Origin of the sequence: Methylobacterium sp. 285MFTsu5.1, assembly GCF_000383455.1 — a bacterium.
Taxonomy (GTDB): domain Bacteria; phylum Pseudomonadota; class Alphaproteobacteria; order Rhizobiales; family Beijerinckiaceae; genus Methylobacterium.
Genome location: NZ_KB911295.1, coordinates 1 through 56,070, shown reverse-complemented (window position 1 = coordinate 56,070; position 56,070 = coordinate 1). Strand labels below are relative to the sequence as shown.

The window sequence follows — 56,070 nt, the reverse complement described above, 5'->3', positions numbered from 1 at the left end:
ATTCTCCGAAGATGGTCCGGTCTGTGCTTGCCCGTGCTGGCCACCCGATCGTGCCGGTTTCTGTCGTCGCGGGACGCGGACAGACGACGGGATCGCCCGAATGGAAGGGCGGCGCCCCTTCTTGTTCCACCCCGGTCCCCCCATGCCCGAATGCCTCGTCTTCCGCGTGCCCGCGCAGCATCCCGCCGACGTCTCCGAGGTGATGGGCCTCGTCGCCTCCGGGGCGGTGGACGCGACCGAGATCGTCGCGATCTTCGGCAAGACCGAGGGCAACGGCTGCGTGAATGACTTCACCCGGCAGCTCGCGGTGATGGCCCTGGAGACGGCGCTCGCCACCGCCCTCGGCTGTACGGCGGCGGAGGTCGGAGCGCGGATCGCCCTCGTCATGTCCGGCGGCACCGAAGGCGGGCTGTCGCCGCACTTCCTCGTCCTCGCCCGGCGTGAAGGCCCCGCGGTGCCGGAGGGCAAGGCGCTCGCCATCGGCACGGCCTTCACCCAGGAGTTCCGCGCGGAGGAGATCGGCCGGATGGCGCAGGTCGAGGCGACTGCGGCGGCGGTCGGCCGGGCCATGGCAGAGGCGGGGCTCACCGATCCCGCGGACGTGCATTTCGTGCAGGTGAAGTGCCCGCTCCTGACGAGCGCTCGGATCGCCGAGGCGGCCGCCCGGGGCCACGGCGTCGCCACACACGACACCTACGCCTCGATGGGCTTATCCCGCGGCGCCTCGGCGCTCGGCATCGCGCTCGCCCTAGGAGAGGTCGACCGCGAACATCTCGCGGATTCCGCCATCGGCACCCGACGCGATCTCTTCTCCGGCCGCGCCAGTTGCTCGGCGGGGATCGAGCTGATGCGCAACGAGATCATCGTGCTCGGCAACGCCCAGGGCTGGACCGGCCCGCTCGCCATCGCCCACCGGGTCATGGACGACGGCATCGACCTGTCCGCGATTCGGCGGGTGCTCACCGACCTCGGCTTCCTGGAGGCGGGGCAGTTGCCGCCTCCTGAGGCGGAGCGCGTGATCGCCCTGCTCGCCAAAGCGGAGCCCTCCCATGACGGCCTGATCCGGGGACGGCGCCACATCATGAACGACGACAGCGACATCAACGCCACCCGGCACGCCCGCGCCCTGGTCGGCGGCGTGGCCGCCGCGGCGATCGGCCGGACGGACCTCTTCGTCTCCGGCGGCGCTGAGCATCAGGGGCCGGATGGCGGCGGCCCGGTAGCGGTCATCGCCCGCGTGAGGGACTGAAGCCGGGAGCGGGGAAGCAGAAGTGCGCCCGCATTGCCGAGAGTCAGGGACAAAGCCGTTCGACCGGTGCCCTGCACCGGCCCTCTGCAACCGCCCGTTGGTGAAAATCAGGCTGCGAGAGTGGGCGCAAGGCCGCAACAGCGAAATCGGCCTGCGCATTCAAGGGCGATGAGGAACAGGCCAAGCCACGGGGACACGGCAGGAGCCATTTCGCCGCGAATTTTTCCCAAGAGAAGCTAGGCAGGCCGCCAGATGCAGCCAAGCGCTTGATTTTGTTGGCGCGCCCTACGGGAATCGAACCCGTGTTTTCGCCGTGAAAGGGCGACGTCCTGGACCGCTAGACGAAGGGCGCTCTGGCTGGGCCGGGGTTCTATAGTCGGACCGGAGACGCCCGGCAACCGTCCAGGCGCGGCACAGGTGCCACAGGTCCCGAGTTTGCAGGTCCTGAGGTCACAGACCCTGACACTGTCGGTCCTGGGTTTGACCGCGCACCGGGTTGGGGCGATGGAGAGCCATGCCCCAGCCCACCCCTCGCATGACCCTCGTCCTCGGCGGGGCGCGGTCTGGCAAGAGCGCCTACGCGGAGGGGCTGATCGAAGCCTGCCCCGGCCCGTGGCTCTATCTCGCCACCGCCCAGGCCTTCGACGACGAGATGGTCGACCGCATCGCCCAGCACCGCGCGCGGCGCGGCGGCGCCTGGCGCACCCGCGACGTGCCGCTCGCCCTGCCGGAGGCGGTCGCCGAGGCCGAGGGACCGGTCCTGGTCGACTGCCTCACGCTCTGGCTCACCAACCTGATCCTGGCGGAGGCCGACGTGGCGGAGGCGACGGCGCGGCTCATCGCTGCCTGCGCCGACGTCCCGGGCCCGCTCGTGCTGGTCGGCAACGAGGTCGGGCTCGGGATCGTCCCCGACAACGCCCTCGCCCGGCGATTCCGCGACGCCGCCGGCCGCCTCCACCAGCAGCTCGCCGCGCGGGCCGACCGGGTCGTCCTGACCGTGGCCGGCCTGCCGCTGGTGGTGAAGCCGCGAACCTCTGAGACAGGAGCCTCCGCATGAGCGACGACGCCGCGCGCCACCGCGAGAAGATGGAGAAGCGCAAGGCGGTCCAGGACGCCGAGGTCGCGGGCAAAACCCTCGAGAAGGGCCTGCTCCTCGTCCATACCGGCCCCGGCAAGGGCAAGAGCACGGCGGCCCTGGGGCTGATGCTGCGGGCGCTCGGCCGCGGCTGGCGGGTCGGCATGGTGCAGTTCATCAAGGGCGGCTGGGACACCGGCGAGCGCCACGCCGTGGCGGCCTTCGGCGAGAGGGTCGTGTGGCACACCCTCGGGGAGGGCTTCACCTGGGAGACCCAGGACAAGGCCCGGGACATCGCCGCCTGCCGCCACGCCTGGGCAGTCGCCGAGGGCCTGATGGCCGATCCCGCGATCCGCCTGCTCGTCCTCGACGAGCTCAACATCGCGCTGCGCTACGACTATCTCGACCTCGGCGCGGTGCTGGCCGCCCTGCGCGCGCGCCGGCCGGACCTGCACGTCGTCGTCACCGGCCGCAACGCCAAGCCCGCCCTGATCGAGGCCGCCGACCTCGTCACCGAGATGGGCAGCGTCAAGCACCACTTCGCCGCCGGCGTGAAGGCGCAGGAAGGGATCGAGTTCTGAGCCCGCCGCGCGCGACGGCGCCCAGGAAGGCCCTGATGATCCAGGGCACCGGCTCCGATGTCGGCAAGTCCCTGATCGTGGCGGGGCTCGCGCGCGCCTTCACGGAGCGGGGCCTGAGGGTCCGGCCGTTCAAGCCGCAGAACATGTCGAACAACGCCGCCGTCACCGCCGACGGCGGCGAGATCGGCCGGGCGCAGGCGCTCCAGGCCCGGGCCGCCCGGGTGACACCCTCCGTGCACATGAACCCGGTCCTGCTGAAGCCGCAGAGCGAGGTCGGCTCCCAGGTGGTCGTGCAGGGCCGGATGGTCGCCACCGTGAAGGCGCGCGACTACCAAGCCTGGAAGCCCCGGCTGATGTCCGCCGTCCTCGACAGCTTCTCCCAGCTCGCGGACGAGGCCGACTTGGTTCTGGTCGAAGGCGCGGGCTCGGCGTCGGAAATAAACCTGCGCGCGGGCGACATCGCCAATATGGGCTTCGCCCGGGCCACCGACACGCCGGTGGTGCTGGTCGGCGACATCGACCGGGGCGGGGTGATCGCGAGCCTCGTCGGCACGAAGGCGGTGATCGACCCGGCGGACGCCGCGATGGTCGCCGGCTTCCTCGTCAACCGGTTCCGCGGCGATCCGAGCCTGTTCGCCGACGGGATGCGGCTGATCGCCGAGCGGACCGGCTGGCCGGCGCTCGGCCTCGTGCCGCACTTCCCCGACGCCGCGCGCCTGCCGGCCGAGGACGTGCTGGGCCTCGCCGGCTCGGACCCGCGCGGGGCCGGCTCCGTCACGGTGGCGGTGCCGGTGCTGCCGCGCATCGCCAATTTCGACGATCTCGACCCGCTGCGGGCGGAGCCGAACGTGTCGGTGGTGCTGGTCCGGCCCGGAACGCCGATCCCCGCCGGGGCCGCCCTCGTGCTGCTGCCGGGCTCCAAGACCACGATCGACGACCTGGAGGCTTTCCGCCGGGAGGGCTGGGACGTCGACCTGCGCGCCCATGTCCGCCGGGGCGGCCGGGTGCTCGGCCTGTGCGGCGGCTACCAGATGCTGGGCAACAGCCTCGCCGACCCGCACGGGATCGAGGGGGCGCCCCGGACGGTGCCGGGCCTCGGGCTCCTCGCCGTCGACACCGTGATGACGCCGGAGAAGCGCCTCGCCGCCGTCACCGGCACGAGCCTGCCCGACGGCGTGCCGTTCGCCGGCTACGAGATGCATATCGGCGCGACGGAGGGCCCCGACGCGGACCGGCCGCTGCTGCGCCTCGCCGACGGGCGCCCGGACGGGGCGGTCTCGGCGGACGGGCGCGTGGCCGGGACCTACGTGCACGGCCTCTTCGCCGACGACGCCCAGCGGGCGGCGTGGCTCGCGCGCCTGGGCACCGCCTCGGCGGGCGCCGGCTACGAGGCCGGGGTCGAGGCGGCGCTGGACGGCCTCGCGCGACACATCGCGGCCCATGTCGACTGCGACCGCCTCCTGGCGCTTGCCCGGTAGGCGGGGCGCGGGCCAGGGATTACTCTGTGTTATGCCGGCCCCGCCACGAAGGGCCGCACGCCCCCGGAGGAACGCCCCATGCCGCCCACGCCGTCCCCCGCCGGGGAGGATCTCGCCGCGAGCACCGTCCGGACCGTGACCCTGCGGCTGATGCCGCTCCTCGGCCTGCTCTACCTGATCGCCTATATCGACCGGCAGAACGTCTCCTACGCCAAGCTGGAGATGGTCGGCAGCCTCGGCCTCTCCGAGACCGCCTACGGGCTCGGGGCCTCGCTGTTCTTTCTCGGCTACTTCCTGTTCGAGGTGCCGGCCAACGTCTTCCTGGAGCGGGTCGGCGCGCGGATCTGGTTCGCCCGGATCATGATCACCTGGGGGATCGTCACCGTCCTGCTGGGCTTCACCCAGGGCACGGCGATGTTCTACGTGCTGCGCTTCCTGCTCGGCGCCGCGGAGGCCGGCTTCTTCCCCGGCGTGCTGTTCGCCCTGACCCTGTGGTTCCCGCAAGCGCACCGGGCGCGGATGATCGGCTGGTTCATGATCGCCAGCGCCATCGCCAACGCGGTCGGTGCGGCGATCGGCGGCGCGCTGCTGGGTCTCGACGGGCTCCTCGGCCTCCAGGGCTGGCAGTGGGTGTTCCTGGCCACCGGCGCGCCGGCGATCCTCATGGCCGCGGTGGTGCTGTTCGTCCTGCCGGACGGCCCCGAGACCGCCCCCTGGCTGTCGCAGGCCCAGCGCGACTGGCTCGCCCGCACGCTCCGGGCCGAGCGCGAGGACGGCGGCCACGTCGACCACGGCAACCCGTTCGCGGCGCTCCTCGACCGGCGGGTGCTGATGCTCGCCGGGGTCTACGTTTCCCTGCCGCTCGCCGCCTACGGCCTGGGCTACTGGCTCCCCACCGTGGTCAAGGGCTTCGGCGTCTCGAACCTCACCAACGGCTTCCTCAACATCATCCCGTGGCTCGCCACGGCCTTCGCCCTGTGGTGGGTGCCGCGCCACGCCGCCCGCACGGGGGCGCAGGGCAACGCCCTGACCTGGCACGTGGTCGGGCCGGCGCTGGTCGGGGCGGCGGGCCTCGCGCTCTCCGTCGTCCTGCCGGGCAACGCCGTGAAGTTCGCCTGCCTGTGCGTGGCCGCGGCCGGGACCTTCGCCGCCCAGCCGGTCTTCTGGTCGATGCCCGGGACATTCCTGCGCGGTGCCTCGGCGGCCGCCGGGATCGCGGCGATCAATTCGGTCGGCAATCTCGGCGGCTTCGTCGCCCAGAACGCCGTACCGTTCATCCGCGACCAGACCCAGAGCGACCTCGTGCCGATGCTGTTCCTGGCCGCCTGCCTCGCCGTGGGGGCCGGCCTCATGTTCGTGGTGCTCTCCGCCCTGCGCCGCGACGCGGCGCGGCGGGCGGTGCCGACGGCCGCGAGACCGGCCTGAACACGGTCCGGATTCGTGCGTTATCCTTCCTCAGGCCGGCATGACCGGCAGGATGATGCAGACCCGCAAGCCCGCGGGCCATCGTCGAGGAGGGCACCGCGATGAGTCAGGGATTTCCGCTCATGATCCTCGCCTTCGGGACGCTCGGCGGCATCTGGTTCCTGGCCGCCGCGGCCCGGAAGCAGGTCGCCGACGCGAAGGGGAGCCCGGAGCGCTCCAGCGTGATCCACCACCACGGCGGCGAGCCGCGCCCGAACATGCAGGGCACCGAGCACTAGGAGAGCCGAGCACCGGGGCGGCCGCTCCCGCGGCGCAGCTGTCAGCCGGCGGCGATCCGCCGGCAATGGTCGAGGGCGGCGCCGATCAGGTTGTCGCTCGCCTCGGGCGTGCGGAACGCCGAGTGCGCCGACAGGGTGACGCTGGGCAGGTGCGCCAGCGGGTGATCCGGCGGCAGGGGCTCGACGGTGAACACGTCGAGCCCGGCCCGCGCCACGTGGCCGGTGCGCAGGGCCGCGACCAGGGCGTCCTCGTCGAGCACCGCCCCGCGGGCGGTGTTGATCAGCATCGCGCCGGGCTTCATCGCGGCGATCCGCGCGGCCGACAGGAAGCCGCGCGTCGCGTCGGTCAGGAGCAGGTGGAGCGAGACCACGTCGCTCTTGGCGAGCAGGCGGTCGAGCGGGACGAAGTCGACGCCGGGATGGGTCTTCGGGGTCCGGTTCCAGGCGAGCACCCGCATGCCCACGCCCCGGCAGAGGCGCGCCATCTCGGCCGCGATCCCGCCGAACCCGACGAGGCCGACGGTCTTGCCGGTGAGCTGGATCCCCTCGGTGCGCAGCCAGGATCCGGCGCGCATCGCCCGGTCCATCTCGGGCAGGCCGCGGGCGGCGGCCCACATCAGCGCGAAGGCGCACTCGGCGACCGCGGTGTCGCCGTAGCCCTTGATGGTGTGGACGGTGACGCCGAGGGCGTCCCGGAGCGCCTCCGGGTCCATGTAGCTGCGGGCGCCGGTGCCGAGGAACACGACGTGCTTCAGGCCCGCGCAGGCCCGGGCCACGTCGAGGGGGAGGGCGGTGTGGTCGATCACCGCGGTCTCGGCGCCGTCGAGGATCGCGGGCAGGTCCTGCGGCGCGATTCCGGGATCCGCGTGGACCGCGAAGGGCGGATCGTCCGGCCGCAGCAGCCGCCGGGCCACCGCCGCCAGGGTCTCGCTGGCATCCACGAACACGGCACGCATCGGCGTCTCCCTCATCCTGCCCCGTCCGGCCACGATGCGTCCGGTGCGCGGGCCGTGCCAAGGCCCGATCGGGAATTGCCGCCGTCTCTGCGAGCGGAGCGAAGCGATCCCGTCGGCGCCACGATCTCAGAGGTCGCGCGGCCCTGGCGCGCTTCGCTCCGCTCGCGAGGACGGCTCAGCCGGTGAGCGACAGGCAGAGCGCGAGGAGCGCCAGCACGAGCCCGCCCTGCAGCCAGCAGGCGGTGCGGTAGAGGGCCAGCGCCCGGGCGATGTCGTCGGCCGTGGCGGCGTCCCGGCCGTCGCCCATATGGGCGTCCGGGACGAGGGTGCCGTCATAGACCCGCGGCCCCGCGAGCCGCAGGCCGAGCGCCCCCGCCATGGCGGATTCGGGCCAGCCGGCATTGGGCGAGCGGTGCCGGCGCGCGTCCCGGGCCATGGCCCGGAGCGCCCCGCGCGCGTCGGCGCCGCGCAGGGCCGCCGCCCCGGCGATCAGCAGGCCCGCGAGCCGGGAGGCCGGCAGGTTCACGCCGTCGTCGAGCCGGGCCGCCGCCCAGCCGAAGGCGGCGTAGCGCGGGCTGCGGTGGCCGATCATGCTGTCGGCGGTGTTGACCGCCTTGTAGAGGGCGCCCCCCGGCAGGCCGAGGCAGCCGATCCAGAAGGCCGGCGCCACGATCCCGTCGGAGAAGTTCTCCGCCAGGCTCTCGATCGCGGCCCGGCAGACAGCCGCCTCGTCGAGGCGGTCGGGGTCGCGCCCCACGATCATCGCCACGGCCCGGCGCCCGGACTCGAGGCCGCCCGCGCGCAGGGCCGTCTCCACGGCGGCGACGTGCTGGTGCAGGCTGCGCTGCGCCGGCAGGCTCGCGCCGAGCAGGCCGAGGAGGAGCAGAGCGGGGAGGGGGCCGGCGAGCCCCGCCAGCGCCGCGACGGCGAGGGCGGCCAGGCCCACCGCGGTGAGGAGCAGCGCCAGCGCGAGGCAGCCGGCGACCCGCCGCCGGCGCGCCGAGCCGCGGTTGAGGCCGCGCTCCAGGGCGGTGATCAGCCGGCCGATCCAGGTGACAGGGTGACCGGCCGCCCTGTAGAGCGCGTCGGGATAGCCGGCCGCCGCCTCGATCCCGAGGGCGACGGCGAGGACGGCGAGCGTGTCGGCGAACGTACCGGGCAGATGGACCATTCGGTGTGGAGCGTTCCCGCGCGTGAGGCCGCCCCGATCGCGCATGGCGGCGATCTCGGCGGGCTCCGACAAGCCTTTCCCGACGCGCCGGAGCCCTGGCTCGACCTCTCGACGGGGATCAACCCGGTCCCCTATCCCGTGCCCGCGCTGGAGGCCAGCGCCTGGGCGCGCCTGCCCGAGGCCGCCGAGGTCCGCGCGCTCCGGGAGGCCGCCGCCGCGGCCTACGGCGCGCCGGACGCCGACCACGTCGTGCCCGCGCCCGGCACGCAGGTCCTGATCGAGACCCTGCCCCGGCTCCTGGCCCCGACCCGGGTCGCGGTTCTCGGGCCGACCTACGCCGAGCACGCCGCCGCCTGGGCGCGGGCCGGGCACGCGGTGGCGGAGGTCTCGAGCGTCGACGCCCTCGGCGCGGCCCGGGTGGCGGTGATCGTCGATCCCAACAACCCGGACGGGCGGACCCATCCCCTGGCCGAGCGCCGGGCGCTCGCCGCGGCGCTCGGCCGGCGCGGCGGCCTGCTCGTCGCCGACGAGGCCTTCGCCGACCTCGAGCCGGTGGAGAGCCTGTGCCCGCACGTCTCCGCACCGGACTCGGGGCCCGGCACCGTGGTGCTGCGCTCCTTCGGCAAGACCTACGGGCTCGCCGGCCTGCGCCTCGGCTTCGCGGTCGCCGAGCCCGGCACGGCGGCCCGGATCGCCGCGGCGCTCGGACCCTGGGCGGTGTCGGGCCCGGCCCTGGCGATCGGGCGCGCGGCCCTGTCGGACGCGGGCTGGCGCGTCGAGGCCGCCCGGGCCCGGGCCGCGGATGCGGGCCGCCTCGACCGGATGATCGCCCGGGCCGGCGGCCGGGTCGTCGGCGGCACCTGCCTGTTCCGGACCGCCGATTTCCCCGACGGGCCGGACCTCTACCGGCGGCTGGCGGCGGCCGGCATCGCGGTGCGGCGCTTCGCCGGGCGCCCGGAGCGCCTGCGCTTCGGGCTTCCGCCCGACAGGGCGGGCTGGTGTCGGCTGTCGCGGGTGCTCAAGTAGGCCGAGCCCCCGGCGGGTGCGGGTCGCGGGCCGCCACGAGCACGGCCAGCGCCGAGAAGGCGAGGCCGACCGCGCAGACGCCCGGCCAGCCCACGAGCAGGAAGGCCTGCGAACCGGCATAGGCGCCGAGCGCCCCGAACACGAACAGGGTGGTGAACAGCACGGTGTTGATGCGGCCCCGCGCGCCCGGGACCAGCGCGTAGGCCCGGGTCTGATTGGCGATGAGCGCGCCGTTCATGCCGATGTCGATGAGCAGCACGCCGAGCGCCACCGCGGCGAGCGACCACGTGCCCCCGCCCCACAGGACCACGAAGGACAGGGCGACCAGCAGGCTGCCGCCGAGGACCACGGGCTTCGCGCCCCGGCGGTCGGTGAAGCGGCCCGAGATCGGCGCCACGAAGGCCCCGCAGACGCCGATCACGCCGAACAGCCCGGCCCCGGCGGCGGTGAGGCCGAAGGGCGGCGCCTCGACCAACAGGGCCAGGGTCGCCCAGAAGGCGTTGAAGCCCGCGAACAGCAGCGCCTGCGACAGGCTCGCCGTGCGCAGCACCGGCTGCGTGCGGGCGAGGTGGAGGATCGACAGCATCAGGGCGCGGTAGCGCAGCGGGTGCGTCTGCACCGTGTGGGGGAGGGTGGCCCGCGCGATGCCTGCCATGGCGAGCGCCAGCACGGAGGCGACCAGGAAGACCGGCCGCCAGCCGAGATGCGCCCCCAGGAAGCCGCTCGCCGTGCGGGCGAGCAGGATGCCGGTGAGGAGCCCGGTCATGACCTGGCCGACGATCCGCCCGCGGCTCGCGTCCGGGGCGAGCTCGGCCGCGAACGGGACCGCCTGCTGGGCCGCGCAGGACAGCACGCCGACCACCAGATGGGCGAGCGCGAGGCAGGCGAGGTTCGGCGCGAGGCCCACGGCGAGCAGGGCCAGGGCGAGGCCGAGGCACTGCCCCACGATCAGGGCGCGGCGCGGCAGGGCGTCGCCGAGCGGCACGAGCCCGACGATGCCGAGCCCGTAGCCGACCAGGGCCGTGGTCGGCACCCACAGGGCGGCGCGGTCGCCGAACTCGGCCACGATCAGGCCGAGCAGCGGCTGGTTGTAGTAGATGTTGGCCACGGCCCCGCCGGCGATCAGCGTCAGGCCGAGCCGGGCCTTCGCGTCGAGGGGTGCGGTCACGGCCGGGTCGGGGGCAGGCGGGTGGGCCGCCGCGGGAGAGCCATGGTCGGGTCCGTGTGGGGAGGGCGATCGGAGCGGCGAGCGATACGGGCGGAGCGCGCCGCCGGGCAAGCTGCGGCGATGCATCCCTGCCGGGACGCCCCGGGCCCCTTCACCGGAGCCGGCGGCGCACCATATGCAACAGACGCAGCCGGCGGCGCCCGCATGCCAGCGGGCGCCGCGACCGATGCGCCGGGCGCCGGGCCTCGCGAGGTTTATGGACCGGACTACGAACGAGTGGGCGGTTTCGTTCCGTGCGAACGGCGCCGGGGCCGCCGCAGCAGGGAGTACGGGATGCCGAACTACCGCGTCGACTTCGCCAAGGAGATCCTCGGGGTGCCGTTCACGATCGGCTCGGTCGCGATCGCGCGGGCCCGCGATCCCGAGCGCGCCCGCCGCGCCGCGGAGCTGCGCTTCGCCCGCCAGCACGGCGTCGGCGACTGGCGCGAGCGGGCGGACCTCGCCACCGTGGCCGAGCGGCTCTGACGACCGCCCGGCCGGACCCGTCGCGCGGCCCCACCCGTCACACGATCTTCGTGCCGCTCCCGCACTCTGGGATCCCCGCGTCGGCGACCGGTCAAGCTCTGGTCGCGGCGGCCGCGGCGCCGTAGAATGGCGGGCGGATCGGGACGCCCGCCGGCGTCCGGATCCCGTTCCGTCCGCGCCCGACCGACGAGCCGGCGTCGCGGGACCGGACACGTCTCGAATCCGGGTCATCGGGGGTCAGTGCGAAGGTCATGGCGGCGATCTCCTTCTTCGGCGACCTGCTTCAGACCATCAGCGAGCGCGGCCGCGACCTGATCGGGATCGGGCGCGGCGACATCGCGTCCCGGGCGAGTGCCGGCGACCTCGTCAAGCTCTGCGAGGACCTGATCTCCCGGCGCGGCGAGGCCTCCGGGGTGGCGCTGGCCCGCCTGATCCTCGACCGCTACGCGAGCTTCGGTCAGGCGGAGCGCCACGCCTTCCTGCGGGCCATCGCCCTCGACTTCGACGCGGACCACGCCGCCGTCGACGAGGCCATCGCCGCCTACCGCGCCGCCCCCTCCCGCGCCCGCCTGGGCAGCCTGCACGAAGCCGCCGAGCCGCGCAGCCAGGAGCTGATTCGCCGCCTCAACCTCGCCCGCGGCGGCACGCTCAGCCTCGTGCGGATGCGCGAGGACCTGTTCGACCTGCGCCGGGCCCTGCGCGCCGGCGACGAGGCCGACCCCGCCCTGATGGACGCCGTCGACAGCCTCGACTGCGACTTCGAGCACCTGTTCGCGTCGTGGTTCAACCGCGGCTTCCTCGTGCTGCGCCACATCGACTGGACGACGCCGGCGCACATCCTGGAGAAGATCATCCGCTACGAGGCGGTCCACGCCATCTCCGGCTGGGACGACCTGCGCGCCCGCATCGAGCCGCCGGACCGGCGCTGCTTCGCGTTCTTCCACCCGGCGCTCGCCGACGAGCCGCTGATCTTCGTCGAGGTGGCGCTCACCGACCAGATCGCCCCGGCGATCGCCCCGATCCTGTCGCAGGAGCGCAAGCCGCTGCAGCCGCAGGCGGCCACCACGGCGGTGTTCTACTCGATCTCGAACTGCCAGAAGGGCCTCGCCGGCGTGACCTTCGGCAACTTCCTGATCAAGCAGGTGGTCGAGGACCTGACCCGCGAGGTCCCCACGCTCAAGACCTTCGTGACGCTCTCGCCGGTGCCGGGCTTCGCGGCGTGGCTGGCGCGGGAGCGCCGGGCCGACAGCCCGCAGGGCCTGCTGCCCGAGGATGTAGAGACCCTGCGGGCGCTGGACGACCCGGCCTGGCCGGCCGACAAGGCCCGGGCCGAGACGGTGCGCCGGGCGCTGATCCCGGCCGCGGCCGCCTATTTCCTGCGCGCCAAGAACGAGCGCGGGCGCCCCCTCGACCCGGTGGCCCGGTTCCATCTCGGCAACGGCGCGCGCCTCGACCGGATCAACTTCCTGGGCGACACCTCCAAGAAGGGGCTGGCGCAGTCCCACGGGCTGATGGTCAACTACCTCTACGACCTCGCGGCCATCGAGCGGAACCACGAGACCTACGCCAATCTCGGCACCGTGGTGGCGGCGCCGGCGGTGACCCGGGAACTGCGCGCCAAGCTGCCGCCGCCCCGGGCCGTGGTGCTCGCCGAGGCGTAGGCGTCGCGACTCACCGGGCCGCGCGGACGACGCGCCGCCGGAAAGGGCTCGCCGAGGGGGCCTCCGGGCGGCTATGGGTGCGCGCGACCCATAGCCCGTGATAGCCCAGCCTCACGATGACGAACCACCTCTTCTCCCTGGTGCGGGACGGCGCCGCCGATCCCGCCAAGACCGTGATCGAGACGCCGGACGGGCGCCGCTACGCGTACGCGGACCTGATCGCCCGCTCCGGCGCCTACGCGGCGGCCCTGCGGGCGGCGGGCGTCGCGCCCGGCGACCGGGTGGCCGTGCAGGTCGAGAAGAGCCCCGAGGTGATCTTCCTGTATCTCGGCGCGGTCCGGGCCGGCGCCGTGTTCCTGCCGCTCAACACCGCCTACACCCCGGCGGAGATCGGCTACTTCCTGGGCGACGCCGAGCCGACCGTGTTCGTCTGCGACCCGGGCCGGCGCGACGCGCTCGCCGAGGCCGCCGCCGGCGTCCGGCAGGTCTGGACCCTCGACGCGGCGGGCGGCGGCAGCGCCGCGGAGGCTGCTGACCGGGCCGCCGATGCGGGCGCCGCCTTCGCGGACGTGCCCCGGGGTCCGGAGGATCTCGCGGCGATCCTCTACACCTCGGGCACGACCGGGCGCTCCAAGGGCGCCATGCTGACCCACGACAACCTCGCGTCGAATGCCCGGACGCTGGTCGCGTACTGGCGCTTCACCGCCGACGACGTGCTGATCCACGCCCTGCCGGTGTTCCACACCCACGGCCTGTTCGTGGCGACCAACACGGTGCTGGCGAGCGGCGGCTCCATGCTGTTCCTGCCCCGGCTCGACCCGAAGCTGATCCTGAGCCTGATGCCGCGGGCGACCGCCCTGATGGGCGTCCCGACCTTCTACACCCGGCTCCTCAAGGAGCCGGGCCTGACGCCGGAGGCGGCCCGGGGCATGCGCCTGTTCGTGTCGGGCTCGGCGCCGCTGCTCGCCGAGACGCACCGGGAATGGCAGGCCCGCACGGGTCACGCCATCCTCGAGCGCTACGGCATGACCGAGACCAACATGAGCACCTCGAACCCCTACGCGGGGGACCGGGTCGCCGGCACGGTGGGCTTCCCCCTGCCGGGCGTGTCCCTGCGGGTGGTCGATCCCGAGACCGGCGCGGCCCTCGGGCCCGACGCGGTCGGCATGATCGAGGTGAAGGGCCCGAACGTGTTCCAGGGCTACTGGCGCATGCCCGAGAAGACCGCCGCCGAGTTCCGGGCCGACGGGTTCTTCATCACCGGCGACCTCGGCAAGGTCGACGGCCGGGGCTATGTCCACATCGTCGGGCGCGGCAAGGACCTGATCATCTCGGGGGGCTTCAACGTCTACCCGAAGGAGGTCGAGACCGAGATCGACGCCCTGCCGGGCGTGGTCGAATCCGCCGTGATCGGCCTGGCGCACCCGGATTTCGGCGAGGCCGTCACCGCCGTGGTGGTGGGCGGCGCCGGCTGCCCGGACGAGGCCGGCGTGCAGGCCGCCCTGGAGGGGCGCCTCGCCCGGTTCAAGTGCCCCAAGCGGGTCCTGTTCGTGGACGAGTTGCCGCGCAACACGATGGGCAAGGTCCAGAAGAACCTGCTCCGCGAGGCGCATGCGGGGCTGTACCGGGACTGACGCGCCGTCCTGTCAGGAGGGTCGACGGAGCGAGGATCCGGCCACCGCGTCGCTGCGAGCGGAGCAATCCAGGCGGCGCCACGCTGCTCGACGTCGCGCAACTCCGGGGCACGTCGCCTCGCCCGGGATGACGGCGCCGAGGCCCCCACGGAGGGGCCTCGGCCACCGAATCAGAGATTGTGCTGCGTCCGCTCGCCCGCGGGCGGCGTGTGGCTCTCCGGATCGACCACCTTGCGGGCGGCGGCGTTGAGATTGTCCGGGTCGAGGGCGGTCTGGACGAACTCGCGGCCGATATTGGTCACCTCGCGGGCGTAGCGCAGGCCCTGGTCGCGGACCTCGTCGGCCCAGGGACCGATGCTCCGGTCCTCCTGGCGGGTGCGCGGCAGCAGCGCGCCGAGGAGCAGGCCCGCGGCCACGCCGACGACGCCGACGAGGAGCGGGTTGTCGTCCACGAAGCGCTCGACGGCGGTGCGCCCGCGGTTGATCCCCTCGATCCCCTGGTTGGTCAGGTCGTCCAGCGCCCGCATGTTGCGGCGATGGAGGGCGCCGGCCCGCTCCCGGGCCTCGTCGTAGGCCGCGGTGGCGCGGTCGCGCGCCTGATCGGCCGCCCCGCCGAGGCGGTCGTTGATGTCGTCGGCGAGGCCCGAGACGGTGCGGCGCGCCTGCCCGGCGAACTCGGTGGCCCGGTCGCCCGCCACCCGGATGCCGTCCTTCGCGGCCGAAGCGGCGTCCTGGGCAGCGTCCTGGGCAGCGTCCTGGGCAGTGTCATGGGCGGCGTCGTGCGAGCCCGTCGCCGCGCCGGGCCGAAGCGGGTCGTGCAGGCCGCGCGGATCCGGCCGGAGGGTGAAGTCGCCCGCGGCGGTGCCGGGCGCGCCCGGGTCGCCGAGGCCGGTCGGATCCGGCCGCAGGCTCTTGTCGTCGGCGCCGTGCGGCATCCCCGCCGCGGCGGCGAGCTGCTCGGGGGTGCTGGAGGGGATACCCGGCTTGTCGGTCATGGCGCTGTCCTCAGATGTCGGTCTCGCCGGCCCGCCTTCGGTGCCGGTCTGCCCGGTCGTCCGGCCGGGCGGCACGGTGTCTCGTCCCGGATCCGGCCGGACCCGGACGGGTCCGGTCCTCAGATCTCGGTCGTGTCCAGCGGATCGCGGGCCGGGCGGACCGTCGGGCGGTCGGGGTCGTAGCCGCGCGCCGCGCCGGTGTTCAGGGTGGGCACGCGCTCGGCCGAGACCTCGGTGCGGCGGCGCTGGGCGTCGCGGGCCATCCGGTTGAACAGCAGGCCGACGCCTGCCGCGATCAGCAGCACCGGCACGGGATTGCGGCGCACCGCCTCCAGGGCCGAATCGTAGGTCGTGTTCAGCGCCGGCACCCGCCGGGCATTGCCCAGCATCTCGTCCACGAGATTCGGCACCGAGAGCCGGCCCTGGATGCGGTCGATCGTATCGTCGAGCCGGGCGCGGCTCTCCTCGATCTCCTTCTCGAGGTCGTTCATCGTACTCATCCGGACACGCGCTCCGAGAGGGCCTGGGCATCCTGGCGGACCTGGCGCGTCGTGCGCTTCGGGGCCAGGGTCGAGAGGGAGAGGACGCTGCGCGCCCACAGGGCCATCCCGAGGGCGAGGAGCAGCAGAACGCCGCCGACGATCAGGGCCGAGAGCCACTCGGAGCCTACGATGGTGGCGAGCCACTTCACGAAGGCGCCGATCAGCACCAGCAGGGCGACCACGGCGAACACCGCCGAGCCGACCATGCAGGCGAGGCCGACGATGAGCTGGCGGACGTTGCCGGCCATCTCGGCCCGGAACAGCGCGATCTCCTTGCGGGCGAGCTCGTTGGTCTCCCGCAGGGCGTCGCCGATCAGGCTCTGGATGCTGGAGGGGCCCGTGGCTGGGCCCGTGGAGGGGCCCGTCTGGCGCGGGTCGGAGCCGTAGGTCATGGCGTCAGGCCCGGAAGCTGTCGCGGGCGTCGCCGTCCGGCGCCTCCGGCGGCAGGCTGGACGACTTGATGAAGCGGGCGGCGATCAGGCCGGCCACGAAGGTCCCCACGGCCACCGCCACCGGCGCGCGCCGGGCGAAGGACTCGGCCTCGCTGTAGAACTCGCCGAGGCTGCGGCGCTCGATCGAGGAGCCGAGTTGCTCCAGCCCGTCGGCGGCGCTGTCGAAGAAGGCGCGGACGTTCGGCTTGTCGCCGAGATCGCGGCCGGAATTGCGGATCGTCTGCGCCAGGTCGTGGACCGACTGCGCGGCGTCGCTCTTGCGCTGCTCGACGTAGCTCTGCGCCTGCAGCCGGGCCGCGTCGAGCAGGCCGCGCCCGCGCTCGGCCGCCACGTCGGCGAGCCCCTCGACGTCGCCCTGGAGGGCCCGCCACTGCGCGCGCTCCTCCCCGGCGGTGTGGGGCGCGTCGTGCGGCGCGGCGTGCGGCCCCTCGCGGTGCGGATCCGCGATCGGATCCGCGGGGGTGCCTTGCGGTAACTCGTTGCCGGCCATCTCGAAAACACTCCTCGCGGCGCGGGAACGGGGCCGCTCGCGGCGGCCGCGGGCCCCGCGATGGCTGAGTAACCGACTCGGCTGTCGCGGGTTCCGGTCCCTGTGCGCCCTTCCGATGCATGCGCGGGGTCCGGCGCGACGGGCGGCACCGCTCACGCGCCGTTCAGGCAAGATCTGCCAGAACCGCCACGCTTGTACAACGCTCGCATGGGGCGCCCGACCGGGGCGCCCGACCGGGACGGAGCGGCCGCCCTGTCCCGGAACGGCAGGGCCTCGACTTGACCCGCGCCCGGCTTCACGCTTGGGTTGCGGGACGACCGACAAAGGATCGCGCAGGGCCTCCGCGCGTTCTGACATAGTAGTGACGTCCCGATGCAGGCGCGGCGATATCCTCGACCCGACCCGCGCCCCTGATCCGGAGCCGACCCGCGTGGCACGCCTTGTGATCGTATCGAACCGCGTCGCCGTCCCGGAGGAGGGCGGCAAGGCGGTGGCGGCGGGCGGCCTCGCCGTCGCGGTCAAGGAGGCCTTCACGGCCTACGAAGGTCTGTGGTTCGGCTGGAGCGGCACCATCACGGACGAGCCGTCCGAGGAGCCGACGCTGATTGATCGGGGCCGGGTCCAGTACGCCGTCGTCGACCTCTCGCCGCAGGATCACCTGGAATACTACGCCGGCTTCGCGAATCGCGCCCTGTGGCCGATCATGCATTACCGGCTCGGGCTCGGCGCCTTCTCGCGCTCGGACTATGCCGGCTACAGCCGCGTGAACCGGACCTTCGCGCGGGCGCTGGCCAAGCTGGTCGAGCCCGACGACATCATCTGGGTCCACGATTACCACCTGCTGCCGCTCGCCGCCGAGCTGCGCGGACTCGGGCTCGACAACCCGATCGGCTACTTCCACCACATCCCCTGGCCCGCCGCCGACGTGTTCAACTCGCTGCCGGCGAGCACCGAACTACTGCGCGCCATCGTCGACTACGACCTGATCGGCCTGCAGACCGAGGCGGACGTCCAGAACCTGCAGCGCAACCTCGTCGATACCCAGCGGGCGATCCCGCTCGGCGGCGGCTCGCTGATGGTCGACGGCCGCCGGACCCGGATCCGCGCCTTCCCGATCGGCATCGACGTCGCGGGCTTCAAGGAGGCCGCCGAGAAGGCCAATTCCAACAAGGTCGTGCGCGAGACCATCGCGGGCCTGCGCACCCGCAAGCTGCTGATCGGCGTCGACCGGCTCGACTATTCCAAGGGCGTGCCCGAGCGGATGGAGGCGGTGGAGAGCTTCTTCGCCTCGAATCCCGACCAGCGCGGCAACGTCACCTACATCCAGATCACGCCGAAATCCCGCAGCGAGGTGCCGGAATACGAGCAGCTCGCCCGCGAGGTGAACGAGAAGGTCGGCGAGATCAACGGCTCGCTCGGCGACCCGGCCTGGACGCCGATCCAGTACATCACCAAGGCCTATCCGCGGCCCGTGCTGGCCGGCCTCTACCGGGCCGCCCGGGTCGGGCTCGTCACGCCGATGCGCGACGGCATGAACCTCGTCGCCAAGGAGTACGTCGTCGCCCAGAGCGAGGACGATCCGGGGGTGCTGGTCCTGTCGAAATTCGCCGGCGCCGCCCGGCAGCTGCCCGAGGCGCTGCTGATCAACCCCTACGACCGGTTCGAGGTCGCCGAGGCGATCCGCGCGGCCCTCTACATGCCGAAGGCCGAGCGGCTGGCGCGCTGGAAGCCGATGGTCGAGCGCATGACCCGCGAGGACGTCGACTGGTGGGCGCGCAACTTCCTGGCGGAACTCGAGAACTTCCGCACGGTCGAGCGCGAGCCGCCCACCGCCGCCGCGGCCGCCGAATAGCCGGCGCCTCCCGCTGCTCCCGCCCGCCGCCATCCGTGTGACCGGACGCCCCGCATGATCGCCGTCGACGACGGGGTACCGGCACCGCTCGGCGCCCATTTCGACGGGCGCGGCGTCAACTTCGCCCTGTTCTCCGAGCACGCCACCGCGGTCGACATCTGCCTGTTCGAGCCGGGGGAGCGGCACGAGACCCGCACGGTGCGGCTGCCCTGCCGGACCGACGACGTCTGGCACGGCTACCTGCGCGGCGTGCTGCCGGGCCAGCTCTACGGCTACCGAGTGCACGGCCCCTGGGACCCGGCGGCGGGCCACCGGTTCAACGCCTCGAAGCTCGTCCTCGACCCCTACGCGCGGGAGATCCGCGGCCGGATCCGCTGGCACGACGCGCTCTACGGCCACCGCCGGGGCGGCGGGCGCGAGGACCGGATCGACCGGCGCGACAGCGCGGTCTACATGCCGCGCTGCGTGGTCACCGCGCCGGAGGTGCCCGACCTCGCCCTCAACCCGGTCCGCCGGCCGCTCGCCGAGACGGTGGTGTACGAGGCGCACGTCAAGGCGCTGACCCGCACCCATCCCGACATTCCCGAGGCGGAGCGCGGCACCTACGGGGCGCTCGCCCACCCGGCGATCATCGAGCACCTCGTCAAGCTCGGCGTCACCGCCCTGGAGCTGCTGCCGATCCAGGCCTTCGCGGACGACCGCTTTCTGGTGGAGAAGGGGCTCGTCAATTTCTGGGGCTATCAGCCACTGGGCTACTTCGCCCCGGAGCCGCGCTACCTGGGGGAGGGCGGCCTCGGCGGCCTGAAGGCGGCGATCCGGGAGCTGAACGCCGCCGGGATCGAGACCTGGCTCGATGTGGTCTACAACCACACCGCCGAGGGCGACCATACCGGCCCGACCCTGTCGTTCCGCGGCATCGACAACGCCAGCTACTACAAGCTCGATCCCGCCGACCCGCGCCGCAACCGCGACTGCACCGGCTGCGGCAACACCTTCGACGCGAGCCACCCGCGGGTGATGCAGCTCGTGCTCGATTCGCTGCGCCACTGGGTCACCGCCTACGGCATCGCGGGCTTCCGCTTCGACCTCGCCTCGAGCCTCGGGCGGGCGCCCTTCGCCTTCACCCCGCAGGCGGCGTTCTTCCAGGCCGTGGCGCAGGACCCGGTGCTGGCGCGGGTCAAGATGGTGGCCGAGCCGTGGGATGTCGGGGAGGGCGGCTACCAGCTCGGCGGCTACCCGCGCGGCTGGAGCGAGTGGAACGACAAGTTCCGCGACGCCGCCCGGGGCTTCTGGAAGGGCGATTCCGCCACGCTCGCCAAGGTCACGCAGGGGCTGACCGGCTCGCGCGAGGTGTTCGCCCCGTCCGGGCGCTCGCCGCTGGCCAGCGTCAACTTCATCGCCAGCCACGACGGCTACACGCTCGCCGACACGGTGTCGTACGAGGAGAAGCACAACGAGGCCAACGGCGAGGACAACCGCGACGGCCATAACCACAACGTCAGCCGCAACTACGGCGTCGAGGGCGACACCGACGACGCGGCGATCCTGGCGCTCCGCGCCCGCCAGAAGCGCAACATGCTGGCGACGGTGATGCTGGCCCAGGGCGTCCCGATGCTGCTCATGGGCGACGAGCGCTCCCGCAGCCAGGGCGGCAACAACAACGCCTACGCCCAGGACAACCCGACGAGCTGGATGGACTGGAGCGTCGATCCGGATCCGGCCCTCACGGACTTCGTGGCCAACCTGCTGGCCCTGCGCCGGGCCCAACCGGCCCTGCGGCGGCGGCGCTTCTTCACGGGCGCGCTGATCGACCCCGACGAGCCCCTGCGCGACGTGCACTGGCTCTCCCCCGAGGGCATCGAGATGGAGGTCCGGCACTGGTCCGACGACGGGCTCCAGGTGTTCGGCATGCAGATCGGCAACGACGGCGACCCGGGCGAGCGCCTGCTGATGCTGTTCAATGCCGGGGCGGAGGCCGTCAGCTTCCGCCTCGCCCCGGTGATCGGCGGCCCGTGGACGCCGGCCTTCGACACGGGCGAGCCCGCGGGCGCCCGCACCCCCGGCGCGCCGGCGATCGCGGCCGGGACCGCCGTGCCGCTGCCGGGCCGCACGGTCCTGGTGCTCACCGCGCCGGGCACCGAGACCGGCAACCGGGGCGGCTGGGTGCCGGGCCGGTAGGGGCGGGGCGCCTCAGGGCCGGCCGGAATCGGCCGGACGGCGCCGTCAGTCGAACAGGCTGGAGACGCTGGATTCGGTCGCGGTCCGGCCGATCGCCTCGCCGAGCAGCGGCGCGATCGTCGCCACCCGGATGTTGCGGGCGAGCTTGACGGCCTGCGTCGGCTGGATCGAGTCGGTGATCACCAGCTCCTTCATCCGCGAGGCGGCGATGCGCGAGACCGCGCCGCCCGACAGCACGCCATGCGTGATGTAGGCCGAGACGTCCTTGGCGCCGGCGTTGAGCAGGGCCTCGGCGGCGTTGACCAGGGTGCCGCCCGAATCGACGATGTCGTCCACGAGAATGCAGGAGCGGCCCTCGACCTCGCCGATGATGTTCATCACCTCGGACTCGCCGGGGCGCTCGCGGCGCTTGTCGACGATGGCCAGCGGGCAGTCGATCCGCTTGGCGATGGCCCGGGCCCGGACCACGCCGCCGACGTCCGGCGAGACCACCATCCGGTCGGCGCTCGGCAGCCGCTCCTTGATGTCGCGCACCATCACGGGGGCGGCGAACAGGTTGTCGGTGGGGATGTCGAAGAAGCCCTGGATCTGGCCGGCGTGGAGGTCGAGGGTCAGGACGCGGTCGGCGCCCGCCTCGGTGATCAGGTTCGCCACCAGCTTGGCCGAGATCGGGGTGCGGCCGGAGGTGCGCCGGTCCTGCCGCGCGTAGCCGAAATACGGGATCACCGCCGTGATGCGCCGGGCCGAGGACCGGCGCGCGGCGTCGATCATGATCAGCAGCTCCATCAGGTGGTCGTTCGCCGGGAACGAGGTCGACTGGACAATGAACACGTCCTCGCCGCGCACGTTCTCCTGGAGCTCGACGAAGATCTCCATGTCGGCGAAGCGCCGGACCATGCACTTGGCGAGCGGCAATTCGAGATAGGCCGCGATCGCCTCGGCCAGGGGCCGGCTGGCATTCCCGGCGATGATCTTGATCGAGGATTTCATGGGCGGCCGCTCGCTCGCGGCCGGACCTCCCGCCGCTCTTGTTCAGACCGGTCTCCCGAGGAGCCGGAACGATCCGATGACGGGCGAGGCTCTTAGCAGCGGGCCGGAAGTGTCACAATGCCTTCACGGCCGCGCCCTCACCGCGCTCTTACCCCGCTCTCACCGCGGACGCGCGCGGCGGACCCGGCCCCGGACCCGGGTTCGGATCCCCGCGCGCCCGGTCCCCTCAGGGGGCCGGCGGCTCCAGCAGCCGGTGCAGGTGCACCACGAAGTAGCGCGTCTGCGCGCTGTCGACGGTGGCCTGGGCCTTGGCCCGCCACGCGGCCTGGGCGGTGGCGTAGTCCGGGAAGATGCCGACGATGTCGAGGTTCTTGATGTCCCGGAACCGGACCCCGTCGAGATCCTGCAATTCACCGCCGAAGACCAAGTGCAGTCTCTGGTCGCTGTCGATTTCCGTCGTCATGGCCCGTCCTCCGTTCCTGCGCGGCGCTCGCAAATGGCGGGCCCGCGGTCAAGCCTGAACATCCGCAGGCGAGCCCCCAATCCGCCGCAGGTCTGCGGCGGCCGGGCGAGGGGCCCGGCCGGGGGGCTGAGCGTAGCGGCGCGGTGGATGCGCAACACCGGACGCGCCGTGCTACGAGCGGCCCATGACACGCCGCCTCCTCCCCGACGCCGTCCTCGTCGCGCTGGCCCTCGGCCTCGGCGCGGCGCAGGTCCAGGCCCAGCAGGCGCCCCGCGCGCCCCGCCCCGACAGGAGCGTCCCGGACCGGCGGGCCGGGCCGCCGGTGATCGGCTGCCCGTCGCTGGCCAATTACCGCATGCTGATGCGCGACGGTGCGGCGGCGGCCGCGGCGCACTTGGCCGACCCCAAGGCGGACCATCTCGGCTGCGCGGCGCTGGCGCGCACGGACCTCGCCGGCATCGTCGACAAGGTGACGCTGGGCGGCGCGAGCTACGACTGCGCCGCCGTGCGCGGCACCACGGCCTGCCACTGGATCGCGCCCGGGACGATTCCCGAAGGCCCCGCACCGGCCAAGCGCTGACGGTCGGCCGCGCGGCCCGCGCTCAGCGCAGGTGGCCGCTGGCGCGCAGGTCCCGCTCGACGGCGTCGTGGAGGGCCTGGAGGGGATTGTCGTTGATGGCGGCGGGCGGGTGCAGCGGCGCCATCGGGGCGGGCCGCGCGTCGAGCCCCGGCAGGATCGTGGCCTCGGCGCCCGGCCGACGCGGGGGAAGTCCCGCGGGAAGTCGCACGGGCCGGCGCACCGCGAGGGTTCGCAGCGCCTCGCGGGCGCCGGGCGGGAGGAGCGTGACGAGTCTGTCCAGCATGGCCGGCCTCAGCGCGCGCGGCCGGCCGCGGCCGGCGGGAACGGGACGGTGGCGGCGGATCGGTTCTTCACGCGGGCACCCGTGCGGGATCGATCGCGGGAAACGAGCCGGCACCCCCACAGTTCCGATGAAGCAGTATCGCGAATTTAATCGCACGTGTCGCCTGAATATCGGCGAACACTGGTTCATCGGTTTCGATTGTCTGAAGCGTGGCGGAAGCGGATGGGAATCGAACCCACCGTACGCTGTTGGCGTACCGCTGGTTTTGAAGACCAGGAGGGCCACCAGACCCCGTTCGCCTCCGCGACCGGGGGTACGGGCGGGGCGGGGCGGGGTCAAGGCCGGCCGCGTGCGGCGGATCGCGCCGCCGATCCGCCGCCCGGACGCCTGGATTCGTATTAATTCCGCCACACTGTTGTGGCCCTGCACCAGTCATGCCGTTCCTGAGACGCTCACGGACAGAGGAAGGCCCCGCGTCGGTCCCCGAGAGGGGTGCCGACGGGGCGGGCCAGGACGCGGTCCAGCAGGACGCTGTCCAGCCGGCCGCGGATCAGCGGGACGCGGATCAGCGGGACGCGGGCACGCCCGCGGGCCCCGAGGCGTCCCAGCCGTCCGGCACGCCCCTGGCGGAATCGCTGCGGCCGGGCCCGCGCGGTCCCGGCTGGATCGGCGCCGCCATGGTGATCACCGCCCTGGTCTCGGCGCTCGCGACCTTCCTGATCCTGGCCGGGGTGATCCGGGTGACGCCGACGCCGGCCTACGGCGTGACGCTGCTGGCCATCAACGCCGCCCTGGTGCTCGGCCTCGCGGTCATCATCGCCTGGGAGGCGCGGGTCTTCCTGCACGCCCGCAAGGCCAACGCCGCGGTGGCGCGCCTGCACACCCGCATCGTCGGCCTGTTCTCGCTGATCGCGATCCTGCCGACGATCCTGCTCGCCGTGGTCGCCTCGGTGACGATCGACCGGGGCCTGTCGCTCGGCTTCACCGACCGGGTCCGGGACGTGGTGCTGAAATCCGTGGAGGTGGCCGACGCCTACCAGGAGAACCAGTGCCAGAGCCTCGCCCGCGAGATCCGCATCCTCGCCGACGACCTCACCCGGGCCCGGCCGAACTTCGACGTGAACCGGGACTGGTTCCAGACCTTCCTGACCACCCGGGCGACCAATCTCGGCCTGCCGGTGGCGCAGATCATGCGCGGCCCCACCGAGGTGGTGGCCCGGGCCAAGATCGACGTCCTGAAGACGAACCGCCTGCCCTCGGCGGCGGCCTTCGAGGACGCGGCGAACTCCGCCGATCCGATCTGCCTCCTGCCCACCGAGGGCCGGGTCTTCGCCGCGCTGCTGCGCATGCCGGCCTACGACGACGCCGTGCTGATGGTGCAGCGGGAGGTGAGCCAGCTCGCCATCGAGTTCCCCGGCGTGTCCCGGGCGGCGGCGGCCGAGTACCTCACCTACGATTCGCTGCGCCGCTCGATCCAGATCACCTTCGCGTCGGTGTTCCTGCTGATCGCGCTGATCGCGCTGCTCTCGGCCGTCTGGTTCGGCATGAACTTCGCCAACCGGTTCGTGGCGCCGATCCGGCGGCTGATCAACGCCGCCGACCAGGTGGCGTCGGGCAATTTCTACGCCCAGGTGCCGACCAAGAAGACCAGCGGCGACCTCGCCCACCTGGGCGAGAGCTTCAACAAGATGACCCAGGAGCTGCGCCGCCAGCACGCCGGCCTGATCGCCGCGAGCGACCTGATCGACACCCGCCGCCGCTTCACCGAGGCCGTGCTGTCGGGGGTCTCGCCCGGGGTGATCGGTCTCGACGCGGCGGGCTTCGTCACCATCGCCAACCCCGCCGCCGAGCGGATGCTCGACCTCGCGAGCGACGCCCTGGTCGGCGAGCCGCTGGCCCGCGCGGTGCCGGAGCTCGCGCCGGTGCTGGCCGAGAGCGAGGCGCGCCCGCGCAGCCTGCAGCAGCAGCAGGTCCAGCTCACCCGGTCCCGGGGCGAGCGCACCATCACGGTGCGGGTCACGAGCGAGCAGGCGCAGGGGGCGTCCCGCGGCTCGGTGGTGACGCTCGACGACATCACCGACCTCGTCCAGGCGCAGCGCAGCTCCGCCTGGGGCGACGTGGCGCGCCGCATCGCCCACGAGATCAAGAACCCGCTGACCCCGATCCAGCTCTCCGCCGAGCGGATCCGCCGCAAGTACGGGAAGGTCATCACCGCCGACAAGGAGGTGTTCGACCAGTGCACCGCCACGATCGTGCGCCAGGTGGACGAGATCAAGCGCATGGTCGACGAGTTCTCGGCCTTCGCGCGGATGCCGAAGCCCGCCATCGCGCCGAACGACCTCACCGAGATCGCCAAGCAGAACCTGTTCATGATGCGGGTCGCGCACCCGGACATCGACTTCGCGTTCTCGGCCCAGGGCGGCGCGGGCAGTGCGGAGAAGATCGTGGCGGCCTTCGACATCCGGCTGCTCAGCCAGGTGATCACCAACATCCTCAAGAACGCCGTCGAGGCGGTGGCCGAGGTGCCGGAGGCCGAGCTCGGCAAGGGCAAGATCAGCCTGAACCTCGCCGTCGAGGACGGGTTCGCGGTGATCGCCGTCACCGACAACGGCAAGGGATTCCCGGCCGAGGGGCGCCAGCGCCTGCTCGAGCCCTACATGACCACCCGCGAGGGTGGAACCGGGCTGGGGCTTGCTATCGTCAGCAAGGTGCTCGAGGAGCACGGCGGCGGGATCGAGCTGAACGACAATCCCGCCGGCCGCGGCGGCCAGGTCCGGATGCGGGTCCCGCGCGAGCACGGGCCCGAGCCGGCGGCGGCGGCCCCCGAGACCAGTCCCGTCACGACAGAGGAGAAGGGCGCCGCGCCGACGGCCCCCCGGATCGCGGAGATGCACGCATGAGCGCCGATATCCTGATCGTCGACGACGAGGCCGACATCCGCGACCTCGTCGCCGGGATCCTGGACGACGAGGGCCACCGCTGCCGCACGGCCGGCGGCTCGGACGAGGCGCTCGCCGCCATCGAGGCGCGCCGGCCGCACCTCGTCTTCCTCGACATCTGGCTGCAGGGCTCCCGGCTCGACGGCCTGCAGGTGCTCGACCTGATCAAGGCCGCGAACCCCGACCTGCCGGTGGTGATGATCTCGGGCCACGGCAACATCGAGACCGCGGTCTCGGCCATCAAGGCGGGCGCCTACGACTTCATCGAGAAGCCGTTCAAGGCCGACCGGCTGATCCTGGTGGCCGAGCGGGCGCTGGAGGCCTCCCGGCTCCGGCGCGAGGTCCGCGACCTGACGGCGCGCTCCGGCGCCACCAACCGCATCGTCGGCACGTCGCTCGCCATCAACCAGCTGCGCCAGACCCTCGACCGGGTGGCGCCGACGAACGCCCGGGTGATGATCACCGGGGCGCTGGGCGCCGGCAAGGAGCTCGCGGCGCGCAGCCTGCACAAGGCCTCGGCCCGCTCGAACGGCCCGTTCGTGCTCCTCAACGCGGCGGCGATCCTGCCCGAGACCATGGAGGCCGAGCTGTTCGGGGTCGAGGGCGAGAGCGGCCGGCGGGTCGGCGCCCTGGAGGAGGCCCACGGCGGCACCCTCTACCTCGACGAGGTCGCCGACATGCCGCGGGAGACCCAGAACCGGATCCTGCGCGTCCTCGTCGACCAGAACTTCCAGCGGGTCGGCGGCACGACGCGGGTCCACGTCGATGTCCGCATCATCTCCTCGTCCTCCCGGGACCTTCAGGAGGAGATCGCCGCCGGCCGCTTCCGCGAGGACCTGTTCCACCGCCTGTCGGTGGTGCCGATCCGGGTCCCGGCCCTGTCGGAGCGCCGGGAGGACGTGCCCGAGCTGATCCAGTTCTTCATGGACAACATCTCGTCCCAGACCGGCCTGCCCAAGCGCCGGATCGCCGAGGACGCCATGGCGGTGCTGCAGTCGCACAACTGGCCGGGGAACGTGCGCCAGCTCAAGAACAACGTCGAGCGGCTGATGATCCTGACCCAGGCCGACCCGGAGCAGGAGGTCACCTCGGAGATGCTGCCCTCCGAGATCGGCGCCCTGGTGCCGACGACGCCGGGCGGCGCGGGCGGCGAGAAGCTGATGAGCCTCGCGCTCCGGGAGGCCCGCGAGATCTTCGAGCGCGAGTACCTCGTGGCGCAGATCGCGCGGTTCTCGGGCAACATCTCGCGCACCGCCGAGTTCATCGGCATGGAGCGCTCGGCCCTGCACCGCAAGTTGAAGTCCCTCGGCATCGGCCCGTGAGGCCGCGGCGCCGGGGCGCGCGTTGAGGGCGGGGCCGATCCGTCACGGATCGGCTGGAACGGGGGTTGCTTGCACCCACGCTTTCACGTCGTCATGGTGTTGGTATACACGGCCCTGGACCGGATGATCGGACGATCCGGCCCGCGGCATACTCCTCCCGGACCGAGCGAGCCGGGACAACAAGAAGGCCAAGAAGATGGCGGGCGAACGCGCACAGAACCTTCAGGACACCTTTCTCAACCATGTCCGCAAGAACAAGATTCCGCTGACCATCTTCCTCGTCAACGGCGTCAAGCTGCAGGGCGTGGTGACGTGGTTCGACAATTTCTGCGTGCTGCTGCGCCGGGACGGGCACTCGCAGCTGGTCTACAAGCACGCGATCTCCACGATCATGCCGGGCCACCCGGTGCAGCTGTTCGAGCCGGACGAGACCGCCGAGAAGGCGTGAGGGCCGGCGGCCCCGGCGCCTAGCGGGCCGGAAGCCGGGGATCGGGCGGGTCGGAGGCCCGATGCGCCGCGCGGGCGACGCCGCGCGACCGGCGCGGCCGCGGCGGGGGAGGGCGGATACCCCGCCCGCCGACGGATATCTGTGCCCGTTCGCGGCCGGCATCTTGGCCCGGCCCGCCCGCATCCCCATTCTGACACTCCGACCTCTCCAACGAAGCCGTCGCCCGGGGCGGCGGCGCCGAAGGCCGTATGACCGAAACGCTGACGTCCGGCGAAGCCCGCCTCCAGGCGCAGGCCGCCCCCGAGGGCGAGATCGCCGCGGCGACCCACACCCTGGTGATCGGCCCCTACCTCGCCCGCGGCGCGGCGGGGGCCGGCCCCGGACCGGCCGCGCCGTCGCGCTCCGTGGAGGCCCGCCTCGACGAGGCGACCGGGCTCGCCGCCGCGATCGAGCTCGACGTGGTCGAGAGCCTCGCCGTCAGCCTGCCGCGGATCCGGCCCTCCACCTATCTCGGCAAGGGCCGGGTCGAGGAGATCGCCGGCCTGATCCGCGCCCGCGAGATCGGCCTCGTCGTGATGGACTGCGCCCTGTCGCCGGTGCAGCAGCGCAACCTCGAGAAGGCCTGGGGCGCCAAGGTCATCGACCGCACCGGCCTGATCCTGGAGATCTTCGGGCGCCGCGCCTCCACGCGCGAGGGCACGCTGCAGGTCGAGCACGCCCACCTCGCCTACCAGAAGTCCCGCCTCGTCCGCTCCTGGACCCACCTGGAGCGCCAGCGCGGCGGCTTCGGCTTCCTAGGTGGCCCCGGCGAGACCCAGATCGAGGCCGACCGGCGCATGATCCAGGAGCGCATGACCCGGATCGAGCGCGACCTCGACGCGGTGGTGCGCACCCGCGGCCTGCACCGGCAGAGCCGGGCCCGGGTGCCGTACCCGATCGTCGCGCTCGTCGGCTACACGAACGCCGGGAAGTCGAGCCTGTTCAACGCCCTGACCCGGGCCGAGGTCACCGCCAAGGACATGCTGTTCGCGACCCTCGACCCCACCGCCCGGGCGACCAAGCTGCCCCACGGCGAGACCGTGATCCTGTCGGACACGGTGGGCTTCATCTCCGACCTGCCGACGCCCCTGATCGCGGCCTTCCGGGCGACGCTCGAGGACGCCATCGAGGCCGACGTGCTGCTCCACGTGCGCGACGTCGCCCACGTCGATTCCGAGGCCCAGGCCGAGGATGTCGGCGAGGTCCTGCGCGAGCTCGGCATCGAGACCAGCACCGACCGGATCATCGAGGTCTGGAACAAGGCCGACCTGCTCGACGACGACGAGCGCGCGCGGCTCCTGAACCTCAGCGGCCAGGCCAGGGCCCGCAACGACCGCGACAGCGCCGCGCCGGTCCTGGTCTCGGCGGTGACCGGGGAGGGGCTCGCCGCGCTGTCGGCCCGGATCGAGGCGCGGATCGGGCGCAACCGCGCGAGCTTCGCGGTGGCGCTGCCGCCGGAGGACGGGGCGGCGCTGAACTGGCTCTACGAGAACGCCGAGATCCTCGACCGCCGGTCGGAGGCCGACGGCACTCTGCATCTCGCGATCCGGATCGCCCCCGAGAAGGAGCCGCGCTTCCTCAACCGCTTCGCGGCGGCCCGGCGCCTCGGCCGGGGCGGTTGATGGCCTCGGGCAGCGCCGGCAACCCGACGCTCTCCGCGCTGCGGCCCGCGCGGGCTCCTGCCGAGGGCCGGGCGGATCCCGGATCGGACGACGAGGCGGTTTTGCGGACCATGCAGGCCGGCGGCGGCCTGCGCCTGCTCGGCCTCCGGGTGGTGATCGTGCTGGTGCTGCTGATGGCGGCCCAGGCCTATGACGGCTCTCTGCACGCCCTGAGCCACTGGTTCATCCTCGGCCTGTACGGCCTCGGCACGATCTGGTTCGGGCTGCGGGAGCGGGGCGGCGGCCCCGCGGCCACCGTCTACAGCTGGGCCGGCACCGGCCTCAATGCCGGGCTCGCCGTCTACGTGATCATCGAGCACATGCTGGCCGGGGGCGGGGCGGGGCTCGGCGCCGACGCGGTGAGCCGCCTGCCCGCCTTCCTGCTCCTGCTCCAGACCGGCCTGAGCATGCGGGTGGCGCAGACCCTGCTATTCTGCGGGCTCGTCACCGTCTGCTGGAGCGCGGCCTTCCTGGTCGGCCTGATCCATCCGGACCTGTTCCCGAACGCCGACACCTTCCCGACCGCGCAGCTCACCGGGCTCGCCACCTTCATGGCGGCGGGCCTCCTGGTGGTCGACGGCATGGTCCGCCTGCGCGCCGCGGTGGTGCGGGCCCTGCGCATGGAGCACGAGCGGACCCAGCTCGCCCGCTTCGTGCCCGACACGGTCGCCCTCGACCTCGCCGCCGACGACGGCGATTCCGGCCTCGGCATCCACCGGCGCCACGCCTGCCTGATGATCCTCGACATCCGCGGCTTCTCGCGGCTCTCCCGCGAGCACCCGCCCGAGGCCATGGTGACGGCCCTGCTGGGGGTCCGGGCGGCGGCCCAGGCGGCGGTGGCGGAGCAGGGCGGCCTCGTCGACAAGTATATCGGCGACGCGGTGCTGGTGCAGTTCGTCGTCGGCCATCCCGACGTCCAGGCGCGCGCGGCGCTCGCCTGCGCCCTGTCGATCCGCGACCGGATCGCCGCGCTCAACGCGGCCCGCGCCCGGGAGAATCTGTTCCCCCTGCGGGTCGTGGTCGCCCTGCACGCGGGCGACCTGCTGGTCGGGGTCTTCGACGACGGCGTGCGGGCCGAGTACACGGTGCTGGGCCCGGCGATGAACGCCCTGGCGCGGATCGAGACCCAGGCCAAGGCGGCCGAGATCGAGATCGCCGCGTCGGGAGACTTCCTGGACCTGCTCGGCGGCGTGCTCCCGGCCGGGATCCGGGCCGTGCCGGTGCCGGACGCCGCCCTGCCGGAGCACCTCACCCTGTCGGCGATCGCGGTGGCGCCCGGCGCCTGAGACGGATTCCCGGGGGGATCCCGGCGGCGTCTCGGCGGTCTCCCGGCGCCGCAGGGCGCCGGGATCGCGAGGATCGAGGCTGGCGCGCGCGGCGTCTTCTGCTACGCCCGCCGTGTTGCGAGCCCACCGTGCGTGGGCGTGGTGCCACGAGGACGCGATGCAGGGATCGACGCTGGGATCGAAGCCGGGCTCCAAGCCGGGCTCCAAGCCGGGATCGAGGTCGGGATCGAAGCCGGGACCGGGCTGGCTGGGGCGGCTCGCCCTGGGCGTCCTGGCGGCCCTGGCCGCCGCCGGGCCGGCGCGGGCGCAGGAGAAGCCGGCCGCGAAGGCGCTCCCGCCCCTCGTCTTCACCGGCATCCCCGACCAGGACGAGAGCCGGCTGGTCGAGCGCTTCGGCAAGGTCGCCGCCTATCTGGAGGCCGAGCTCGGCGTGCCGGTGCGCTACATCCCGGTGAAGAGCTACCCGGCGGCGGTCACCGCCTTCACCAACGGGCAGGTGCAGCTCGCGTGGTTCGGCGGCTTCACCGGCGTCCAGGCGCGCAAGGCCGTGCCGGGCTCCCAGGCGATCGCGCAGGGCGCCGAGGACGCGGCGTTCAAGACCTATCTCATCGCCAACGCCGCCACCGGGCTGAAGCCGGAGAAGGATTTCCCGAAGGCCGTCGCGGGCAGGACCTTCACGTTCGGCGCCCGCGCCTCGACCTCCGGGCGGCTGATGCCCGAGTACTTCGTCCGGCAGGCCTTCCCGGGGAAGACCCCGGAGCAGGTCTTCGCCCGGGTCGGCTTCTCGGGCGACCACACCCGGACGATCCAGCTGGTCCAGTCCGGCGCCTTCGCGGTCGGCGCCGTCGACTACTCGGTCTGGGACCTCGACTCGAAGGCCGGCAAGGTCGACCCGAAGGCCGTCTCGGTGATCTGGGAGAGCCCAACCTTCCCCGATTACCAGTGGACCGTGCGGGGCGACGTGGAGCAGACCTACGGCGCCGGCTTCACCGACAGGCTGCGGGCCGCGCTGACCGGCATCGCCAACCCGGCGATCCTGGAGCCGTTCGGGCGCTCGAAGTTCATCCCCGTGACCAACGCGGCCTACGAGCCCCTCGTCGAGGTCGGACGCTCCACCGGCCTCCTGGACTGACGCGCGTGTCGCGCGGCGCGGCAGCCGGCGAGGAGTCGGGCGAGGAGTCGGGCGCGGGGTCCGGCGCGGCCATCGTCCTGGCGAACGCCTCCGCGGCCTATGACGGGCGCCCGGTTCTGTCGGGCCTCGACCTGACCGTGCGGGCGGGCGAGCGGGTCGCGCTCATGGGGCGCTCGGGGGCCGGCAAGTCGACCCTGATCGGCCTGATCCACGGGCAGGCCCCCGGGCGGGTGGCCCTGGTGCCGCAGGCGGCCGCCCTGGTGCGGCCGCTCTCGGTGTTCCACAACGTCTACATGGGCCGCCTCGACCGGCGCTCGACCCTGCACAACCTGCGCACCCTGGTCCGGCCGGCGCGGGCCGACGTCGCCGCCGTGGCGGCGGTCCTCGACCGGGTCGGGCTCGCGGACCGGCTCTGGGACCGGGCCGGGGAGCTCTCCGGCGGCCAGCAGCAGCGCGTCTCGGTGGCCCGCGCCCTCTACAACGGACGGCCGATCCTGGTGGCGGACGAGCCGGTCTCGGCGCTGGACCGCCAGCAGGGCGGCCGGATCCTCACCGAGCTGGCCCGCGGGCACGAGACCCTGATCCTGGCGCTCCACGACGTGGCCCTGGCCCTCGCCCACACCGACCGGATCGTGGTGCTGGAGGCCGGCCGGATCGTCCTCGACGCGCCCTCGGCCGGCCTCGACCCGGCGCGGCTCAGCCCGTTCTACGAGGCCGCCTGATGGGCGCTCTCGCCGGCAAGGCCGGGTTCCTGCCGCGGCCGGGCTACGCGGCGGTGAGCCGCTGGTTCCTGGCGGCGGCGCTCGCCGGCCTGCTGGTCGCCGACCTGCAGGTCACGACCCTCCACCCCTTCGCCGACCTCGCCCGGCTGCTGGGCGGCCTGATCCGGCCCGATTTTCTCGCGGTCGAGGGCTGGAGCGTCCTCTACACCGTGGCCTTCGCGATGCTCGGCGTCGGGCTCGGGGCCGGGACGGGGCTGCTGCTCGCCGTCCCCTTCGCCCGCTCGCGCGCCGTCCGGCTCGCCTGCGCGGGCCTGCGCGCCGTCCACGAGCTGTTCTGGGCGCTGCTGCTGATGCAGGTCTTCGGCCTGTCGGCGACCACCGGCGTCCTCGCCATCGCGCTGCCCTACGCGGGCATCTGCGCCAAGGTCTACGCCGAGTTGATCGAGGAGGCCGACCTCGCGGCGCTCCGCGTCCTGCCCGCGGGCACCGGCGCGGTCTCAGCCTTCCTGTACGCGCGCCTGCCCGAAGTGGCCGGACGGATGCGCGACTACACCCTCTATCGCCTCGAATGCGGCCTGCGCTCCAGCCTCGTGCTGGGCTTCATCGGCCTGCCGACCATGGGCTTCGCCTTCGAATCCGCCTTCCGCCAGGGCCGCTACGCCGAGGCCGGGGCGCTGCTCCTGATCTTCTACGCGCTGATCGGCACGCGCCGGCTCTGGGTGCGCGCCCGGACCCTGCCGTTCCTCCTCGTCGGCGCCGTGCTGGCGCTGCCGCCGACCGTCGGCAGCGCGGCGATCGGCCCGAGCCTCGCCCGCTTCCTCGGCCACGACGTCGTGCCGGCCCCGCTCCGGGGCGCGCCGCTCGCCGAGCCCGAGACCTGGGCGCGGCTCTGGTCGTGGCTGCGCCCGATCCTGACCGAGCAGGTCCTGCCCGGGACCGCCCAGACCCTGATCCTGGCGCAGATCGCCCTGGCCGCCACCGCCCTCGGGGCCCTCGTCCTGTTCCCGCTGACCGCGCGGCGCTTCGCCGGGCCGATCGGGCGGCCGCTGGGGCGGGCGCTCCTCGTGGTGGTGCGCTCCACGCCGGAATACATGCTGGCCTACGTCGCCCTGCAGCTGCTCGGCCCCTCGATGCTGCCGGCGATCCTGGCGCTGGCCCTGCACAATGCCGGCATCGTCGCCTACCTGATGGGCCGCCACGCCGACGCGATCCCCTACCGGGCGGACGCGCCGCGGGGCCTCGACCTCTACGCCTACGAGACCGTGCCGCGGCTCTACGGGCAGTTCCTGGCCTACCTGCTCTACCGCTGGGAGCTGATCCTGCGGGAGAGCGCGATCTTCGGCATCCTGGGGGTCACGACCTTGGGCTTCTATGTCGACGCCGCGATCTCGGAATTGCGCCTCGACGTGGCCCTGGTGCTGATCGCCGCCACCGCGCTGGTGACGATGGCGGTCGACGCGTTCTCGCGGGCGCTCCGCCGGTCCCTGCGGATCGACACCCTGCCGACCCGGCTCTCCGGGCCGCAGCCGATCACCGGGGCGGAGGCTGCGGACGGCTGATCGGAGCGCCGCCGTCGTTGCGAGCGGAGCGGAGCAATCCAGCAGCGCCACGCCCGCCGATGTCGCGCTGCCCTGGATCGCCTCGCTGCGCTCGCGATGACGGGGCTGGTCACCATGCTGCGGGCGGCCGCTAACAAGAACCGCCCGGACCGCCTCACCACTTGTAGCTGACCTTCGCCAGCACCCGCCGGGCGTCGCCGTAGAAGCACGACACGTTCGACTGGCAGGAGGCGACGTAGCGCCGGTCGGCGAGGTTCGAGGCGTTCACCTGGAAGCGCCAGTTCTCGTAATCGTAGTGCACCTGCGCGTCGAACAGCACGTAGTCGGGCACCCGCAGGGTGTTGGCCACGTCCGCGAAGGAGCTGCCGACGTAGCGCACGCCGCCGCCGAAGCCGAAGCCGCGCCACGGCCCGAGCGGGATGGTGTAGTCGGCGAACAGCGAGGCCAGGGTCTGGGGGATGTTGACCGGCGTCTTGCCGACCCGCACCGGATCGGCATCCCGCTCGGTGGTGAAGTCGAACTTGGTGAAGGACGCCACGAGGTTGAGGCCGTCGGCGACGTTGGCGACGAGCTGCGCCTCGAAGCCGGTGGAGCGCACCGCGCCGACCTGCGTCTGGAAGATCGTGTTCACCGGGTTGGGGGTGAGCACGTTGCTGCGGTGGATGTCGAAGCCCGCCAGCGTCAGGAAGTAGCCCTGGCCGGGCGGCTCGAACTTGACGCCGCCCTCGACCTGGTCGCCGGTATCGGGCCTGAAGGTGCGGTTGTTGATGTCCACGCCGATCTGGGGCTGGAACGAGGTCGCGTACATGATGTAGGGCGCGAGGCCGAAGTCGAAGTTGTAGATCGCCGCCGCCCGGTAGGTGAAGGCGCTGTCGTTGCGGCCGTTGGTGTTGGCGGGCGTCAGGCGGTCGTAGACGGTGTTCTGGACGAAGTCCTGGCGGCCGCCGAGGATCAGGGTCAGCTCCGGCGTGAGCTTGATCTGGTCCTGGAAGTAGAGGCCGACCTGCTGGAACGAGTTGGCGTTGATCAGGTAGGGCGAGGCCGAGACCGCCTGCGGGCCGTAAGCGGGCGCGAGGATGTTGAGGTCGGGGCCGGGGAAGCCCGAGGCCTGGTTGTCGTGGATCTGGAAGTTCCGGTACTCCACGCCCATCAGGAAGTCGTGGCGGAAGAAGCCGTCGAAGAACTTGGCCTCGGCCTGCGTGTCGACGTCGAGCTGCGCGATCTTGGCGGAATCCCGGAACAGGTAGCGGCCGAGCTGGGTCTGGAGCGGGTCGGTGTAGCCGAGCTGGCCGATATAGGAATTCTGGAAGCTCTGCGTGTAGCCGTAGCGGGCGTTCTGGCGCACCGCCCAGGTGTCGTCGAAGACGTGCTCGAACTCGTAGCCGATGAAGGCCTGGTCGCGCCGGAAGGTGTTGAAGCCGGCATCGCCCACGTTGAGCGAGCGCGGGATGCGCAGGCCGAGCACGGTCGGCCGGGCCGTGCCGTAATAGGGCAGGAAGTTCGCCGTCACGGCCGTGTTGTCGTGCTGGAAGCTCGACAGGACCGTGAACTTGGTCGACCCGTCCGGCTTATAGGTGAAGGCCGGGGCGATGTAGTAGCTGTCGTCCGGCGCGCCCTGGACCTGCGTGCCGCCGTTGCGGGCGTAGCCGGTCAGGCGGCCGAACCAGTGGCCCTCGGCGTCGGCCGGGCCGCCGACGTCGAAGGCGGCGTAGCGCTGGTCGAAGGAGCCGCCGCCGACCTCGACGAGCCCGAACGGGGTCTCGGTCGGGCGCTTGCTGATCTGGTTGATCAGGCCGCCGGGATTGCCGGCGCCGAACAGCACCGCGGAGGGGCCGCGCAGCACCTCGATGCGCTCCAGCCCGAACGTGTTCACGCGGCTGTAGGCGAAGCCGTAGTTCAGGAGCTGCAGGCCGTTGAGGTAGAGGCCGTAATCGCTGACCACGAAGCCGCGGAGCTGGAAGAAGTCGAGGCGCGTGTCGGCGCCGAAGGTGCCCGCGTAGGTGCCGGCGACGTACTGGGTCGCCTGGGTGAGGGTCTGGGCGTTCTGGGTGTCGAGCTGTTTGCGGCCCACGACGCTGATCGATTGCGGCGTCTCGATCAGCGGGGTGTTGGTCTTGGTCGCGGTCGCCGAGCGCCGGGCCACGTAGCCGTCGATCGGGCCGGTCGGGCTCTCCGCGCCGCGCACGGGTGCGCCGGCCGGGGCCCCGGAGGCCGGGCCGCCGCCCTGGCCGGTGACGCTCAGCTCCTCGAGCTGCACGCTGCCGCCGGCGGTCGGGCCGGCGCCGCCGCGGCGCGACGCGTCCTGGGCGAGGCTCGGCGCGGCCTGCGCCAGCACGGCGAGTGAGGCCCCGGCGAGCAGGGCGCGCAGGGTGACGCCGGGGAGGGGGGGGACGGCTCTCATGGTCTCTTGCCGGATGCGACGCTGCGGGCAGCCGACCGCGCGCGCCGGGGGCCACCCCGGCGTCTCGGCCGCGCTGTTTAGAATTGTGATAAAGTACTGTAAAACTTGATCTTTCTCCATCCGGACTACGGGCAGCCGGACGCGGCCGCAAGCGGCCTTCACGCGGAAGGCGACGCCTGTTGCCGTAGCGACACGTATCGGTGGTGCGGCGGGGGGCGGTCCCGCGGAGCTACTTCACCCGGTCCGCGAGCCAGCCGGCCAGGACGTCCGCGACGGCGTCGCTGTTCGTCTCCAGCATCATCATGTGGCCGTTGCCGTGGAGGCCGCGGTCGGCCAGCCGGACCACGTCCGGCCTGGCGCCGGCCTGGGTCAGGAACGCGACGGTGCAGTCGTCGTAGGTCGCGTGGAAGGAGGCCTCCGCGGTCACCACCACGGCCGGCACCTTGGCGAGGTTCGGCAGGGACCGGACGGGCTCGCCCTGCAGCCAGCAGCGGATCCGCCCGTCCGCGGCCCTGTCGGACTTGGATTCGGACCCCTTGGCCGCCTGCGCCACCGTCAGGTCCTCGGGCGCCCGGACCGGCGGGTCGAAGGTCAGCGGCATGCGGGTCAGCCCGTAGGCGCGGGCGCGCCCGTCGCCGGTCTTCTCCCAGAACTCCTTGCCGCCGCGGAACTGCACGTCGAAGAAGGGCGGGCCATTGGGCTCGACGGCGACATGGGCCTTCACGAGGTCCGGCCGCGCGTCCGAGGCCGCCCAGCCGAACAGGGCCGCCTGACCGTGGGTGAGCAGGATCGCCGGCCCGATCCTGTCCAGCAGCGCCACCAGGGCCGGGTCGACCCATTCCTCGGTCTGCTGGCTGTTGGCGAGGAACGGGACCTGGCTGGCGAAGAATTGGTCGAAGGCGGCGTTGCCCTGCACGCCGGCCCCGCCCGGCCAGCGGGTGTGGAGCTTGGCCTGCGGGTAGAGGTCGTAGACCTCGGGCGCCGTGTGGGTGCGCTCCAGGCTGCGGGTGCCGAGCCGGTCGTAGGGGCCGTAGACCTCCGGGTTGGTGCCCGAGCGCCCGCGCCCGACCTGATCGACCACGTAGACCTGGTAGCCCTTCTCGACGAAGCGCTGCACCCAGCCCGGGCGGCCGTCCGCGGTGGCGAGGTAGTTCACGCCGGTCTGGGCGAGGCCGTGGACCATCACCACCGGGTAGGGCTGCGTGACCCGGGCCGGGGTGCGCGACTGCACGAACATCTGGCCGACCATCACGGTCTTGTCGCCGAGCTTCTGGTAGCGGCCGCCGATGTAGAAGTAGCCGGCGCGGGTCACCGGCTCGGCCGGGCCCGGCTCCGCCGCCGGCGCTCCCGGCGCGGCGGGGGCGTTCGGAGGCGTCGTGGGCAGGGGCGCGGGCTGGGCCGGGACCGGCCCCTGCGCCCGGGCGGGGCCCGCGACAGGCCCGGCTCCCAGCACAGTTCCCAGTCCGGCGGCCAGGATCAGCCCCTGAGCGGCGCGCAGCGCCGCGCGGGTGCCGTTCGCGGTGCCGTTCGCGGTGCCGTTCGCGATGCCGCCCGCGATGCCGCTGCCGGCCATGCCGTCTCTCCCGGATGCGCGCCGCTCCGCGCCGGCGCTTATTGCGGGAAACGCAACGTTCCACCAGCCAGGAAAGCTGCACGGTCCCGCGCGATCATCCCCGGCCGGACGAAGCGTCGCGGCGACCGGGATCGCGGCCGAGCCCGGCCCTCCGCGCATGCCAGGCGCGACCGCGGCGGCGCTGGCGCGGCGCGGGCGGCGCGCCCACCTTGGGGAGGCACCGGCGCCACAGCGGCGCCCCCCGCCCGGATCGCCCGCGGCGGGGCGAAGCCAAGGACTCCCGCCGTGGATCCCGAAACCGTCAAGACCCTGGTCTCCGCCGCCCTGGTCGCGTCGATCACCCTGTTCAGCCTCGTGTCGCTCCAGGCGTTCGTCGCCCAGATCCTGGCCGACCTCCGCGACGCCGGGTCCGCCCCGAAGCCCGTGCCGGTGCCGGTGCGCGTCGACCGCCGGGATCCGCCGCAGGCCTGACCGGCCCGCCGCTCCGATCGACGGGTGCCGGGCCGGGCGCGGATCAGGCCCCGTCCTGCCGGGCCCGCTCGCGCAGGATGAACTTCTGCACCTTGCCGGTGGAGGTCTTCGGCAGCTCGCCGAAGACCACGTGGCGGGGGAGCTTGTAGGAGGCCAGCCGCCCCCGGCACCACTGGATCAGCTCGTCGGCCGTGGGGGTCGCGCCGGCTTTGAGCTCGACGAAGGCGCAGGGCGTCTCGCCCCACTTCGCGTCGGGCTTGGCCACCACCGCGGCCGCGGCCACTGCCGGGTGCTTGAACAGGGCGTCCTCGACCTCGATCGACGAGATGTTCTCGCCGCCCGAGATGATGATGTCCTTCGAGCGGTCCTTGAGCTGCACGTAGCCGTCCGGGTGCTTCACCCCGAGGTCGCCCGTGCGGAACCAGCCGCCCTTGAAGGCGGCCTGCGTAGCCGCCGGGTTCTTGAGGTAGCCGCGCATCACCACGTTGCCGCGCATCATCACCTCGCCGATCGTCGCCCCGTCGGCGGGCACCGACTCCAGCGTCTCCGGGTCGCGCACGTCGAGGGCCTCGAGCACCGGGTAGCGCACGCCCTGGCGGGCCTTCCGGGCTGCCCGCTGGTCGGCCGCCAGCGCGTCCCAGTCGGCGTGCCAGGCGTTGACCACCGCCGGGCCGTAGCTCTCGGTCAGGCCGTACAGGTGGGTCACGTCGAACCCGGCCTCCGACATGCCGGCCAGCACCGCCTCCGGCGGCGGGGCCGCGGCGGTGAAGAAGGCGACGCGCCGGGGCAGGTCGCGGCGCTCGGCATCGGGGGCGTTGATCAGCATCTGCATGACGATCGGCGCGCCGCAGAGATGCGTGACCCCGTGCTCGGCCATCAGCCGGTACATCGTCTCGGCCCGCACCTGCCGCAGGCAGACATGGGTCCCGGCCACGATCGACAGGGTCCAGGGGAAGCACCAGCCGTTGCAGTGGAACATCGGCAGGGTCCAGAGATAGACCGGGTGCTGGCCGAGGCCGCCCGTGATGACGTTGCCGAGGGCCAGCAGCGCCGCCCCGCGATGGTGGTAGACCACGCCCTTCGGGTCGCCGGTGGTGCCCGACGTATAGTTCAGGGTGATCGCGTCCCACTCGTCGTCCGGCAGCCGCCAGTCGTGCTCCGGGTCGCCGCCGGCCAGGAAGGCCTCGTAGTCGGTCGCGCCCAGGCGGGCGCCCGGGCCGTCGTACTCGGGATCGTCGACGTCGATCACGAAGGGCTTGGGCTCCAGCCCCTCCAGGGCCCCGGCGGCCGTCCGGGAGAACTCGCGGTCGGTGATCAGCACCTTGGCCTCGCCGTGCTGCAGGCAGAAGCGGATCGCGTCGGCGTCGAGGCGGGTGTTGAGGGTGTTGAGCACCGCCCCGGTCATCGGCACGCCATAGTGGCACTCGATCATCTCGGGGGTGTTGGCGAGCAGCGCCGCCACGGTGTCGCCGCGGCCGATCCCGCGCGCCGCCAGCGCCGAGGCGAGGCGGCGGGCCCGGGCGTAGACCTCCCGGTAGGGCCGCCGCAGGGGGCCGTGGACCACCGCGACGTGGTCGGGAAACACCCGCGCGGCCCGGTCCAGGTAGAGCAGGGGCGTCAGCGGCTGGTGGTTGGCCGGGACGCGGTCGAGGTCGCGGTCGTAGATCGTGTCGCGGGCCATCCCCGTCCTCCCGGCAAAGTGTTGCCGGGACAGTAGCTTGCCGGAACGGGCGCGATCAATCGGTCCGGCGGGGCTTCCGCGCCCCGTCGCGCGCTCAATGGCGCGGCTCGTCCTCGGGTTCGGGCAGGAAGCGGGCGAGCTCGAAGCCGATCTCGATCATCAGGTGCTCGATCCGGTCGGTCAGCGACGGCCGGTGCAGGGCGCGGGCGAGGTCGCGCAGGGCGATGACGTGCTCGGCCATCCGGTTCACCACCCGCTCGCTCTGCACGAGGTTCGCGGCCTGCTCCTCGGTGCGGTCGATGGCGATGCCGCGCCCGCGGGTCGCCCCGCCGGCGGGGTCGCGCTCGATCCGGCCGCGCATCAGCAGCGTGCGGATCCCGGTGCGGGTGTCCTTCGTGCGGAACTCCGCCTCGACGGGACCGCCGGTCTCGGCCACCGCGTGGAGATAGCTCTCGATCCGGACGCGGTCCTCGGGATGGGTGCGGTCGAGGAAGGCCTCCAGGGACACGCCGGCGGCGGCCGCCTCGGGGTCCAGGCCGAGCAGATCCGCGAGCGGGGCCGAGAGCGCCAGCTGCCCCGCCCAGTAATCGTGGGCCCAGGTGCCCACGACGCCGGAGGCCTCCAGAATGGATTGCGGGATCGGGGCTTCGGACATGCCATTCCTCGATGGGGCGATCCTTGTCTTTAAACTTGAGGTTTTCACCCCCACCAAGCTCCTCGTCTCACCCGCGCTCACGCTACGGTATCCGGGCGTCGCTGGAAAGGCTGTTAACCCTCTATATGCCAAGAATCTTAACTTGAAGTTTAGACTGCTGTCCTGCTGCCGCACTGGGCGGGGATATCCGCGAGGGACCGTTGTCTTAACGGCTCGTTAACCATGTCGACCCCAACCTATGCCCCGACATCCTTGGGTCACAGGATCGCGGCACGCCGCGAATCCCATACCTGAGGTTGGCACAGACGGCGCGGCGACCGGCAGTTGCGGGCGCCCGGACGGATGCATGGGGCCTTCTGGAGGACGCCCGGGATGAAAGCGATCACCTTCGTCACGCAGAAGGGCGGCAGCGGCAAGAGCACGCTGTGCATCTCCCTGGCGGTGGCCGCCCGGGAGGCGGGCCACACGGTCTGCATCCTGGAGATGGACCGGCAGGCCACGATCTCCGACTGGCTGGACCACCGCACGGCCGACGGTCCCGAGGTGGCGCAGATCGACGCCACCCAGATCGACGCCGTGATGGAGCGCCTGCGCGACTCCGCCTACGACTACGTGTTCATCGACACGCCCGGCGTCGATTCCACCGGCACCCTCTCGGCGATCCGCGCCGCGGATCTGTGCATCATCCCGTGCCGGCCGACCCCCGCGGACCTGCGGGCGTTCAAGCCGACCCTGGCCGCCGTCTACCGGCTGGAGAAGAAGTTCGCCTTCGTGCTGAACCAGACCCCGCCGCGCTCCTACCGGGTCCGCGACGCCGCGGACGGGCTCGCGGTGCTCGGCATCCTGCCCGACGTGAACATCGTCGCCCGCACCGACCACCAGGACGCGATCGGCCTCGGCCAGGGCGTCACCGAGTTCAACCCCAAGGGCCAGGCCGCCGGCGAGGTCCGCCGCCTCTGGTCGTGGATCGAGCGCCGCACGCAGTCCCTGAGGACGGGCCAGCATGTCCAAGCCGCCTAAGCTCAGCCTCGCGGCGATCGTGGCCTCGGCGAGCCCGCCGGCCCGGCCCCAGGCGGCCCGGCCGCAGGGCGCCGAGATCGTGTCGCTCACCCTCGCGCCCCCGGCGCCGAAGCAGGCGGCCACGCTCAAGCAGCGCGCCCGCCAGATGTCGGTCTACCTGGAGCCGCCGGTCTACGACCAGCTGCGCGACCTCGCCTACGCCGAGCGGACCAAGATGCACGCGCTGATGCTGGAAGGCCTCGACCTGCTGTTCAAGCAGCGCGGCGCCCAGTCGATCGGGCAGCTCACCGACACGCAGTCCCGCTGAGGCCGGACCGGGCTCGAACCCGGGGCGGCGCGGCCGCTCCGGAGCGTGCCGCTGCTGCGCGCGGCGCCTTCCGGCCCTCCGGGACCGCGGCGCCGCGGAGGGCCGGCGCGGATCAAGCGGCCCGCGGCCTCCGCACCGACTCGGTCCCGAGCCATCGCGATCCTGGCCCCGCTCCCACACGGAAAAGTGGAGCGCCGCGCCCGGGGGCGGTCGGACGGGCGCGCCAGTAAGAATTTGAAAAATCCGTTCCCGAACAAGATGTTGCCCGTCGATCCGCGCGCAATGCTCGAGAACCGACCGGCCGCGCGGCCCGCTTCCTGAACCCGGCCGCAGCCCATCGTTCAGGCTTCCTTTACGCGACCGCTACAAATCTGGGTGGACCGATCGCGGCCCCGTGCACGCGGCCGGCTCCGGTCCGGTCGGGCCCCGCTCACGCGTAGAGTTTGGTGAACCCCACGATGGTGCGCACGACGCTTCCCCGGCCGGCGCGCCTCGCCCTGCGGCTCATCGCCGTCTCGGGCGTGGCCCTGGCCACGGCCAACTGCGCGACCTCGCCCCAGCAGAAGCTCGCCGCCGGGAACGGGATCGACCCGAAATACGGGGTGAAGGCGAGCCCGCGCCTCTACAACGAGGGCGACGTGATCCCGAAGGGCGGCGGGCGCCGCTACACCGGCAAGCCCTACGTGGTGGCCGGGCAGACCTACGTGCCGAAGGAGAATCCGAGCGGCTACGTCCGCGAGGGGCTCGCCTCCTGGTACGGCTCGGCCTTCCACGGCCGCATGACCGCCAACGGCGAGGTCTTCGACCGCCACTCGATCGCCGCCGCCCACCCGACCCTGCCGCTGCCGAGCTACGCCCGGGTGACGAACCTCGAGAACGGCTACTCGATGCTGGTGCGCGTCAACGACCGCGGCCCCTACCATGCCGGCCGGGTCATGGACGTGTCGGAGGATGCGGCCGAAGCGCTGGGCTTCCACCGGAGGGGCACCGCGCGGGTGCGCGTCGAGTATGTCGGCAAGGCCTCGGTGGCCGGCAGCGACGACCGCAAGCTCCTCGCGAGCCTGCGCACCGACGGGCGGCCGGCCGGCCGCTCGACCGTGATGATGGCCGATCTCGGCCCGACGGAGGACACCGAGCGCTACACGCGCTCAGCCCCGGCTCTGGCCTTCAGGCCCGCCCAGGAGGCGGAGGAGAGCGGGACGGAGGCCGGGACGGCGGCCGGGAAGGCGCCCGCCGAGGCCCCGGCCGCCCGGCCCGAGCGGACGGCGCCGGTGCGCGCGCCGATCGTGCTGGCCTCGGCCGCCGTGACGGTCCCGGCGGCCGTGCAGCCCACCGCCCCGCGGGTGCGCGAGTTCCGGCCCGCCCCCGTGCCGGCCGTCGCCGCCAGGGGCGGCCTCGGGGCCGGGACCCTGAAGGTCGCGGGTCTCAACCCGGCCCACACCCCTGGCCTCGCCCCGGCCGCGCCGCCGGCGCACGGTCATGCCGCCGGGAAGGCCGGCCCGAAGGCCGGCCCGGCCCTCGCCGAGGTCCATCGCCGGGCGGTCCCGGCGCCCGGGACCGTGAAGCTCGCCAAGGCGTCGTCGGGCCCGTCCTCCGCGCCGCACGGCGCGTCCCCGGCCGCGATGCCCGCCGCGATGCCGGCCTCGGCCAAGCTCGCCATGGCGCGCCTCGCCGCGGTGCCGGCCAGGGCGTCGGCCACGAAGGCCGGTGCGCCGGCCGCGAACGGCTCCGCGACCACCTCTGCCAAGACCGCCCCCAAGGCCCCCGCCGCCAAGGGGCCGGCCACCAAGACCGCCGGCAAGGCGGGACACGCCCGCCTCGCCGGGATCTACTGACGGCGGCGCCCGGGCCGACCCGCGGCCGCCCGACGGGTCCGGCGGCCCATGTGGCGGTCGATGTGGCGGCCGATGTGGCGGCCGATGCGGCATTTCGCATTCGATCCGGCGCCGAAACCGTAATATGGTCACGCTTGTTATTGGGATACGGGCGGGACGCTTCCGGCCCGACGGCAGGCGCGGGACGGAACGGTGATGCGCAGACCCCTTCTCACCCTTCTCGCGGCCGCCTGCGCGCTGGGCGCCGGCCTCGCCGCCGCCGCCGCGCAGACTTTCCAGACCGCGGCCCCGCACGCGATCCTGATCGACGCCGATTCCGGCTCGGTCCTGTTCGAGAAGGCCGCCGACGAGCGGTTCTCGCCGGCCAGCATGGCCAAGCTCATGACCACCGACATCGTGTTCGAGGCGCTGAAATCCGGCCGCCTGTCGATGGACACGGAGTTCACCGTCACCGAGGACGCGTGGAAGCGCGGCGGGGCCGGGGGCGGCGGCTCGTCGATGTTCGCGCAGGTGAACAGCCGCATCAAGATGGCGGACCTGCTGCGCGGCCTGATCGTGCAGTCGGGCAACGACGCGGCCATCACCATCGCGGAGAACATGGCCGGCTCCGAGGAGGCCTTCGCCGGGCTGATGAACCAGCGCGCCAAGGAGATCGGGCTGACGAACTCGACCTTCCGCAACGCCACCGGCTACTCGGCGCCCGACCAGAAGGTCACGGCCCGGGACATGGCGAAGCTCGCGCTGCACATCATCGACACCTACCCGGACTACTACAAGATCTTCGCCGAGAAGGAGTTCACCTGGAACAAGATCCGCCAGCAGAACCGCAACCCGCTGCTCGCCCTCGACATCGGCGCGGACGGGCTCAAGACCGGCTACCTGGAGGAATCCGGCTACGCGCTCACCGGCTCGGCGGTGCAGAACGGCCAGCGGCTCGTGCTGGTGGTCTCGGGGCTCAAGACCGCCCGGGACCGCGCCTCCGAGTCGCGCAAGCTGATGGAGTGGGGCTTCCGCGCCTTCGAGCCCCGGCAGGTCTTCGCGCCGGGCGAGACCGTGGCCGAGGCCTCGGTGTTCGGCGGCCAGTCGGGCTCGGTGCCGCTGGTGGCGAAGAAGCCCGTGCGGGTGCTGCTGCCGCGGGGCTCCAGCGACCGGGTCAGCGCCAGGGCGATCTATACCGGGCCGCTCATCGCCCCGGTGGAGGAGGGCCAGCGGGTCGGGATCCTGCGCGTCCAGCGCGGCGACACCGTCGCCCTCGACCAGCCGCTCTTCGCCGGCGCCGCGGTGGAGCCCGGCACCCTGTCGCAGCGGGCGATGGACGCGGCGCTGGAATTCGGCACCGGCCTCGTCCGCAAGGCCTTCGACCGGGCCGGCAAGGGAACCGACAAGGGAACCGACAAGGGCGGGGACAAGGGTGCTGCCGGGGCGGCCAACCCGTCGTGACGGCGCGCGCGTGACCGGGCCGCTGTCCGGGGATCCCGCCGGGGCGGGCGGCACCTTCATCACCGTCGAGGGCGGGGAGGGGGCCGGCAAGTCGACCCAGATCGCCCGCCTCGCCGCGACCCTGCGCGCGCGCTCGGGGCGGCCCGTCTGCGTGACGCGCGAGCCCGGCGGCTCGCCGCGGGCGGAGGAGATCCGCACGGCGCTGCTCGACGGCGTCGCCAAGCCCTACGGCCCCTTCGCGGAGGCCCTGCTGTTCAGCGCCGCCCGGATCGACCATCTCGACCGGCTGATCCGCCCGGCGCTCCGCCGGGGCGAGACCGTGCTGTGCGACCGGTTCATCGACTCGACCCGGGCCTACCAGGGCGCCGCCGGGGGCCTCGATCCCGGGCTCGTGGACGCCCTGGAGCGGGTCGTCGTCGGCCCGACCCGGCCCGATCTCACCCTGATCCTCGACCTCGCCCCCGAGTCCGGCCTCGCCCGCGCGGCCGGGCGCGGCGCCCGGACGGGGCAGGGGGCCGACCGGTTCGAGGCCGAGGCCCTCGACTTCCACGTCCGGCTGCGGGAGGCCTTCCTGGCGATCGCCCGGGCGGAACCGGGGCGCTGCGCGGTGATCGACGCGTCCCGCGATCCCGACGCGGTCGAGGCGGCGATCCGCGCCGCCGTCGCGTCCCGGCTGCCGGCGCTCCTGCCCGACCGGCCGGCGGGGGCGGGCCGGAGCGGCGACGCCGCGTGAGCGGCCGTACGGGCGGGGCCGGTCCCGGCCCGACCGGTCCCATCCTGGCCGGCGGCCGTGTAAGCAGTCGCGCGGGCGCGCCGCCCAGATCGGAGGCCGCCGGCCCGCGCCGTGAGACCCACTCCATGAAGCCCGCCCGTGAAGCCCGCCCCGTGAGACCCGCCCCGTGAAGCCCACCGACCGCGCCGCCGACGACGTCGAGCCCGGGGACCTCGCCGGGATCCCGCGCCCGCGCGAGACCCTCGGGCTCGTCGGCCACGCGGCCGCGGCCGACGCCTTCGCGGCCGCCATCGCGGCGGGGCGCCTGCACCACGCGTGGCTGATCGGCGGCGCCCCCGGCATCGGCAAGGCGACCCTGGCCTACCGGGTCGCCCGGCGCCTGCTCGCCTACCCGGGGGGCGGGGGCCCGGCGGGCCTCGCCGTGCCGGCGGGCGACGCCGTCCTCGGCAAGGTGGCGGGCCTGTCGCACCCGAACCTCGTGGTCCTGCGCCGCCACCGGAGCGCCGGCGCCAAGACGCTGCCGACCAAGATCTCGGTCGACGCCGTGCGCCGCGCCCTCGACCTGTTCGCCTCGACGGCCGCGGATTCGGGCTGGCGCGTCTGCATCCTCGACAGCGCCGAGGACCTGAACGCCAACGCCGCCAACGCGCTGCTGAAGGTGCTGGAGGAGCCGCCGCCCCGCGCGCTGTTCCTGATCCTGTCCCACCAGCCCGGCCGGCTGCTGCCGACCATCCGCTCCCGCTGCCGGGCGCTGATGCTGCGCCCCCTCCCGGCCGAGGACGTCGCCCGGGTGGTGCGCGGCCTGCCCGAGCCCTTCGCGCAGCCCGACGAGACCGCCCTGGCCCGGGCACTGGCCCAGTGCGAGGGCTCGGTCGCCCGCGCGCTCGCGATGCTCGATCCGGTCACCGCCGGCCTCGTGGCCGAGATCGAGACCCTGCTGGCGCGGGCGCGCACGCCCGACTGGGGCCGGGTGCTCAAGCTCGCCGAGACCCTGGCGGGCCGCGACGCCGAGGCGCGGTTCGAGGCCGCCCAGGACGCGGTGCTGCGCTTCGTCTCGGCCGAGATCGACCGGCGCCGGGATGAGCCCCCCGCCCGCCTCGCGGCCTTGGTGGAGGTCGCCGACCGGTTCGGCCGCGCCGCCCGGGAGGCGGCGATCTACAACCTCGACCGGCGCCCGGTCGTGCTGTCGCTGTTCGGGGATCTCGCGGCGGTGGCTTAGGGCCCGGCGGGCACCCGTCCCCGTATCCGACATCGGGATCCGGCCCGCCGCCGGCGTGGAACCGTCCGGCGCCGGCGCCGTTGTCCGCGCGATGACAGCATACTGTCATTCTGACAACATCCTGCCGTCAGGACGTGCCCCATGGAGCCCGACCCGCCTCGGACAGCCCGCGACCGCGACCGGACCCGGCACGCCCTGTCGGACCTCGTGGTCGCGGTGTTCCGCCTCAACGGCGACCTGCTCGCGGCCGGCGACACGCTGGTGCAGGATCTCGGGCTCACCAGCGCCCGCTGGCAGGTGCTGGGGGCCATCGCCCTCGCGCCGGCGCCGCTGCCCGTCGCCCACATCGCCCGCAACATGGGCCTCGCCCGCCAGTCGGTGCAGCGCCTCGTCGGCGAGATGCGGGCCGACGGGCTGATCCGGCTCGCGCCCAACCCCCACCACCGCCGCGCGCCCCTCGTCGCCATGACCCCGCGGGGCGCGGGGGCCTATCGGCAGGCGATGGCGCGCAACGCCCTCTGGTCGGACGGGCTCACCGAGGGCCTCGCGCCCGAGGCCGTCGAGGCCGCCGCCGCGCTGCTGCAGGGCCTGCAGCGGCGGATCGGCGCCTCCCACGCCGCCATCGCGTCCATCGCCGCGGAGGCCCGGCAGGAGACGCCGCACGAGACCCCGCACGAGACCCCGCACGAGACCCCGCACGAGACCCCGCACGAGACCCCGCACGAGACCCGACAGGAAAGCCGACAGGAGACCGACCGATGACCGACGCCCACGCCGCCCCGGGCTACGACGCCGACGTGATCGTCGTCGGCGCGGGCCCCGTCGGCCTGACCGCGGGCTGCGCCCTGCGCCATCACGGCGTGTCGTGCCTGATCCTGGAGCAGCGCGCGGAGGTCAGGGCGTACTCGCGGGCCAACAATCTCTGGGCCCGCCCGCAGGAGTTGCTCGCCGGCATCGGCCTGCGCGACGCCCTGGCGGAGAACGCCTACGCGGTCCGCACCATCAACTTCTTCGTCGACGGCGCGCCGACGACGCCGATCCCCATCGCCGACGTCGCCAGCCCCTATCCCGACGTCCTGTACAGCGGGCAGGACGTGATCGAGCGGACCTTGATCGACGCGTTCGAGGCCCGCGGCGGTCGGCTGGACCGGGGCTGCACGGTGACCGGCATCGACCAGGACGCGGCGGGCGTCACCGTGACCCTCCGGCGGGGCGCGGACGGGCCGGAGACGCGGCTGCGCGCCCGCTACTGCGTGGCCGCCGACGGGGCCCGGAGCACGGTCCGCGCCCGGCTCGGCCTGGATTTCGAGCCCGAGCGGCTCGCGGGCTGCATGAACCGGCAGGTCGACGCCCGGCTGTCCTGGCGCCGCGGGTCCGAGCCGGACCAGCTCTGGTTCTTCTACTACCCGCGCGGCTTCGCCGGCATCATGCCGGTCTGGGGCGGCTACCACCGGCTGTTCTTCCTGGCCGACGACGCCGGCGTGCCGGACCGCGACCCGACGCTCGCGGAGATCCAGGCCCTCGCCCGGGAGGTCACCGGCGACGAGACCCTCACCCTGAGCGACCCGCAATGGCTCACCCACAGCCGCTTCGCCTACGGGGTCTCCCCCGGCTACGCGCGGGGCCGCGTGTTCCTGGCGGGCGATGCCGGGCACCTGTCCCTGCCGATCGGCGGCCAGGGGATGAATGCCGGCCTCCACGACGCGGTCGAGATCGCGTGGCGGCTGGCCATGACCCTGCGGGGCGAGGCGGCGCCCGCCATCCTCGACTCCTACGACGGCGAGCGCGGCGGCGAGCACGCCCGGCTGAGCGCCCAGCAGGTGCGCGGGTTCCGGTGGACCGTCTATCGCGGCCCCGTCACCGACACGGTGCTGGGGCTGGCCGCGAAGGCGCTGCCGAACCTGGGCTCCCTGCTGCAGGGGACGGACGACATGCAGCAGATGGGCGTCGCCTATCCCGGCAGCCTCCTGAACGCGGATCACCTGTCGGGCCTCGCGAACCTGACGCACCTGCTGCGGCCGGGGCCGAAGCCGGGCCAGCGCGCGCCGGACGCGCCGGTGACGCGGGACGGGGTGCGCACGCGCCTGTTCCCGTTCCTCTACAACCCGGACGGATGGACGACGGGCTGGGCGCTCCTGTGCTTCGACGGACGGTCGCCGGAGGCGGCGCCCTTCCTTCTGGAGGCGGTCCAGGCCGTGGCGCCCTGGCCCTGGCTGCGTCCGCGGCTCGTCCTCGCCGGCCCCCTGATCGCGGCGGAGATGCCCGTCCTGTCGGATCTGGACGGCCGGGCACACGGCGCCTACGGGCTGGAGGGCCGGCCGGCGCTCGTGCTGGTGCGCCCGGACGGGCACATCGCCTTCCGGAGCGGCGCGGACCGGACCGATCGCCTGATCGCGTATTGCCGCGCGCTCTTCGACGCGGCGGGGCGCGCGGCCGGGGAAGTGGTGCGGCCGGAGGCGGCTTGCGCCGGGTGAGGGCGGCGGGGGCCGCGACGTCGGAGCCGTGCCCCGGGGCACGGCACCGCCCCTCGTCCCGGCGCCGCGTCCCGGCCGCCCGCGACCGGCACCGGAGTCGCGGCGTCTCACGGATCCGGCCGGCTGCCGGACAGGCGCAAGATCGCGGCTTCCCTGTAGGCGCGGGGCGACAGGCCGTGGCGGTCCTTGAAGCGCCGGGCGAAATGGGCCTGGGTCGCGAAGCCGCACTCGTAGGCCACGACGCCGATCGGGCGGTGCAGGCTGACCGGATCGGAGAGGCGCCTGGCCGCCGCCGCGAGGCGGCGCTCCCAGATCCAGTCGGAGATGTGCTGGCCGCGCTCGTGGAACAGTTCCTGGAGCCGGCGCAGGGACACGCCCATCGCGGCGGCGAGCCGGGGCGGATCGAGGGTCTGGTCGCCGAGATTCGCCTCGACATGGGCCTTGGCGCGCTGGACCACGACGCTGCCGTGCAGGGAATGCGGCACCTCCCGGGCCATCCGATCCGCGAGCGCGGCCACGATCAGATCCACGCCGATGGTCGCCATGCGCTCCGCCGCCTCGGGGGAGAGTTGCCGGTTCACCCGGAGCAGATCCCCGAAGAAGGTCGTCACCAGGCGGGTCGTGGCCGATCCGGCGGGCATCGTCAGGGCCGCGAACAGCCGGGCCGGTCCGAGCAGGCTCTCGAGGCGCTCCCGCGGCAGGGCCATGACCAGGGTCTGGCCATCCGTGCGCGCGTCCAGCACGCCCGGGTGATGGTCGATGACGGTGAGGTCTCCCGTCCCCTGCACCGCCTCGCGGCCGTGCTGCTGAAAGGTGGACGCGCCGACGAGACGGAAGTTCAAGCGGATCAGCCCGTCAGGCCGGCGCCGGACCGTATCGGCGGTGATCGTGGTCGTGAGGGCGCTCTGGGTGATCCGGCTGAAGGTCAGCGGGCCGACGGCGCCGATCTCGATCTCGCCCGCGAACGGCCCGTCGGCGCGCCGGCGCTGCTCGATCGGCCCGATCCGTTCGGCGACGACCTCCTGCCAGAGCTTGAAGCGCGTCCGGGGATGTGTCCCGGCCGTCGAGAAGACCCGGCGCTCAGGCCGCTCGGAGAGGCGCCGGCGCGCGGCCTCCGGAGAACCCGTCCGTTGCGCGGAGCCGGATGCCCCGGAGCGTGACCTGAAGACAAGACATCAACGAAAGATAGATCACATCGCCCCCATATTCGATCGACCAATTCAGCAATAATCGACTTATTGTCTCTGTTATTCGCAATATATCGAACCGTGTACGGCATAAGTCCGATCTCTATATACATTTCGTCGACAAAGACCCCGCAATACCGATTCGAATCGCTCATATGTCACGCTCCTGCGTCCCTCAAGCTCCGAGAATAACTTAGCGAGCGGATCTGCGTCCGCTGGCGCTCGGCATTCCGGGCCGATGTGACGTCGATGGCAGCCGTGCGTGGTGCACCGATCCGGCGGCGCGACGGAACGCCGGCAGGGCTCGGCCCATGTGACGGTGCCCGCGGCCGATGAGTCTTCGGCACCGACGTCCTTGCGAGCGGAGCGAAGCAATCCAGCAGCGCGACCTTGCCGATGTTGCGCCGCCCTGGCTCGCTTCGCTGCGCTCGCGATGACGGAGAGGTGCGCGTCGACCGCAGCGCGCGGCTCAGCTTCCCTTGACAATGTTCCTATTTTGTGCTTCCTGACCGCACCTGTCCGCGGCGGCCCGGGAGCGATCCCGGGGCGTCCTTCGGGGGCCCGCCCGGTGGCTGACCGTGCGGGTCCGGGGACGGGGCGGCGCCCGCGTCGGTGGCTCTCAGCCGCCATCGCCCCGGGCGACGGACCGGTGCGGGGCGTGCCTCGGATGCGGGCGTGAGACCGGGCGGCACTGTGCCCGGCGGGGTGAGGAAATGCCCCCGCGCCGACCCGCCTCTGGGCCGACCCTGAGCGACCTGCGGACCCGCCCACTACGAGGCGGGGGACGGCTGGAAGGCCACGGCGCCGATGCGGGTTCCGGAGGTGCGGGCACGGCGTGCGCGCACCGCGACCGAGACCGCTCACGGGGAGTCGCAGGACCGGGACGTCGGAGACGCCGCGACGAGACAGACGGCAGCGGCTGGGGACCATGCCCGGTCGATGCCGCGGGGCGCCGCGGGGATCGGATCCCGCGCGTACTTGGCCGACACCTGGGTTCCCGCGGCGTCCCGCGTCCCTCGTGCCGTCTCCCGGGCCATGCCCCCGGCGCCACGCGCGCGCGCGGACGATCACGCGTGTCCGGTGCCGGCCGCCGCGGAGGATCGCCGTCGCGCCCGCAGGCGGCGACGGTTGCGTCCCGGCGCCGGCCGCGCGACAACGCGGGCAGCTTCCCGCGCTCATCCGGAACACCACAGACGTGACGTCCAACGCCCCGGCGAATCCCCGAAAGACGTTCGGTCTCTCGACCGCGATCTCCTACCCCAACGGCGCGCCCCATATCGGCCACGCCTACGAGGTGATCGCCGCCGACGCGATCGCGCGCTTCCACCGGCTCGACGGCTACGACGTGCTGTTCTCCACCGGGACCGACGAGCACGGGCTCAAGATCCAGCAGGCCGCGACCCGGGCCGGCACCACCCCGCGCGCCTACGTCGACGGCACGGCCGCCCGGTTCCAGGCCATGGCCGACCGGATGGACTGCGCCTACGACCGCTTCATCCGCACCACCGAGCCCGGCCACTACGCCGCCGCCCAGGAGATCTGGCGGCGGATGGAGGCCAACGGCGACATCTACCTCGACAAGTATGCCGGCTGGTACTCGGTCCGCGACGAGGCCTACTACGACGAGTCCGAGACCCGGCTCCTGGAGGATGGCAGCCGCCGCAGCCTCGCCACCGACACGCCGGTCGAGTGGATGGAGGAGGAGAATTTCCTTTTCAGACTGTCCGCCTACCAGGACCGGCTGCTGGAACTCTACGCGGATCAGCCGGATTTCATCGGGCCGGACACGCGCCGGAACGAGGTGGCGAGCTTCGTGCGCTCCGGCCTCAAGGACCTCTCGGTCAGCCGCACCAATTTCGACTGGGGCGTGCCGGTGCCGGGGCATCCGAACCACGTGATGTACGTGTGGGTCGACGCGCTCACCAACTATCTCACCGTCACCGGCTTCCCCGACGCGGAGAACCCCCAAAAAAGATTCTGGCCGATGGACCTGCACGTGATCGGCAAGGACATCGTCCGGTTCCACGCGGTCTACTGGCCGGCCTTCCTGATGTCGGCCGGGCTGCCGCTCCCGAAGCGCGTCTTCGGCCACGGCTTCCTGCTCTCCAAGGGCGAGAAGATGTCGAAGTCGCTGGGCAACGTCCTCGACCCGTTCGAGCTCGCCGACACCTACGGGGTCGACCCGGTGCGCTACTTCGTGCTGCGCGAGGTGCCGTTCGGCGGCGACGGCAGCTACAGCCACGAGGCGATCATCGGCCGGATCAACGCCGATCTCGCCAACGATCTCGGCAACCTCGCCCAGCGCTCGCTCACGATGGTCGCCAAGAACTGCGACGGCGCGGTGCCGGATCCGGGCAGCCTGGACGCGGCCGACACGGCCCTGCTGGCCCAGGCCGACGCCCTGCCGGCACGGGCCCGGACCCTCATGGGCGAGCTGGCGCTCCACACCGTCCTGGCCGAGATCTGGGCCGTGGTGGCCGAGGCCAACCGCTACTTCGCCGCCCAGGAGCCATGGAAACTGCGCAAGTCCGACCCGGCGCGGATGAACGCGGTGCTCTACACGACGCTGGAATCCCTGCGCGTCTTCGGCATCCTGACCCAGCCCTTCGTGCCGGGGGCGGCGGCCAAGCTCCTCGACCTGCTGGCGGTGCCGGCCGACCGGCGCGGCCTCGCCGATGTGGGGGAGGGGGGCCGGCTCGTGCCCGGCACGGCGCTCCCCGCCCCCGCGCCGATCTTCCCGCGCTTCGAGCGCCCCGAGACTCCGTCCGCCTGAAGGACCTTGCCGCTTGAAGGACCCTGCCGCCCGACGGCCCCGAGACCCGATGCTCATCGACAGCCACTGCCATCTCGACTTCCCGGACTTCGCCGCCGACCTCCCGGGCGTGATCGCCCGCGCCAAGGCCGCGGGCGTCGCCGGCATGCTCACGATCGCCACCCGGGTCGCCAAGGCCGACACCTACCGGGCGATCGCCAAGGCCCATCCCGAGGTTTGGCACACGGTCGGCACCCATCCCCACGGGGCCGCCGAGGAGCCGGACGTCGCCGCCGAGACGATCGCGGGCCTCGCCCAGGCCAGCCCGCGCTGCGTCGGGATCGGCGAGGCCGGCCTCGACTACCACTACGCCGACGCCGCCCCCGAGGCCGTGCAGGAGCGGGTGCTGCGCGCCCACATCGCGGCGGCCCGGCTCTCCGGCCTGCCGCTCGTGATCCACGCCCGGGACGCCGACGACCACATGGAGCGGGTGCTTGCCGACGAGATGGGCCGGGCGCCGTTCCGGGCGGTGCTGCACTGCTTCTCGTCGGGGCGGCGGCTGGCGGAGGCCGGGGTGGAGCTGGGGCTGTACGTGTCCTTCTCGGGCATCGTCACGTTCCGGCGCTCGCACGACCTGCGCGACATCGCCAGGGCCGTGCCCCTCGACCGGATCCTGGTGGAGACCGACGCGCCGTTCCTGGCCCCCGAGCCCCACCGGGGACGGACCAACGAGCCGGCCTACACGGCCGACACCGCCCGGTCGCTGGCCGGGACCCTGGGGCTGACCGCCGAGGACTTCGCCCGGACCACGACGGCGAATTTCTTCACCTTGTTCGACAAGGCCGCCGGAACGCGCCCGGGCGCTGCGTGACGAGTCGGAGCGGGAGATCCGGATGGCGAGCCTGACCCTGCGCATCCTCGGTTGCGGCTCGTCCGGCGGGGTGCCGCGGGTCGGCAGCGGCTGGGGCGCCTGCGACCCGGCGGAGCCGCGCAACCGCCGGCGGCGCTGCTCGATCCTGGTGGAGCGCGCGTCGGGGGCGGGGCGGACCACGCTCCTGGTCGACACCTCTCCGGACCTGCGCGAGCAGCTCATCGACGCCGGCGTGACGCGCCTCGACGGGGTGCTCTACACCCACGCCCACGCCGACCACACCCACGGGATCGACGACCTGCGCCCGCTGGTGATCGCCATGCGGGCCCGCATCCCGGTCTACGCCGATGCCCTGACGCGGTCGCTGCTCACGGCCCGGTTCGGCTACTGCTTCGAGACGCCCCCCGGGAGCGCCTACCCGCCGATCCTCGACCTGCGCGACCTCGCCGCCGGCCGCGACCTGACCCTAGAGGGGGAGGGGGGGGCGATCACCGTGGAATCGCTCCCGGTGGAGCACGGCAACGAGGCGGCCCTGGGCTTCCGCTTCGGCGCGGCCGCCTACATGCCCGACGTCAGCCTGATCCCGGAGGCGAGCCTCGCCCGGCTCCGCGGTCTCGACCTGCTGATCATCGACGCCCTGCGGGACACCCCGCACCCGACCCACTTCTCGGTCTCGGACGCCCTCGCGCTGATCGAGTCGGTGCAGCCACGCCGCGCGGTCCTGACCAACCTGCACACGGATCTCGACTTCGGCGCCCTCGCGGCACGCCTGCCGGAGGGCATCGTGCCCGCCTATGACGGCATGACCCTGAGCCTCGAGGCCTGAGCACGCTCAACGGGAGGGCGAATCGGGCGTCACACGCCTGTCGTCCGCGGAGTCCAAGAAAATCGGCTTCCCGGCCAACAAGCCTGTTGACGGCCGGGAACCGTGGATCTATACCCCGGCTCATCGGCGCCGGCCGCGGAAGTGGACCGGGCGCTGAGCCATCTTCTGACAAGCGGCGGGATTGGCCGGCGGGATTGCCGGGCGGTCTTCTGTTTGCCTCTGATGAGCCTCGGGCGACCGAGGCGCTCTTTGACAAGTTGGAATGAGGAAGGGAGACGCGGGCGGCGTTTGTCCTTGCGGCTGGGTCTTAGGACCTGGCGTGAGTAGACTTGTGCCGATCTGTTGTTCTTCTTTCTGAGCTCACCGACGGGTGTTCTGGCGCTGTGAAGCGTCTGGCACTTGGTCGATGTGAGGCTCCGTCTGAGAATATACGTGATCGGCCAGATCAATCTCTTCAACGTGAGA

At 73.1% G+C, this 56,070-nt stretch carries 48 protein-coding genes, 2 tRNA genes and 1 pseudogene; 33 read left to right on the top strand and 18 right to left on the bottom strand.

The genetic code is table 11. The features are described 5' to 3' along the window. Positions 1–142 precede the first annotated feature (142 nt). Positions 143–1,249 (top strand): ring-opening amidohydrolase, encoded by a 1,107-nt coding sequence (locus H288_RS0126485; RefSeq protein ID WP_026605312.1) that lies wholly within the window; start codon positions 143–145, stop codon positions 1,247–1,249. 276 nt (positions 1,250–1,525) lie between these two features. On the opposite strand, the gene H288_RS0126480 is transcribed toward H288_RS0126485, so the two are convergent. Then, positions 1,526–1,601: transfer RNA gene (locus H288_RS0126480), tRNA-Glu, on the bottom strand. Positions 1,602–1,763: 162 nt separating this feature from the next. On the opposite strand from H288_RS0126480, the gene cobU reads away from it, so the two are divergent. The 5 genes from cobU (at position 1,764) to H288_RS35755 (ending at position 6,086) form a co-directional block, all read left to right on the top strand. Continuing rightward, complete coding sequence (gene cobU, locus H288_RS0126475; protein WP_026605311.1) at positions 1,764–2,306, top strand: bifunctional adenosylcobinamide kinase/adenosylcobinamide-phosphate guanylyltransferase; 543 nt, start codon at positions 1,764–1,766, stop codon at positions 2,304–2,306. Further along, a complete protein-coding gene (cobO, locus tag H288_RS0126470; RefSeq protein WP_020095591.1) occupies positions 2,303–2,905 on the top strand; it encodes a cob(I)yrinic acid a,c-diamide adenosyltransferase in 603 nt (200 codons plus the stop codon). The genes cobU and cobO overlap by 4 nt, the downstream gene beginning before the upstream one ends. A 35-nt stretch (positions 2,906–2,940) precedes the next feature. Beyond that, complete coding sequence (locus tag H288_RS0126465; protein ID WP_020095590.1) at positions 2,941–4,383, top strand: cobyric acid synthase; 1,443 nt, start codon at positions 2,941–2,943, stop codon at positions 4,381–4,383. 78 nt (positions 4,384–4,461) lie between these two features. After that, positions 4,462–5,808 (top strand): MFS transporter, encoded by a 1,347-nt coding sequence (locus H288_RS0126460; RefSeq protein ID WP_020095589.1) that lies wholly within the window; start codon positions 4,462–4,464, stop codon positions 5,806–5,808. Between the two features lie 101 nt (positions 5,809–5,909). Continuing rightward, the gene (locus tag H288_RS35755) at positions 5,910–6,086 is read left to right on the top strand and encodes a hypothetical protein (protein ID WP_010687019.1); all 177 of its coding nucleotides are present in this window, start codon (positions 5,910–5,912) and stop codon (positions 6,084–6,086) included. Positions 6,087–6,127: 41 nt separating this feature from the next. Here H288_RS35755 and H288_RS0126450 read toward each other — a convergent pair whose 3' ends face one another. Further along, entirely contained in the window at positions 6,128–7,042 is a 915-nt protein-coding gene (locus H288_RS0126450; protein ID WP_020095587.1) for an NAD(P)-dependent oxidoreductase, read from the bottom strand. Positions 7,043–7,217: 175 nt separating this feature from the next. Next, positions 7,218–8,213 carry an adenosylcobinamide-phosphate synthase CbiB gene (gene cbiB, locus H288_RS0126445; RefSeq protein WP_020095586.1) on the bottom strand — a complete coding sequence of 332 codons (996 nt, stop codon included), beginning with the start codon at positions 8,211–8,213 and terminating at the stop codon, positions 7,218–7,220. Here cbiB and cobD point away from each other — a divergent pair. Further along, on the top strand, positions 8,205–9,239 hold the full coding sequence (gene cobD / locus H288_RS0126440) for a threonine-phosphate decarboxylase CobD (protein WP_051123785.1): 1,035 nt from the start codon (positions 8,205–8,207) through the stop codon (positions 9,237–9,239). The genes cbiB and cobD overlap by 9 nt on opposite strands. Here cobD and H288_RS0126435 read toward each other — a convergent pair. Further along, entirely contained in the window at positions 9,232–10,407 is a 1,176-nt protein-coding gene (locus H288_RS0126435) for an MFS transporter (RefSeq protein ID WP_020095584.1), read from the bottom strand. The genes cobD and H288_RS0126435 overlap by 8 nt on opposite strands. 333 nt (positions 10,408–10,740) lie before the next feature. Here H288_RS0126435 and H288_RS0126430 point away from each other — a divergent pair, with 333 nt between their 5' ends. The 3 genes from H288_RS0126430 (at position 10,741) to H288_RS0126420 (ending at position 14,227) form a co-directional block, all read left to right on the top strand. Further along, positions 10,741–10,932 carry a hypothetical protein gene (locus H288_RS0126430; protein WP_012318462.1) on the top strand — a complete coding sequence of 64 codons (192 nt, stop codon included), beginning with the start codon at positions 10,741–10,743 and terminating at the stop codon, positions 10,930–10,932. Positions 10,933–11,183: 251 nt separating this feature from the next. Next, positions 11,184–12,593 (top strand): malonyl-CoA decarboxylase, encoded by a 1,410-nt coding sequence (locus H288_RS0126425; protein WP_020095583.1) that lies wholly within the window; start codon positions 11,184–11,186, stop codon positions 12,591–12,593. A gap of 116 nt (positions 12,594–12,709) precedes the next feature. Next, positions 12,710–14,227, top strand: a complete 1,518-nt coding sequence (locus H288_RS0126420; protein WP_020095582.1) for a malonyl-CoA synthase — start codon at positions 12,710–12,712, stop codon at positions 14,225–14,227. 170 nt (positions 14,228–14,397) lie between these two features. Here the strand turns inward: H288_RS0126420 and H288_RS32855 are convergent, their stop codons facing one another. The 4 genes from H288_RS32855 to H288_RS0126400 form a co-directional block, all read right to left on the bottom strand. Then, complete coding sequence (locus H288_RS32855; RefSeq protein ID WP_020095581.1) at positions 14,398–15,222, bottom strand: hypothetical protein; 825 nt, start codon at positions 15,220–15,222, stop codon at positions 14,398–14,400. Positions 15,223–15,341: 119 nt separating this feature from the next. Next, positions 15,342–15,713, bottom strand: coding sequence for a DUF3618 domain-containing protein (locus H288_RS0126410; protein WP_020095580.1), 372 nt, complete (start codon positions 15,711–15,713; stop codon positions 15,342–15,344). A gap of 5 nt (positions 15,714–15,718) precedes the next feature. Then, positions 15,719–16,156 (bottom strand): phage holin family protein, encoded by a 438-nt coding sequence (locus H288_RS0126405; RefSeq protein WP_020095579.1) that lies wholly within the window; start codon positions 16,154–16,156, stop codon positions 15,719–15,721. Positions 16,157–16,160: 4 nt separating this feature from the next. After that, entirely contained in the window at positions 16,161–16,706 is a 546-nt protein-coding gene (locus tag H288_RS0126400; protein WP_020095578.1) for a hypothetical protein, read from the bottom strand. Positions 16,707–17,136: 430 nt separating this feature from the next. On the opposite strand from H288_RS0126400, the gene H288_RS0126395 reads away from it, so the two are divergent. Together H288_RS0126395 and glgX are read left to right on the top strand one after the other, a co-directional pair. Next, complete coding sequence (locus H288_RS0126395; RefSeq protein ID WP_026605310.1) at positions 17,137–18,558, top strand: trehalose-6-phosphate synthase; 1,422 nt, start codon at positions 17,137–17,139, stop codon at positions 18,556–18,558. Between the two features lie 54 nt (positions 18,559–18,612). Continuing rightward, on the top strand, positions 18,613–20,736 hold the full coding sequence (gene glgX / locus H288_RS0126390) for a glycogen debranching protein GlgX (protein WP_020095576.1): 2,124 nt from the start codon (positions 18,613–18,615) through the stop codon (positions 20,734–20,736). 45 nt (positions 20,737–20,781) lie between these two features. Here the strand turns inward: glgX and H288_RS0126385 are convergent, their stop codons facing one another. Beyond that, complete coding sequence (locus H288_RS0126385) at positions 20,782–21,726, bottom strand: ribose-phosphate pyrophosphokinase (RefSeq protein WP_012318471.1); 945 nt, start codon at positions 21,724–21,726, stop codon at positions 20,782–20,784. 226 nt (positions 21,727–21,952) lie between these two features. Then, the gene (locus H288_RS0126380; RefSeq protein WP_020095575.1) at positions 21,953–22,189 is read right to left on the bottom strand and encodes a DUF4170 domain-containing protein; all 237 of its coding nucleotides are present in this window, start codon (positions 22,187–22,189) and stop codon (positions 21,953–21,955) included. A 184-nt stretch (positions 22,190–22,373) separates the two neighbouring features. Between H288_RS0126380 and H288_RS0126375 the strand changes: the two genes are divergently transcribed. Then, positions 22,374–22,769: a hypothetical protein gene (locus H288_RS0126375; protein WP_020095574.1), complete on the top strand. Its 396-nt coding sequence runs from the start codon at positions 22,374–22,376 to the stop codon at positions 22,767–22,769. 22 nt (positions 22,770–22,791) lie between these two features. Here the strand turns inward: H288_RS0126375 and H288_RS0126370 are convergent, their stop codons facing one another. Together H288_RS0126370 and H288_RS0126365 are read right to left on the bottom strand one after the other, a co-directional pair. After that, the gene (locus H288_RS0126370) at positions 22,792–23,052 is read right to left on the bottom strand and encodes a hypothetical protein (RefSeq protein ID WP_020095573.1); all 261 of its coding nucleotides are present in this window, start codon (positions 23,050–23,052) and stop codon (positions 22,792–22,794) included. Between the two features lie 210 nt (positions 23,053–23,262). Next, a tRNA-Sec gene (locus H288_RS0126365) sits at positions 23,263–23,355 on the bottom strand. A 131-nt stretch (positions 23,356–23,486) separates the two neighbouring features. On the opposite strand from H288_RS0126365, the gene H288_RS0126360 reads away from it, so the two are divergent. The 8 genes from H288_RS0126360 (at position 23,487) to H288_RS0126325 (ending at position 34,160) form a co-directional block, all read left to right on the top strand. After that, complete coding sequence (locus H288_RS0126360; protein WP_020095572.1) at positions 23,487–25,952, top strand: PAS domain-containing sensor histidine kinase; 2,466 nt, start codon at positions 23,487–23,489, stop codon at positions 25,950–25,952. Next, positions 25,949–27,313: a sigma-54 dependent transcriptional regulator gene (locus tag H288_RS0126355; RefSeq protein WP_020095571.1), complete on the top strand. Its 1,365-nt coding sequence runs from the start codon at positions 25,949–25,951 to the stop codon at positions 27,311–27,313. Before H288_RS0126360 ends, H288_RS0126355 begins: the two co-directional genes overlap by 4 nt. Before the next feature lie 196 nt (positions 27,314–27,509). Further along, positions 27,510–27,761, top strand: a complete 252-nt coding sequence (gene hfq / locus H288_RS0126350) for an RNA chaperone Hfq (RefSeq protein WP_007563033.1) — start codon at positions 27,510–27,512, stop codon at positions 27,759–27,761. Positions 27,762–28,009: 248 nt separating this feature from the next. Then, positions 28,010–29,422, top strand: a complete 1,413-nt coding sequence (hflX, locus tag H288_RS0126345; RefSeq protein ID WP_020095570.1) for a GTPase HflX — start codon at positions 28,010–28,012, stop codon at positions 29,420–29,422. Then, the gene (locus tag H288_RS0126340) at positions 29,422–30,747 is read left to right on the top strand and encodes an adenylate/guanylate cyclase domain-containing protein (protein ID WP_020095569.1); all 1,326 of its coding nucleotides are present in this window, start codon (positions 29,422–29,424) and stop codon (positions 30,745–30,747) included. Before hflX ends, H288_RS0126340 begins: the two co-directional genes overlap by 1 nt. A 157-nt stretch (positions 30,748–30,904) precedes the next feature. Continuing rightward, complete coding sequence (locus H288_RS0126335; protein ID WP_020095568.1) at positions 30,905–31,879, top strand: putative selenate ABC transporter substrate-binding protein; 975 nt, start codon at positions 30,905–30,907, stop codon at positions 31,877–31,879. 5 nt (positions 31,880–31,884) lie between these two features. Further along, a complete protein-coding gene (locus H288_RS0126330) occupies positions 31,885–32,601 on the top strand; it encodes an ATP-binding cassette domain-containing protein (protein WP_020095567.1) in 717 nt (238 codons plus the stop codon). Next, the gene (locus H288_RS0126325) at positions 32,601–34,160 is read left to right on the top strand and encodes a hypothetical protein (protein WP_020095566.1); all 1,560 of its coding nucleotides are present in this window, start codon (positions 32,601–32,603) and stop codon (positions 34,158–34,160) included. The genes H288_RS0126330 and H288_RS0126325 overlap by 1 nt, the downstream gene beginning before the upstream one ends. A gap of 154 nt (positions 34,161–34,314) precedes the next feature. Here the strand turns inward: H288_RS0126325 and H288_RS0126320 are convergent, their stop codons facing one another. Next, positions 34,315–36,561 (bottom strand): TonB-dependent siderophore receptor, encoded by a 2,247-nt coding sequence (locus tag H288_RS0126320; RefSeq protein WP_020095565.1) that lies wholly within the window; start codon positions 36,559–36,561, stop codon positions 34,315–34,317. 229 nt (positions 36,562–36,790) lie between these two features. Then, complete coding sequence (locus H288_RS0126315) at positions 36,791–38,134, bottom strand: alpha/beta hydrolase (RefSeq protein WP_020095564.1); 1,344 nt, start codon at positions 38,132–38,134, stop codon at positions 36,791–36,793. Between the two features lie 285 nt (positions 38,135–38,419). Here H288_RS0126315 and H288_RS0126310 point away from each other — a divergent pair, with 285 nt between their 5' ends. Beyond that, entirely contained in the window at positions 38,420–38,605 is a 186-nt protein-coding gene (locus H288_RS0126310) for a hypothetical protein (protein WP_020095563.1), read from the top strand. A 43-nt stretch (positions 38,606–38,648) separates the two neighbouring features. Here the strand turns inward: H288_RS0126310 and H288_RS0126305 are convergent, their stop codons facing one another. Together H288_RS0126305 and H288_RS0126300 are read right to left on the bottom strand one after the other, a co-directional pair. Next, positions 38,649–40,286, bottom strand: coding sequence for an acyl-CoA synthetase (locus H288_RS0126305; protein ID WP_020095562.1), 1,638 nt, complete (start codon positions 40,284–40,286; stop codon positions 38,649–38,651). Between the two features lie 94 nt (positions 40,287–40,380). Next, positions 40,381–40,941, bottom strand: coding sequence for a PAS domain-containing protein (locus H288_RS0126300; RefSeq protein ID WP_020095561.1), 561 nt, complete (start codon positions 40,939–40,941; stop codon positions 40,381–40,383). A gap of 372 nt (positions 40,942–41,313) precedes the next feature. On the opposite strand from H288_RS0126300, the gene H288_RS0126295 reads away from it, so the two are divergent. The 8 genes from H288_RS0126295 (at position 41,314) to H288_RS0126260 (ending at position 49,969) form a co-directional block, all read left to right on the top strand. Beyond that, complete coding sequence (locus H288_RS0126295; RefSeq protein ID WP_012318487.1) at positions 41,314–41,961, top strand: ParA family protein; 648 nt, start codon at positions 41,314–41,316, stop codon at positions 41,959–41,961. Next, positions 41,945–42,268, top strand: a complete 324-nt coding sequence (locus H288_RS0126290; RefSeq protein ID WP_020095560.1) for a ribbon-helix-helix domain-containing protein — start codon at positions 41,945–41,947, stop codon at positions 42,266–42,268. Before H288_RS0126295 ends, H288_RS0126290 begins: the two co-directional genes overlap by 17 nt. 458 nt (positions 42,269–42,726) lie before the next feature. Continuing rightward, positions 42,727–44,103, top strand: a complete 1,377-nt coding sequence (locus H288_RS0126285; RefSeq protein ID WP_020095559.1) for a septal ring lytic transglycosylase RlpA family protein — start codon at positions 42,727–42,729, stop codon at positions 44,101–44,103. A gap of 195 nt (positions 44,104–44,298) precedes the next feature. Continuing rightward, positions 44,299–45,543 (top strand): D-alanyl-D-alanine carboxypeptidase family protein, encoded by a 1,245-nt coding sequence (locus H288_RS0126280; RefSeq protein ID WP_020095558.1) that lies wholly within the window; start codon positions 44,299–44,301, stop codon positions 45,541–45,543. A 10-nt stretch (positions 45,544–45,553) separates the two neighbouring features. Beyond that, complete coding sequence (tmk, locus tag H288_RS0126275) at positions 45,554–46,276, top strand: dTMP kinase (RefSeq protein WP_085986749.1); 723 nt, start codon at positions 45,554–45,556, stop codon at positions 46,274–46,276. 166 nt (positions 46,277–46,442) lie between these two features. Then, positions 46,443–47,495, top strand: coding sequence for a DNA polymerase III subunit delta' (locus H288_RS0126270; protein WP_020095556.1), 1,053 nt, complete (start codon positions 46,443–46,445; stop codon positions 47,493–47,495). Positions 47,496–47,636: 141 nt separating this feature from the next. Further along, positions 47,637–48,257 (top strand): helix-turn-helix domain-containing protein, encoded by a 621-nt coding sequence (locus H288_RS32850; protein WP_020095555.1) that lies wholly within the window; start codon positions 47,637–47,639, stop codon positions 48,255–48,257. Continuing rightward, positions 48,254–49,969, top strand: a complete 1,716-nt coding sequence (locus H288_RS0126260) for an FAD-dependent monooxygenase (RefSeq protein ID WP_020095554.1) — start codon at positions 48,254–48,256, stop codon at positions 49,967–49,969. Before H288_RS32850 ends, H288_RS0126260 begins: the two co-directional genes overlap by 4 nt. A gap of 107 nt (positions 49,970–50,076) precedes the next feature. Here the strand turns inward: H288_RS0126260 and H288_RS36425 are convergent, their stop codons facing one another. Beyond that, positions 50,077–50,349, bottom strand: coding sequence for a helix-turn-helix domain-containing protein (locus H288_RS36425; protein WP_326491908.1), 273 nt, complete (start codon positions 50,347–50,349; stop codon positions 50,077–50,079). Between the two features lie 138 nt (positions 50,350–50,487). After that, a pseudogene (locus H288_RS36420) lies at positions 50,488–50,985 on the bottom strand (AraC family transcriptional regulator); the annotation flags it as partial. Between the two features lie 1,366 nt (positions 50,986–52,351). Between H288_RS36420 and metG the strand changes: the two are divergent. The 3 genes from metG to H288_RS0126240 are packed head-to-tail and all read left to right on the top strand — an operon-like array spanning position 52,352 to position 55,605. Then, positions 52,352–53,929 (top strand): methionine--tRNA ligase, encoded by a 1,578-nt coding sequence (metG, locus tag H288_RS0126250; protein ID WP_020095552.1) that lies wholly within the window; start codon positions 52,352–52,354, stop codon positions 53,927–53,929. Between the two features lie 49 nt (positions 53,930–53,978). Next, entirely contained in the window at positions 53,979–54,779 is an 801-nt protein-coding gene (locus H288_RS0126245; protein ID WP_020095551.1) for a TatD family hydrolase, read from the top strand. 22 nt (positions 54,780–54,801) lie between these two features. Continuing rightward, positions 54,802–55,605, top strand: a complete 804-nt coding sequence (locus H288_RS0126240; RefSeq protein ID WP_020095550.1) for an MBL fold metallo-hydrolase — start codon at positions 54,802–54,804, stop codon at positions 55,603–55,605. The last annotated feature ends 465 nt before the right edge of the window (positions 55,606–56,070 follow it).

Bases quoted from the DNA above. Each gene is read 5' to 3' on its own strand.
- cobO (WP_020095591.1), top strand. From the start codon at position 2,303: ATGAGCGACGACGCCGCGCGCCACCGCGAGAAGATGGAGAAGCGCAAG.
- H288_RS0126465 (WP_020095590.1), top strand. From the start codon at position 2,941: ATGATCCAGGGCACCGGCTCCGATGTCGGCAAGTCCCTGATCGTGGCG.
- H288_RS36425 (WP_326491908.1), bottom strand. From the start codon at position 50,349: ATGGGCGTGTCCCTGCGCCGGCTCCAGGAACTGTTCCACGAGCGCGGC.
- H288_RS0126400 (WP_020095578.1), bottom strand. From the start codon at position 16,706: ATGGCCGGCAACGAGTTACCGCAAGGCACCCCCGCGGATCCGATCGCG.
- H288_RS0126375 (WP_020095574.1), top strand. From the start codon at position 22,374: ATGACACGCCGCCTCCTCCCCGACGCCGTCCTCGTCGCGCTGGCCCTC.
- H288_RS0126485 (WP_026605312.1), top strand. From the start codon at position 143: ATGCCCGAATGCCTCGTCTTCCGCGTGCCCGCGCAGCATCCCGCCGAC.
- H288_RS0126240 (WP_020095550.1), top strand. From the start codon at position 54,802: ATGGCGAGCCTGACCCTGCGCATCCTCGGTTGCGGCTCGTCCGGCGGG.
- H288_RS0126325 (WP_020095566.1), top strand. From the start codon at position 32,601: ATGGGCGCTCTCGCCGGCAAGGCCGGGTTCCTGCCGCGGCCGGGCTAC.
- cobD (WP_051123785.1), top strand. From the start codon at position 8,205: ATGGACCATTCGGTGTGGAGCGTTCCCGCGCGTGAGGCCGCCCCGATC.
- H288_RS0126300 (WP_020095561.1), bottom strand. From the start codon at position 40,941: ATGTCCGAAGCCCCGATCCCGCAATCCATTCTGGAGGCCTCCGGCGTC.
- H288_RS0126285 (WP_020095559.1), top strand. From the start codon at position 42,727: ATGGTGCGCACGACGCTTCCCCGGCCGGCGCGCCTCGCCCTGCGGCTC.
- H288_RS0126305 (WP_020095562.1), bottom strand. From the start codon at position 40,286: ATGGCCCGCGACACGATCTACGACCGCGACCTCGACCGCGTCCCGGCC.
- H288_RS0126280 (WP_020095558.1), top strand. From the start codon at position 44,299: ATGCGCAGACCCCTTCTCACCCTTCTCGCGGCCGCCTGCGCGCTGGGC.
- hfq (WP_007563033.1), top strand. From the start codon at position 27,510: ATGGCGGGCGAACGCGCACAGAACCTTCAGGACACCTTTCTCAACCAT.
- H288_RS0126315 (WP_020095564.1), bottom strand. From the start codon at position 38,134: ATGGCCGGCAGCGGCATCGCGGGCGGCATCGCGAACGGCACCGCGAAC.
- H288_RS0126460 (WP_020095589.1), top strand. From the start codon at position 4,462: ATGCCGCCCACGCCGTCCCCCGCCGGGGAGGATCTCGCCGCGAGCACC.
- H288_RS0126295 (WP_012318487.1), top strand. From the start codon at position 41,314: ATGAAAGCGATCACCTTCGTCACGCAGAAGGGCGGCAGCGGCAAGAGC.
- H288_RS32850 (WP_020095555.1), top strand. From the start codon at position 47,637: ATGGAGCCCGACCCGCCTCGGACAGCCCGCGACCGCGACCGGACCCGG.
- H288_RS0126385 (WP_012318471.1), bottom strand. From the start codon at position 21,726: ATGAAATCCTCGATCAAGATCATCGCCGGGAATGCCAGCCGGCCCCTG.
- H288_RS0126290 (WP_020095560.1), top strand. From the start codon at position 41,945: ATGTCCAAGCCGCCTAAGCTCAGCCTCGCGGCGATCGTGGCCTCGGCG.
- cbiB (WP_020095586.1), bottom strand. From the start codon at position 8,213: ATGGTCCATCTGCCCGGTACGTTCGCCGACACGCTCGCCGTCCTCGCC.
- H288_RS0126410 (WP_020095580.1), bottom strand. From the start codon at position 15,713: ATGAACGACCTCGAGAAGGAGATCGAGGAGAGCCGCGCCCGGCTCGAC.
- H288_RS0126405 (WP_020095579.1), bottom strand. From the start codon at position 16,156: ATGACCTACGGCTCCGACCCGCGCCAGACGGGCCCCTCCACGGGCCCA.
- hflX (WP_020095570.1), top strand. From the start codon at position 28,010: ATGACCGAAACGCTGACGTCCGGCGAAGCCCGCCTCCAGGCGCAGGCC.
- H288_RS0126450 (WP_020095587.1), bottom strand. From the start codon at position 7,042: ATGCGTGCCGTGTTCGTGGATGCCAGCGAGACCCTGGCGGCGGTGGCC.
- H288_RS0126360 (WP_020095572.1), top strand. From the start codon at position 23,487: ATGCCGTTCCTGAGACGCTCACGGACAGAGGAAGGCCCCGCGTCGGTC.
- H288_RS0126335 (WP_020095568.1), top strand. From the start codon at position 30,905: ATGCAGGGATCGACGCTGGGATCGAAGCCGGGCTCCAAGCCGGGCTCC.
- glgX (WP_020095576.1), top strand. From the start codon at position 18,613: ATGATCGCCGTCGACGACGGGGTACCGGCACCGCTCGGCGCCCATTTC.
- H288_RS0126430 (WP_012318462.1), top strand. From the start codon at position 10,741: ATGCCGAACTACCGCGTCGACTTCGCCAAGGAGATCCTCGGGGTGCCG.
- cobU (WP_026605311.1), top strand. From the start codon at position 1,764: ATGCCCCAGCCCACCCCTCGCATGACCCTCGTCCTCGGCGGGGCGCGG.
- H288_RS0126340 (WP_020095569.1), top strand. From the start codon at position 29,422: ATGGCCTCGGGCAGCGCCGGCAACCCGACGCTCTCCGCGCTGCGGCCC.
- H288_RS32855 (WP_020095581.1), bottom strand. From the start codon at position 15,222: ATGACCGACAAGCCGGGTATCCCCTCCAGCACCCCCGAGCAGCTCGCC.
- H288_RS0126245 (WP_020095551.1), top strand. From the start codon at position 53,979: ATGCTCATCGACAGCCACTGCCATCTCGACTTCCCGGACTTCGCCGCC.
- H288_RS0126320 (WP_020095565.1), bottom strand. From the start codon at position 36,561: ATGAGAGCCGTCCCCCCCCTCCCCGGCGTCACCCTGCGCGCCCTGCTC.
- H288_RS0126355 (WP_020095571.1), top strand. From the start codon at position 25,949: ATGAGCGCCGATATCCTGATCGTCGACGACGAGGCCGACATCCGCGAC.
- H288_RS0126370 (WP_020095573.1), bottom strand. From the start codon at position 23,052: ATGCTGGACAGACTCGTCACGCTCCTCCCGCCCGGCGCCCGCGAGGCG.
- H288_RS0126425 (WP_020095583.1), top strand. From the start codon at position 11,184: ATGGCGGCGATCTCCTTCTTCGGCGACCTGCTTCAGACCATCAGCGAG.
- H288_RS0126380 (WP_020095575.1), bottom strand. From the start codon at position 22,189: ATGACGACGGAAATCGACAGCGACCAGAGACTGCACTTGGTCTTCGGC.
- H288_RS0126260 (WP_020095554.1), top strand. From the start codon at position 48,254: ATGACCGACGCCCACGCCGCCCCGGGCTACGACGCCGACGTGATCGTC.
- H288_RS35755 (WP_010687019.1), top strand. From the start codon at position 5,910: ATGAGTCAGGGATTTCCGCTCATGATCCTCGCCTTCGGGACGCTCGGC.
- H288_RS0126420 (WP_020095582.1), top strand. From the start codon at position 12,710: ATGACGAACCACCTCTTCTCCCTGGTGCGGGACGGCGCCGCCGATCCC.